Source organism: Ruania rhizosphaerae (genome assembly GCF_009805705.1).
Lineage (GTDB): Bacteria > Actinomycetota > Actinomycetes > Actinomycetales > Beutenbergiaceae > Ruania > Ruania rhizosphaerae.
Genome location: NZ_VSMB01000003.1, coordinates 1 through 56,491, shown reverse-complemented (window position 1 = coordinate 56,491; position 56,491 = coordinate 1). Strand labels below are relative to the sequence as shown.

The window sequence follows — 56,491 nt, the reverse complement described above, 5'->3', positions numbered from 1 at the left end:
GCCCATCCCCCGACCCGCGGGTGCTCGCATGGCTGGCCGAACACCAGCAAGAGATCGCCCTGACCACCATCTCCATCGCAGAGTTGCTCTATGGCGCACGCCGCCTCCCGAAGGGGCGCAGGCAATCGCATCTTCTGGCGGCTATCGATCAGCTCGTCGAGAGTGCCGCTGACCGTCTCTACGATTTTGATCGTGCGGCCGGAGCCTCGTATGCAGGTCTCCGCTCGGAGCGGGACCGTGCAGGCCAGCCCGGCGCGACCGAAGACCTGATGATCGCAGGGATCTGCCGCGTTCACCACGCATCACTCGCCACCCGCAACGGACGCGATTTCCTGGGCTGTGGGCTACAGCTGATCGACCCGTGGAGTCCTCACACGACGCAGCCCTGAGACGACCGAGCGAAACCGTCTCAGCATGCATGTCACCACTCCGCGAGCAGTTCCTCCTCCCCGGGCGCGGCCAGCGACAGCACCGTCCGCTGCACGAGCGGGTGCGCGTCGAGGTGGTCCTCGACCGCCTGCAACCGCTGCTGCAGCACCGATTCGCGATCATCCCCGGTCAGGTCCACCGAGGCGACCACGAAGATCTTCGCCGGGCCCACGTACTCCATGTGGGCAAAGGTCACCCGCTCGACACCCGGTGCGGTGCGCAGCCGCTCCAGCAGTGTCTGCCGGGCCAGGCCGTCCACGGATTGCCCGACCAGGAACTGGCCGTTGCGCACGAGCAGGAGGAGCGCCACCACGCCCAGCAGCACGCCCACGCAGATGGAGCCGATCGCGTCGTAGATCGCGTCTCCGGTGAGCTGGTGCGCGGCGAGTCCACCGGCGGCCACGAGCAGGCCGACCAGTGCGGCCAGATCCTCGAAGAACACGGCCCGCAATGTGGTCTGGGAGGTGCCGAGCACGAACCGGAACGGATGCACCCGGGCGCGTGCGGCATCGCTGCGGGTCTGGCGGAGCGCCTGGGTGAAGGAGATGCCCTCGAGCACGAAGGCCACGGCGAGCACGACGTAGCTGAGGGTGTAGTCCGCGGCCTCTTCCCGGTTGCCGAGCTCGGAGATGCCGTGGGTGATCGAGACGATCGACCCGGCCACGAACAGGCCGAAGGCCGCCACCATCGACCACACGAATGCTGCCCGCCCGTAGCCGAGAGGATGCGCGGCGTCGGCGGGTTTCGCTCCACGACGCTCGGCCACCAACAACAGCGCCTCGTTGCCGGTGTCGGCCCACGAGTGCGCGGCCTCGGCCACCATGGATGCCGAACCGGAGAGCACCGCGGCCACGGTCTTCGCCGCTGCCACGAGCGCGTTGGCGATCAAAGCGATCACCACGGTGAGCACGCCCTGCGGCGCCTCCGGCGACTTCTCGCTCATGGACTGCACCCACCCCTCATCGCCACATCGGCGCCGACAGTGAATCTGCGGCGATCCTACGGCCACGACTCCCACGGGGTCAGCAGCGACGAAACACGACTGTGACGCAACGGTCATACCGCCGTGTCGGCCACTTCGTAGCCTCAGCTCATCGAGACTCCAGGAGGATCACCATGGCTGAGATGCCGACCATCAAGGACACCCGCGAGCTGACTGCCTACCGCATCACCGCCGAAGACACGGTCACGCTGTGCCCGCTGACCGGCCCGGTGGACGGCTCCCCCACGAGCGTGTTCTTCGAGATCTGGGATCCCGAGGGCGTCCAGTCCGACAACTCCCACCCCGCGTCGGTGGAGATCTTCTTCTTCGTCCAGGGCGAGGGGCTCGCGCAGTCCGACGAGCACAGCGTTCCAGTCTCGGCCGGGGACGTACTAGTGCTGCCGGCCACCTCGGTGCACCACATCAAGAACACCTCGACCACGGAGCGGCTGTTCGCGGTGACGATCATGTGCAATGACCTCGGCTCCCAGCCGGAGGATTCCGCGATGTCGGGATTCTACGAACTGGTCGCGGCCGGGGTACCGGTGGACCTGGACGCCGAGGCCCGGGAGGTGTTCCACCGCAACGCCGGCAAGATCGCCTCGTTCGCCGCCTCCCACTGAATTCCGCGATGCCGGACTCATGTGCCATAGGCGCCGGGCCGGGGTCAGTAGCGGCCGGAGAAACCTCCGGAGGCGTCAGGTCGTGACCGTCGCCTGGCGTGCTCCGGGCTTCAGCTCGAGAATCCGTTCCAGCGGCCGTGCGTGCTCGACGCAGAGGTCGAAGAACCGGGTCGCCATCCCCTTGCCGAGGACGTAGCGGATAGTGGGGCGGTCGATCGCACCGCACTCATCGCAGACGACGATCTTGATCTGAGCCATGGGTACCTCCTTGGGTGAGGCTCCATCGTGTGCACGGCAGGCGGTTCCTCGACCCGATCGCGAGCGGCGTCCCAGCGGACGAACACCTCATGTCTCACCCGTCGGCCAGGCCAGCGACGTGCCGGAGCGCCTTCTGGTATGCGGGCCGCCAGGGCCGGATGTCAGCCTTCGGTCGGATCGCACATAGCCGTCGGGCCGGCGAGCAGAACACTCGAACCGCGTACGACGTGGTGCGAGCCGAATCCGGCCAGGCTTCTCGACTCCTGGCCGATTGTCCGAGCCTTGCCACATTTACAGCGTAAGGCTACGCTGTAACCAGGCTTACACTGTAAGGAGATATTGATGCGAGCAGCCGTAGTACGGCAGTACGGCCCACCGGATGTGGTTCAGGTACAGGACATCCCGCGCCCGCAGCCGCGGCCGGGAGAGGTGCTGGTGCGGGTACATGCGGCAGCAGTCACCGCGGCCGACGCCCGGATCCGCGGTGCAAGCTTCCCGCCCGGTTTCGGCGCATTCAGCCGGTTGGCTTTCGGGATCCGCCGCCCACGTCGGCAGGTGCTGGGCAGCGCCTACGCCGGTGAGGTCGTGCAAACCGTCGACGGCGGCCCTTCGGTGGGCGAGCAGGTGTGCGGCATGTCCGGGGCCAAGTTCGGTGCGCACGCGGAGTACGTGGCCGTTCCCGCCGACCGGGTGGTCCGCAAGCCGGCGTCGGTCAGTCACGAACAGGCCGCTGGGATGCTGTTCGGCGGCACCACCGCGCTGTTCTTCCTCCGGGACAAGGCAGGAGTCGGGCCCGGCATGACGGTGCTGGTGATCGGCGCCTCGGGGGCGGTCGGGACGAACGCGGTGCAGCTGGCACGCCACCTCGGCGCCGCGGTCACCGGCGTCACGAGTACCGCGAACCTGGACCTCATCGCATCCCTGGGTGCGGACACCATCGACTACAACCGCACCAACCTCCCCGAGCTCGATCAACGCTTCGACGTGGTGCTGGACGCCACCGGCACTCTCTCCCCCGCGGCCGGCAGGCGGCTGGTGGCTCCGGATGGAACAGTGGCGCTGGTGGCCGCTGGCCTGTGGGACATGCTCGGCTCCGTCGGACGCGCCACTGTGGGGGCAGCACCGGAACGAGCAGCGGACTTCACGTACCTGCTGGACCTCATGGACCAAGGCGCCCTCACCGCCGTCATCGATCAGGACCTGGACCTTGGCCAGATCGCAGCAGCGCACGCCCGCGTGGACTCCGGCCGCAAGGTCGGCAACATCATCGTGCGGCCCTGAGGACTGACGCGTTTCCGCGTCGTAAGGTCATGCCATGCGGCGAGTTCAGGTCCTGACGGCGGCACTCGCCGGCGCACTTGCGCTCGCCGGGTGCAGCGCGGCGGGGCAGGAGCAGGGCGAGGAGAGCGAACCGGTACGACTCGAGTACGGAGCAGCACCGGAGCAGTTCGGGGATCTGAGCGTGCCGGAAGGTGCGGATCAGACAGAGGTACGCCCCGCCGTCGTGCTCATTCATGGCGGATTCTGGCGGGACGCCTACGAGCTCGACCTGATGGAACCGCTGGCGACTGACCTGACCGGACGAGGGTACGTCGTCTGGAACATCGAGTACCGGAAGGTCGGGGAACCCGGCGGCGGGTATCCGGGCACGATGGCGGACGTCGCGGCAGCGATCGATCATCTTGCTGTGCTGGCGGAGGATCACCCGATCGACCTGGATCGCGTGGCCGTGGTGGGACATTCCGCCGGCGGGCACCTGAGCCTGTGGGCGGGCACCCGGGAGGACCCGGTGGTCGAGCCGGTGCTGGTGGTCGGTCAGGCGCCGGTGGCTGACCTCGCGGTCGCCGCCAGCTCGGACCTGGGCGGTACGGCGGTCACGGACTTCATGGGCGCGGCACCGAACCAGGATCCGCAGGCGTACGGGGCGGCCTCCCCTGCCGAGCGACTGCCGGGCCGTGCGCCGCAGCTCATCGTGCAGGGTGGCGCGGACACGATCGTGCCGCAACCCTACGTGGCCGGGTACGTGGATCTGGCTCGCGAGGGCGGGGCCGAGATCGAGTACGTGGTGGACGAGAGCGCAGATCACTTTGCGGTGATCAGTCCGCAGCACGAACTGTGGGAGGCGGTGCTGGATCGGCTGCCCCCGATCCGGTGAGGCGCGCCGCCGGTCAGGCTCAGCGCCACCCGTCCTGACGCCCGATGGAACCGGTGACGTCGCGGCGGTACCGGCCCGGTGAGCGGCCCATCTGCTTCTTGAAGGCCGCTCCCATGTACTCGGCGTGCTTGAAGTCCAGGCGCTCGGCGATCCGGGTCAGTGTCCAGTCGGTGGAGGTCAGCAGTTCCGCTACACGGTTCATGCGCACTCGCAGGATCTCGGCGTGCACGGTGCGCCCGACCTGCTTGACGAACCGCAGGTCGAGTGCACGGCGGGAGAGTCCCACCGCACGCAACACCTCCGGCACAGTGACGTTCATGTCTGCCCGGTCTCGGATGTAGCGCAGGGCATGGGCGACGAGCTCGTCGTCGACCGACAGCAGATCGGAGGACTGCCGGGCGACCACGCGCACCGGTGGGATCAGGCGTAGGCCGGGCTCGACGTGCTCACCGGCCATCATCCGGTCAAGCAGCTCGGCGGCGAGGTAGCCGGTGCGGCGAGTGTCCGGCTCGATGCTGGACAGGGCCGGGGAGGAGAGGGTGCCAAGCAATTCGTCGTTGTCGACACCGATGACGGCGATCTCATCGGGGACGGCGAGGTCGGCGACCTTGCACGCTTCCAGCACTTCATGGCCGGCGATGTCGTAGCAGGCAAGCACACCGACTGGCTTGGGCAGCTGGCTGAGCCAGCCGGCGAGTCTGTCGCGGTCGGCGGCGCGAGTGCCGGTGGGTCGCATCGTGAACTCGTGCGCGGGTGAGCCGTACCGGTCGGCGTGGTCGGCGAACCCGCTCCCTCGCTTGACCGACCACCCGTACCTCGGATCGCCGCAGAAAGCGTAGTTCGTGATGCCACGCTCAGCGAAGTGCTCCACCGCCCAGCGGGCAATGTGGTCATCGTCGGTCTCGGCGCCGGGCAGTTCGGGCAGCAGCCGCCCGGCGCTCAGGTCCACCGTCGGTAGACCGAGCCGCCGGATGAAGGCCGCGGTCTCCGGGTTCTCGATCCGCGCCAGCACCCCGTGCCCGCGCCAGCCCTCGAGCCAGGAGAAGTCGGTATCCAGCCGGGAGTGCTCCACCAGGTACAGCGACCAGTCCCGGTGTGCGGCCACGTACTCGTGCACCCCCCGCAGCAAACCACGCGCGTACGCGTTGGAGGTCTCCACGAGCAGCGCGACCTGCGTGGAGCGGGCGTCATTGGCCATGTAAAAATTCTACTGAACGCTGCGCAATGACGCATGGTCTTGCCACCGACGGCTACCTAGCGTGGATGTCAGGAGGTCAACGACGACGACTATCCCCTTCCTTGATCACACCGGTCGGCACCCGACTTCGACCGGGAAGCATCCAGACCGGCGCGCCGGAGCGGTCGCTCCCGGCCTGGTGAATCTCCAGCAATCCCAGGAGCAACAACGATGAGCTCACTCACCGAGGAGCGGCGGCGCATGCCGGCACCGGCGCTGCGACAACCCTCACCACCACACTCACATAGACGGCGAGCACTCGCGCCCTATCTTTTCCTCAGCCCGTGGCTGATCGGACTGCTCGTGTTCGTGATGGGGCCGATGGCGGCCTCGCTGTACCTGTCCATGACCGACTACAACTTCCTCCAGGACCCGAACTTCATCGGGGTGGACAACTTCGTGCGGATGTTCACGAGCGATCCGCGCTACCTCAGTTCGGTGGTGGTCACTGCCACCTACGTGCTGGTCTCGGTGCCGTTGCAGTTGGTCTTCGCGCTCGCGCTGGCGATGCTGCTGGACCGAGCGATCGCCGGAATCGCCATCTACCGCGCGGTTTTCTACTTGCCCTCGCTCATCGGAACCAGCGTCGCAGTCGCTGTGCTGTGGCGGACCGTTTTCGGCAGCGACGGCCTCGTGAACGCCGCACTCGGCGCCATCGGTATAGACACCACACACAGCTGGGTCGGCAACCCGGATACCGCCTTGATGACCATCATCGCGCTGAACGTGTGGACCTTCGGCTCGCCGATGATCATTTTCCTCGCTGGCCTGCGCCAGATTCCGCGTTCCTACTACGAGGCGGCCGAAGTCGATGGTGCCGGGCATGTGCGACGGTTCCTCAGCATCACGATCCCTCTCCTTACGCCGATCGTGTTCTTCAACTTCATCCTGCAGACGATCTACGCCTTTCAAGCGTTCGTTCCCGCCTACATCGTCAGCAACGGTCAGGGCGGTCCTGCGGATTCGACCCTGTTCTACACGCTGTACCTCTACCAGCAAGGATTCGCGAACTTCGACATGGGATACGCCTCCGCCATGGCCTGGGTTCTCCTCGTGGTCATCGCCGCCATCACCGGGATCAACTTCCTGCTTTCCCGATACTGGGTCTTCTACGCGGATGGTGACCGATGAGCGCCGAGACCGCAGTCACTACCCGCACCAAGCCGCCGGTTCGTCGCGTCGCGATGCACGTGCTGTTGATCGCACTCGCCGTCGGGATGCTGTATCCCCTGCTGTGGATGCTGGTCAGTTCGCTGCGTGATAACGAGGACATCTTCACCAGCGCTGGACTCGCCATCACCGATGCGACCCTCGACAATTACGCCCGCGGCTGGGATGCCCAGCAGAACTCCTTCGCGACGTACTTCCGGAACAGCTTCATCGTCACTGGGTCCGTGATTCTGGGAAACCTCATCGCTTGTTCCCTGACGGCGTTCGCTTTCGCACGGATGAGGTTCCGCCTCAAGGCTCTCTTCATGGGAATCATGCTCGTGACGATCATGCTCCCCGAGCACGTCACGATCGTGCCGCAGTACATCCTGTTCTCTGAGCTCGGATGGCTGAACACCTTCCTGCCACTGACAGTCCCAAAATTCTTCGCGACCGACCCCTTCTTCATCTTCTTGATGGTGCAGTTCATGCGCGGAATTCCCCGTGACATTGACGAGGCAGCCTCCATCGACGGGTGCGGGCCGTTCCAGATCTACTGGCGGATCATGCTGCCGCTGGTGGTCCCCGCCCTGGCTACCACCGCCATCTTCTCCTTCATCTGGACCTGGAATGACTTCTTCCGTCCGCTGGTCTTCCTGACCGACAACGATCTGTTCACCGTGCCGCTTGCGATCCGACTCTTCGTCGACCTTGGCGGCACCGACTGGGGAGCGCTGTTCGCCATGTCCGTCCTGTCCCTCGTCCCCATTTTCATCTTCTTCGTCTTCGGGCAGCGGTACCTGATCCGTGGCATCGCCACGACGGGGCTGAAGTGAGCGCCGAGCGGGTGCGGGTGGCCGTCGTCGGGGCGGGCTCCTTCGCACAGTCCCATCTCGCCGCCTACGCCCAGCTCGACCGGGCCGACGTCGCGTGGATCAGCGACCCCGACCGCGAGGCTGCTCACGCTGCGGCCGAGCGGTGGGGGGTACCGCGGATCGCCTCCGACCTGGGCACCGTCCTCGCCGACGACGATGTCCAGCTGGTCGACCTCGTCACGCCGGTGGCGTTGCACGCACCTCAAGCGATCCAGGTGCTCGATGCAGGGCGTTTCGTCCTCTGCGAGAAGCCCATGGCGCTGGGTCTGGAGGAAGCACTCAGCGTGGCCGAGGCCGATCAGGCCTCGACCGGCAGCCTGATGGTGAAGTACCACCAGCGCTTCGACCCGGTGCACGAGCGTGTCCGCGACGGGCTGGCTGAGGAGCTCTGGGGAACCGGCTTGGTGGCCCACATCGAGATTCTCGGTGACCACCTCGCTGCCCTGCGCTCCCCCCACCACTGGCGTGGAAATCCCGCGATGACCGGAGGCGGGTGCCTGTTCGAGTCAGGTTCGCACCTGATCGACCTGGCGCACTTCTGGTTTGGACCATCGCGCCGGGTGACCGCCACCGCGAACCAGCTCGCTGCCGGCAACCCCGACAAGGGAGAGGACACCGCCACCATGGTGGTCGAGTTCGACTCGGGCACGATGATGACGCTGGTCGGATTCTGGGGAGCCCCGGGGTGGGACTGGCGCAAGGAGATCTTCACCTCCGAGCAGAACCGCCTCTCGATCGAGACCGGCCGGGACAACGTGCTGCGCCGACGGGACAGTCACGGCGGTGATGAGGTCATCGCGGTGGAAGAGGACTGGTTCGACCGGTCGGTCACGCGATCCATCGCCCACGCCCTCGACTGTGCCGCCGGGAAGGCGCGCCCGCTGGTGACGGTAGAGGACTCGCTGCAGTCGATGCGGACGCTGGATGCGGCGTACCGGTCCATTGCGGAAGGGCGCTCCGTTGAGTTGGCGTGAGAAGACCCTCGCGGAGATGCTCGGCCGTCCGGCAGGCTTCCGCCGGCCGCCGGCTGAGCCCACACCCCTGGCCGAACGGGTGATGGACGCGCTGCGGACGGTGAGCCGGCTTGCCGGGCTCAGCCTCGTCACGATGGTGCTCGCCCTGCCCCTGGTTTCCGCCGTCGCCGCCTTCGGAGCCGGTTCGCGGCTGCTGCTGAAGGCCTCACGAGGCCAAGCCGGCGGGCTCTGGCGGGAGCTGCTCACAGACGTGCGCCGCGCACTACCCGCCACCTGGTTCCTCGGACCGGCAGGCGTGGTGCTGGTGGCGGTCAGCGTGCTGAACCTGGCGTTCTTGGCCGGGCAGCCCACCCTGACGGCGGGGGTCTTCTACGCCGTCAACGTCTCGGCACTGCTGATCGCGCTGTGGTGGCTGGCCGCGTGCGTGCACGAACTGGCTGAGGCCCCCGGGGTCTCCCGTGCCGAGCTCGTGAGCCGGGCCACGAGCCGGGCCACGCGCTTCGGTCCATGGCACCTCGCGGTGCTGCTGGGGGCGGCGCTCACCGTGACCCTCGTGATCCACCTCCCGCTCGTGGGCGTGATCTTCGGCCCCGGGCTGGCCCTCTACCTGGGCCGGGCGGCCGACCCCCGGCCCACCGTTCCCTCCAACCCTGCAGAGGTGACCTGTAGCAATGCTTGACGTCGCATTCCTGGGAGTGACCCACCCGCACGCTCACGCATGGGCCGTCGCGGCTCATGAGGACCCCCGCACGCGGATCACCCGTGTGTACGACCCCGATGCCGACGCCGCCCGGGCCTTTGCTCAGAGGTACGCGGCGGAGGATGCCGGTACGGCCCAAGAGGCACTGCACGGCGCCGGCGCGGTGGTGGTGGACGGGCGCAACGACGAGGCGCCCGACTTCGCGGAGATTGCGATCGATGCCGGTCTGCCGGTGTTCATCGAGAAGACCGGAGCTCGCACCTCGGCGCGGCTGGCCCAGGTGGCCGATCGCGCGGCGCAGGCCGGTGTGCTCACGCAGATGGGCTTCTTCATGCGGTACTCCGACTCCGTCGTGCGCACCCGCCAGGCACTCGAGGAGGGTGCGCTGGGCGATCTTCACCTCGCGCGCTTCCACGCGGCGATCCCGCATCAGGCCTGGACGAGCATGGCCCACTGGTTCGGCGACGCGACCAATGTGGTGACGCCGTTCATGGAGGCCGGGTGCCACCTGGTGGACGTCCTGCGGTTGCTCCTGGGTGAACCACACGAGATCCGCGCCACCCGGGTCCGCCGGAGCGGGACGCCGAGTCCCGGCGAGGACGCCCTGGCCGTGACGATGCGCTGCGCCGACACCGTGGTGACGATCGACTTCACCGCCCACGAGGCCGACCCCTGGAACATCGGCTGGGGCGGTGAGCTCTTCGGCGATGCCGCCACCTGGCGCTTCAGGGTCACGCCGGCGCGCACCTCCCTGGGCAGCGGCGGCCACGTACCGGAGGTGACCTCGCCCGTCCCGATGGATGACCCGGAGGCGATCCGCGCCTGCATGTCGGCCGAGAACGCCGACCTGATGCGACGGGGCATGAGCGCCTTCATCGACGCGGTCGGCGGCGTCGCCCCCTCCCCGGTGGACGCCCGGTCCGGCGCCGAGACCCTGCGCCTGATCGAGGACGTCCTGACGGCGTGCGCTCTCCCGGCCGTGCGGCCCGATCCCGTCCCGACGGCCTGACCCATACCGACAGCCTGACCCATCCCCTCAACCCGACCCATCCCTACGACCTGACCCTCCCACCCCAGACCCGGTTGCGACGACGCGGCCGTTTCACGAAAGGACACATCATGGTCAGCAGAAGGACCTTCCTGCGCACCTCCGGCCTCGCTCTCGGCGCGGCCACCCTCGGCACCGCCACCGCCTGTGGCCAAGGCGGCGGCAGCAACGGCGTCGAGGACGACGACGCCCCCAAGGACATGCGATTCGCCTGGTGGGGTCACGAGGAGATGAACCGCACCACCAACGAGGCGATCGAGCTCTACAACAGTCGGCACGAGAACGTCACCATCACCCCGGAGAACGCCTCCTGGGACGACTTCTGGGACCGGATGGCCACCCAGATCGCCGGCGACAACGGTGCCGACGCCTTCCAGATGTCGAACCAGATGATCGTCGACTACGCCGAACGCGGCGCGCTGCTCGATCTCGAGGAGTTCATCGGCGACCCCATCGAGATCAGCGACTGGAACGCCGACCTGCAGGACTACGGGGTCATCGACGGCATCCGCGCCGGTGTGCCCATGAGCACCGACGCCTTCACCATCCTCGCCGACCGCGAGGTGATCCAGGACCTCGGCCTGGAGCTCCCCGAGGGCGACACATGGACCTGGGACGACGTCTCCGAGCTCTCGAACAACATCCGTGAGGCCTCCGGTGAGGAGCTGTGGGGCATCAAGGACGGCAGCGGGATGTATGAGGTCTTCGAGCCGTGGGTTCGCGGCCGGGGCCTGACCTTCTTCGACACCGGGGCCTCGCCCACGACGCTGGGCTTCAGCAAGGACGACCTGCGCGAGTTCTGGCAGTGGTGGGCTGACATGCGCGCCAGTGGCGCCTGCGTCCCGCCGAACGTCTCCGCCGAGGACACCGGCCACGAGACCAGCCCGATCATCACCGGCGTGGCCCCGCTGTACTTCACCACCAGCAGCGAGCTCACGGGTGTGCGTGCCCTGACTCCCTCGCAGATCCAGGCACTGCCGATGCCCGACACCGAGGGCGGGAGCAAGCGGGCCAACTTCGTCCGCCCGAACCTGTTCATGTCGGCCTGGGCGGGGACGGCCTACCCGATGGAGTGCGCCCGGTTCATGCAGTTCTGGGTCAACGACCCCGAGGCCGTCGAGGTCATCGGCAACTCCCGGGGCGTGCCGCCGAGCCCCTCCTCGGCCGAGCTGGTGCAGGAGGACTCCGGTGAGGACGGCCTCCTCACGCCCTCGGAGTACCTGGCCCTCATCACCGAGATCGGCGACCCGATGGATGCGCTGACACCGCGTGCCGGCCGGGAGGTCTACCAGCTGCTCTCCCGCACCGCCGAGGAACTGCGCTTCGAGCAGACCGACATCCCGACGGCGGTGGACAGCTTCTTCGATCAGGCCGCCTCACTCCTGGCCTGATCCCCCTACCCCGAACACAAGGAGAACCATGCGTTTCAGCAACAAGGTCGCCGTCGTCACCGGCGGTGGCGCCGGCATCGGCCGGCAGACCGTCAACATCCTGGCCGCCGAGGGGGCCACCGTGGTGGTCGCCGATCTCGACGGACAGCTCGCCGAGGAGGCGAGCAAGGAGGCCATCGCACTCGGAGCCCCGGATGCGGCGTCGATCCAACTCGACATCGCCTCCGAGGAGGCCAACATCGCGCTGGCGGAGCTGTGCGCCTCGCGCTTCGGCGGCGTGGACATCCTGGTCAACAACGCTGCGGCGCGGGTGTGGGGCCCGGTCACCGAGGCCACCGCCGACTCCTGGCGGTGGATCACCGACGTCAACCTCATCGGCGTGGGACTAACCTGCAAGCACATCATCCCGCTGATGGCGGGTCGTGCCGGCTCGGTGGTGAGCGTCTCCTCCGCCAACGGAGTCACGGGACGCGCCGGAATGGCTCAGTACGACGCCACCAAGGCCGGCGTGCTGGCCCTGACCCGCTCGATGGCGTGCGACCACGCCGACGCCGGCGTTCGCGTGAACGCCATCCTGCCCGGGCCCACCCTGACCGACTTCCACAAGAACCGTGCCGCGGAAGCGGGTAGGGAGATCGACCTGGCGGTGATGACTCCCCACGAGGGCGGGCCCGGTATCCAACGCCGTCAGGGTCGCCCAGAGGAGATCGGCCACGCGATCGCCTTCCTCGCCAGCGACCACGCGTCCTACATCACGGGTGCCTGCCTGGCCGTCGATGGGGGTCTGACCGCGCTCTCCGGACGGCTCGGGTGAGCCGGGCGGGGACTGTCAGGACACAGGAGGGACGATCATGACGGTGAATGTGGCCCTGGTGGGGCTCGGCTTCGGGGCCGAATTCGTGCCCATCTACCAGGCACATCCGGACGCCGAGCTCGTGGCGATCTGCCAGCGGGATCGCGGCAACCTGGATGCGACCGGTGACCGCTTCGGTATCGAGCGGCGCTACACCTCCTACGAGGAGTTGCTGACGGATCCGGACATCGATGCGGTGCACATCAACACGCCCATCCCGCTGCACGCCGACCAGAGCGTCGCGGCACTGGAGGCGGGTAAGCACGTGGCGTGCACCGTGCCGATGGCCACCTCCATCGAGGACTGTGCGCGCATCGTCGCAGCGGCCCGGGCCAGTGGCCGGACCTACATGATGATGGAGACGGTCGTCTACTCGCGGGAGTTCCTGCACGTGCAGCACCTGCTGGAGACCGGCCAGCTGGGCCGGCTGCAGTTCCTGCGAGGTGCTCACCATCAGGACATGAGCGGCTGGCCGGAGTACTGGGAGGGGTTGCCGCCGATGCACTATGCCACCCATGCGGTCTCACCGCTGCTGGCCCTGGCCGGCAAGCGGGCCGAGACGGTCTCCTGCGTGGGATCGGGAGTGATCCCGGAGGATCTGCAGGGCCGGTACGGGTCACCGTTCGCGGTGGAGTCCGCGCACATCACCCTGGCCGGCAGCGACCTGGCGGCGGAGGTGTCGCGGTCGCTGTTCTCCACCGCGCGCGAGTACGTGGAGAGCTTCGACGTCTACGCCTCGGAGACCTCCTTTGAGTGGACCCAGACCGAGGGTGGCCAACCCGTGCTCTTCCACGGAGAGAAGGCCGAGCGCATCACGGTGCCCGACTACGCCCACCTGCTCCCGCAGGAGATCCAGTCGTTCACCACCCGCGGTGTCTACGACGCCGAGAACGGCCACCTCTCCTTCGCACAGGGCGGCGGCCACGGGGGCTCCCACCCGCACCTCGCCCACGAGTTCGTGCGCAGCATCGTCGAGAACCGGGCCCCCTCGGTCGACGTCGACACCGCGGCGAACTGGACCAGCGTGGGTCTGCGAGCGCACGAGTCGGCGATGCAGGGCGGCCGGCCGGTGGAGGTTCCGCAGTTCTGAGCGCGGCGCCCGGCGAGTGGCGACTCCACTCGCCGGGTGCCGCCTCAGTGGTTCCTGATTCATTCCCTCACTTCCCCCTAAGTTCGACCCATGTCGGTTGAACCCACGCAGTTCCAGATGCCCATCGACCAGATCGACGTGGACGTCGCCGTGGTCGGAGGTGGTCTCGCCGGGGTAGCCGCCGCGATCGCCGCGTCACGGGCGGGCGCGGATGTCGCCCTGGTGCAGAACCGCCCCGTCCTGGGCGGGAACTCCAGTAGTGAGGTCCGCGTCTGGGTCTGTGGCGCCACGGCGACCGGCCATCAGCGCTTCGCGCGCGAGACCGGGATCATCGGCGAGCTCTACCTGGAGAACGAATACCGCAACCCGGAGGGCAACCCCTACTACTGGGATCTCGTCGTCCTGGAAGCAGTGCGTGCCGAACCGCGGATCCGGCTGTTCCTCAACACCGACGTCAGCACCGTAGAGACCGACGGCTCGGCCATCGTCGCCGTGACCGGAAAGACGATGGGCTCGGAACGCCTCGTGCGCATCAGCGCCTCGATGTTCATCGACTGCACCGGGGACGGCTTCATCGGCGCCTCGGCCGGCGCCGACTACCTCCTCGGGCGGGAGGCGCACGGGCAGTTCCAGGAGGACTTCGCCCCCGACGTCGCTGACCTGCAGACCCTGGGCTCGACCCTGCTGTTCTACACCAAGGACCTCGGCCGTCCGGTCCCGTTCGTCCCGCCTTCCTTCGCCGTCGATGTCGCCCGGACCTCCATCCCGGAGAGCCGGATCATCCGCACCGGGGACAACGGTGCCGACTACTGGTGGATCGAATGGGGCGGCGAGCTGGACATCGTCGCCGACAACGAACGCATCCGCGACGAGCTCTGGGCCGTGATCTACGGCATCTGGGACTACATCAAGAATTCCGGTGAGTTCGAGGCGGAGAACCTCACCCTCGAGTGGGTGGGGTCGGTGCCGGGCAAGCGCGAGTACCGGCGGCTCGTGGGCGATCTCATCCTCACCGCTTCCGATATCGTCCCCGAGGCCGAACACCCGGACGCGATCGGCTTCGGAGGCTGGTCCGTCGACCTGCATCCCTCGAAGGGCGTCTACCACCAGGGAGGCGCTGCCCAGCAGTTCTACCCCGACGGGCTCTACCCCATCCCCTTCCGCGTGCTCTACTCGCGCAACGTCGACAACCTGCTCTTCGCCGGGCGGGACATCAGCGCCAGCCACGTGGCCTTCGGCTCCACGCGCGTGATGTCCACATGCGCCGTCCTCGGGGAGGCCGCCGGGGCCGCCGCTGCGCTGTGCACCCGGACGGGCATGACCCCGCGCGACCTGGCCACCGACCACGGCGGACTTCTGCAGCAGCACCTGCTGCGGGAGGATGCCGCGATCGTAGGCGTCCGGGCCGATGATCCCGACGACGTCGCCCCGCTCGCCCGCGTCAGCGCGAGCTCGCGCCGCACCACCCTGTCCACCGGGGAACCCGGCGGTGACACCCTGCCGCTGACCTCCGACGTCGGCCTGCTCGTCCCGCTCGAACCGTCCCTGGGCACCGTCGAGGTGCTGCTGTGCGCGGAGACCGACACCGAACTCACGTGGAGCGTGCACAGTACCGGCCACCCGGCGGTGTACCTGCCCAGGCACCAGCTGCGAGCGGGATCGATCCAGGTCGGTGCCGGCGCGCAGGTGCACGCCGCGTTGCCGCTCGGCCTCACCGCTGCCGACATCGGCGGCGAGTACCGCAACGTGGTGCTGGTGCTGCACGAGAACCCCACGCTCGCCTGGCACGTCGCGGACGAACGCACCTACGGACTGCTCACGATGCAGCGCCGCCACTCCCACCAGGAGGAGATCGACGCACACGTGGTCGACGGCGGCCGCGCGAACGCCAACGCACTCGTCAGCTGGGACGTGAAACGGCTTCGCCGGCGCACCCCGGTCATCCGCACCACCGATCCCACCGACGCCTTCCACGAGAGCCACGTCACCGACGGCTACCAGCGCCCGTACGGCGCTCCGCGAATGTGGAGCTCCGCTCCCGACTCAGAGCAGCCACAGTGGGTGCAGCTGGACTGGGACGAGGCCCAGGAGATCGCCGAGATCGTGCTGATCTTCAACGACGACGTCGACGAGTACCTCAACAACCTCCACTACCGCCGTAGCCCCTTCCGCGTGATGCCTGAGCTCGTCCGTGATTACCGCGTCCAGGTCCGCACTGCTCAGGGCTGGCACGAGGCGGCCCAGGTGCGCGAGAACCGGCGTCGACGGCGCGTGCACAGTCTCGAGGAACGCGGCCATCCGATCGATGGCGTGCGCGTCGAGATCGAGGCCACCAACGGCTCCCCCACGGCACAGATCTACGCGATCCGCGCCCAGCGCACACCGAGCGCCGGCCCGCCCGAGGGCTCGCGCGATGCCTGAGCTCCAGGACAGCACCGCCCGCCCGCTGAAGTTCCAGGAGATCGCGGACAATCTCCGGCGGGCCATCCTCGCCGGCACCTGGGCCGTCGGCCAGCGGCTGCCGACCGAGCAGCAGCTCGTGCACAGCAGCGGGTACTCCCTCAACACCGTGCGCCGCGCGCTCGACCTGCTGGTCGAGGAGGGCCTGGCCGAGCGCCGACAGGGCGCCGGAACCTTCGTGCTGCCCCGGTCGAGCCCGCGGACCGCCCGCCAGACCGTCGGTGTGCTGCTGCCCGACACGAGCCTGTACTACCCCCGCGTGCTGCACGGCATCGAGTCGACCCTGAGCGCCCAGCGCGCCTCGCTGCAGCTCTCAAGCTACGGCTACGACCCGGGCAAGGAGGATGCGTGCATCGAGCACCTCCTCTCAGCCGGGGCGGACGGCCTGCTCCTGGTCCCCACGCTCGCCGGTATCGACGATCCGCAGGCCCGGGTGGAGGAGCTGCTCCGGTTACCCGTCCCGGTCGTGCTGGTCGAACGTCACCTGGCCGAGCTCGGCGTCGCCGATCGGTCCGAGCACGTGTGCTCCGACCACGCGGCGGGTGCCTACGACGCCCTTGCCCACCTGCACGGGCTCGGGCACACCCGCATCGCGCTGCTGCTACGCGGCCGCTCCCCCACCGGGGTGGGCGTCGCCGCCGGCTATCAGCGGGCCGTCACCGATCTCGACCTCGCCGGTGAGCTGGTGCTGCGCGCCGAGGTCGCACAGTGGGAGGCGGGCCACGCCGAGACGGCGATCGAGCACATCCGCTCGTGGGGGGCGACCGCGGCACTCGTCTTCGGCGACCGGGAGGCCATGTTCGTCCTGCGGGCCGCGCGCCGGCACGGCCTGCGCGTGCCGGAAGACCTGGCCCTGGTCTCCTACGACGACGAACTCGCCGATGTGGCCGATGTGCCCCTGACCGCCGTCTCGCCGCCCAAGCACCGGATCGGCAGGATGGCGGCCGAGCTGCTGCTCCAGCGCCTGCGCGAGGGGGCCGAGTGCCCCCAGCATCAGATCCGGATCCGGCCCCGGCTGGTGGTCCGCGAGTCCTGCGGGGCTGCCGCGCCGGGAGCGACCGCACTGCCGCCGCACTAGTGCATCCCCATTGAGTCTGTATTCATTCCAACCGCCCGCGGTCTAGTCATCCCATCGCCCAACGACGGGCGTCCCCCGAGAAGAGAAAGGGCACACCACATGCCTTCGACAACCACCCGCAGCAACCGCACCCGGCGGCTGCTGGCCGCTGGAGGTGCTGCCCTGATGCTCAGCGCCTGCGGCACCCAGTTCCAGGACGAGGCCGAGGCGGGCACCGAGACCGAGGACGTCACGCTCACCTATTGGGCCGCCTGGAACATGGGCGAGCCGCAGCAGGAGATCTTCGACCGGATCGCCGCCGACTACGAGGAGAGCACCGGCACCAGCATCGAGGTGCGCTACCTGGGGCGCGAGGTGACGACGAACCTGATCAACGCCCTGGGCACCGGCTCCGGGCCGGACCTGTTCGACGCCGGTAGCCGCAACCTTGCCGACTTTCACGAGCGCGGCTTCCTCGCCGATATGGACCCACTGCTGGAGCGTGAGCTTCCCGACGGCGCAGGTACCGTGGCCGACACCCTCGCCCCCAGCGTGGTCGACGCCGCCTCCACGGACGACGGCGTAGCGCTGCTGCCGACGTACGTCACCTCCAACGGCATCTGGTTCAACTCCGCACGGTTCCCCGACATCGCCGAGTCGCCGCCGCAGACCTGGGAGCAGTTCACCTCCCTGCTCGCCGAGCAGCAGTCCGAGGGGCTGGTCCCCATCGGCGCGGACGGCTCGGTCTCCGGGTACAACGTGTTCTGGTTCTACCAGTCGATGATGCGCACCGGCGGCCCCGGGTCGCTGCGCGGCCTCGCCGAGGACGTCGCTGCCTGGGACGCCGAGCACGTCCTCGAGTCCGCGCAGATGGTCGAGACGATCGTCGATGCCGGCTACCTGCAGGAGGGCTACATGGGCAGCACCTTCCCCGCCGCCCAGCTGGCGTGGGCCAACGACGAGGTCTCGTTCATGCTCAACGGCAGCTACATGGGTGGCGAGGTGCAGGATCAGATGGCCGAGGGCTTCGAGGCCTCCACCTTCCTGTTCCCGATGACTCCGGAGGGCTACCCCACTGTCGAACTGACCGTGAGCGGCCTGGCCGTGAACGCCGACAGCGAGAACCTCGAACCGGCCACCGACTTCCTCGCCTTCGCCGCCCAGCGTGAGTACCAGGAGCTGTGGGCCACCGAGGCCGGGTTCATGTCCGCGCACTCCGAGGTCCCCGCACCCGAACCGCTGCAGCCGCTCGCTGACGCGATCCAGACGGCGGAGGTCACCACCGGTTCGCATGACTTCGCCGGCGCGATGCACCCGACCTGGTGGAACGACGTGCTCCTGCCCCTGTCCGATCAGCTGTTCTCCGGATCGATCACCGCGGAGGAGTTCATCGCCGAGGGCCAGGAGCAGACCGAGAACTACCTGCGTACCCAGGACTGAGACAGGAGCATCAGTGTCGTCCACCGGACCAGTCCCGCGTACGGACCTGCCCGTCCTGCGCCGCCGTGGGGAACGCCCGCGGCGGCGTGGGCCGGACACGCTCTTCGGGCGCTTCGCCGCGCCCGCGATCACCACGATGACCCTCGTGGTCGCCGTGCCGTCCCTGTTCACCGTGTTCCTGTCCTTCACCGATTGGCGCGGCCTCGGTAGCCCGATGTCGGCCGCAGGTCTGCGCAACTACGCCGCCCTGTGGTACTCGGACACCTTCCGCACCGCGATGCTCAACACCTTCGTGCTGGTGCTCGGAGGCGGCGTGGCGATCTTCGCGATCGTGTTCCTGATGCTCATCGGGTTACGGCAGATGCGGGGAGCGGCGTTCGCCCGATCTGTGGTCTTCGTCCCGATGATCGTCTCCCCGATCGCCATCGGGGTGGCGCTGGGCTTCCTGCTCAACCCCAACGGAGCGGTGAACGATCTGCTGGGGTCGATCGGTCTGGAGGAATTCCAGCGGGCGTGGCTCGCACCGGACATGGTCTTCCAGATGATCGTGCTCGGGCTGATCTGGAGCATGAGCGGGTACTACCTCGCGATCGTCGCCACCGGTGTGGATCAGATCCCGCCCTACCTGTACGAGGAGGCCCAGCTGGCCGGCGCCACCCGCTGGCAGCAGTTCTGGATGATCACCCTGCCGCTGAGCTGGGAGGCGGCGAGTGTGGCCGTGGTGCTGTGGCTGATCAGCGGGATGAAGACCTTCGAGATCGTGATCGCCTTCGTCGGCACCCAGGGCGCTCCGCCGCTGCAGGCGCGCACGGCCGCGGTGCAGCAGTTCCTGGCCACCACCGGCGGTCGGGACGGCACCCCGCAGCTCGGGGCCGCCGCGGCGATCGGTATCGCCATCTTCGTGTTCACCGCGGTCTTCGTGGTGCTCGCCCGCCGCCTGCTACGACGTGACGCCGTGGAGGTGGCATGACGATGAGCTCGACTCTGACCCGTGAACGTACGTCCTCCCCGCCCTCGCCGGCACCGGTCCGGTCCCGCCGGCGATCGGCTCGTATCGTCGTCGAGGATCTCGTCATCCCGAACACGGTCCGCGTGCTGCTGTGGCTGTGGGTGGCCTTCAACCTCGCCATGGCGATCTGGGTGGGGGTGCAGTCCCTCAAGACCGACCGGGACGTCCTGACGGCGCCGTTCGGCCTGCCCTCCTCCCCGCAGTGGGAGAACTTCGCGACGGCGTGGACGGTCTCCGGCTTCGGCGGTGCCGCGCTCAACTCGGTGCTGATCGTCGGCTTCTCCGGCGTGATCACCATCGCGCTCGCCGCCCCGGCCGCGTACGTCATCGCTCGCAGCAGGCGCCCCGCCGTGCGAGCACTGACCACCTACGTCGCCCTCTGTGTGGCGCTGCCGATCCAGGCGATCATCGTGCCGTTGTTCGTGGCCAAGACGCTCGTCTCCCGCTTCGCCGTCGAGATCGCCTTCGGGTGGTGGGACGACCGGATCACGCTGGTGATCGTCTACATCGGCACCTCGCTGGCTTTCAGCGTCTTCCTGCTGACCGCCGCGTTCGCAGGGCTGCCGGAGTCATTGACCGAGGCGGCCGAGCTCGACGGCGCCAGCCCGGCACGGGCGTTCTGGTCCGTGGTGGTGCCCGTGGCCTGGCCGGCGATCAAGTCTGCCCTGGTGCTGAACCTGCTGAACATGTGGAACGAGACACTGCTGGTGCTGGTGCTGCTGGACGATCCGGCCAAACAGACGCTGCCGGCGGCACTGCTACGCCTGTACGGCACGATGCAGTACAACGCCGACTGGGGCGGCCTGTTCGCCGGCCTGGTGATCCTGATCTATCCGATGATCGTCCTCTACCTCTGGGCGGGCGGACGCATCATGGAAGGGATGACCTCGGGTGCCCTCAAGTGACGGGGTGAGCGCACCCGCCGGCGCGCTCGATGAGGACACCACTCCCGCGGTCGCCGTGCTCATGGAGCCGTCACTGAGCCGGCAGTTCTTCGGCAGGCAGGCGTGGCGATCGGTGGCACCGCTGGCGCAGGTGTGGCACCCGGGAGCGACAGCGGGCCTGACCGCAGCCGGGCCGGGGCAGCGCGAGCGCACCGAGGTGGTGGTGACCGGCTGGGGCAGCCCGCCCCTGACGGCGGAGGAGCTCGATCTGCTGCCTCACCTCCGGTACGTCGTGCACACGGGCGGCAGCATCCGCAAGATCGAGAGCCCGGCACTCTGGGAGCGCGGGATCCGGGTCTCCTCCCAGGCGGAGAACAACGCGGTCGCGGTGGCCGAGTACACCCTGGCGATGGTCATTCTCAGCCTCAAGTCCGTGCAGCGGGCCACGCAGCTGTACCAGCGCACGCGCCGTCGGGTGGACGTCTACCGCGAGTTCGCCGGCGAGGGGGTCTACGGCCGCACCGTCGGGCTGCTCGGGGCCTCCCGGGTGGGCCGGGTGACGGCTCGCCTGCTACAGACCCTGGACGTGCAGGTGCTGATCTCGGACCCCTACCTCAGCACCGCGGATGCCACCGCCCTGGGGGCGGAACTGGTGAGTCTGGAGGACCTGGCCCGCCGCAGCGATGTGCTCTCCCTGCATGTGCCGGCGCTGCCGAGCACACACCACCTGGTGGATGCTCACACCCTGGCGCTGCTGCGGGATGGCGCGACCGTGATCAACACCGCGCGTGGATCCGTGCTCGACACCGAGGCGCTGGCTGCCGAACTTCGCCGGGGCCGGCTGCGCGCCGTGCTCGACGTGACCGAGCCGCTCGTCCCTGCGCCCGAGAGCGAGCTGTGGGGTGCGCCGGATCTCTGGCTGACCCCGCACGTGGCCGGTGCCTACGGGGCCGACCTGCGCCGTCTGGGCGATTCGGCCGCCCAGGAGGTCGGTCGGGCGCTGCGAGGCGAGCACCTGCACTTCGAGGTCGACCCGCACTCCCTCTCGGTCTCGGCCTGACCAGTGCTGGATTCATGCCCTCCCGGCCATAGAGCCTGGCCATTCACCGATCTCAAGGAGGAGACGTGCGCCGTCGCACCGCCCTGAAGACCCTGGCCGCCATTCCCGCGGCTGCCCTGATCACCGGCACCTTCAGCAGCCTTCCGGCAGCTGCCGCCCCACTGGACTACCCGGCACTGCGTGCTCGCTGGGCGGACATCCTGACCGGCCGGGCCACCCTGGACACCAGCGATCCGCGCTACCAGGATCCCATCGATGCCATCGAGAGCGCGGCGGCGGCGGCCCTCGCGCTGATCGACACCTCGCCCACCCGTACCCAGGTGTTCACCGATGCGCCGCTCGATGACAACGCGGGCGTGCTCAGCACCTACCGGCGGATCCAGTCCCTGGCGCTCGCCTGGGCCACGCCGGGAACGAGCCAGTACGAGGACTCCGATGTGCTCGACGACATCCTCGAGGGGCTCCGCACGGGCTTCACCCACGGCTACAACCCCTTCACCCCCGAGTACGGCAACTGGTGGACCTGGGAGATCGGGGTCCCGCGCGCCCTGGGCAACACCCTCGTGCTCGTGTACGCCGAGCTCACGCCGCAGGACATCGCCGATCAGTGCGCGGCGATCGACTACTACGTCCCCGATCCGTGGTTCGTCCTCCCCGCCGGCTCGGGCCGTAAGCCCTCCACCGGCGCCAACCGGGTTGATCTGTGCTCGGCGGTGATCGTGCGCGCGCTGCTGGACGCCGAGACGGCCAAGCTCGAGCACGCACGTGCTGGGCTGGTGGATGCCTGGCAGATCGTCGCCAGTGGCGACGGCTTCCACGCCGACGGCTCCTACCTGCAACACACCACGGTCCCCTACACCGGCTCCTACGGGGTGGTCCTGGTGCTGCGGCTGGCGCAGATGTTCGCGCTGATCGAGCCTGAGACGGGCGGACCCGAAGAGGACTTCTACGCCTTGGTGGAGGCGAGCATCCTGCCGGTCGTCTACCGCGGACAGGTCCTGGACTCGGTCCGCGGCCGCGCCGTCAGCCGCGCCGCCTCCCGCAGCCGGACGATCGCCGCGGACGTGCTGGAAGCCCTGGTGCTCCTCAGCGGCGCCGTGCCGGCGGCCACGGCCGACGCCTGGCTCGGCCGGGCTCGCACCTGGCTGCCGGTGCTGGACGGCGCCGTGCCACTGCAGACCGTGCCCCGCGTCTCGGCGATTCGTGCGCTCGAGGCCCACAGCGCGCCACCCCTGCCCGAGCCGGACGGGGTGTCACTCTTCGGGGGGATGGATCGGGCCGTCGTGCGCCGCCCGGGCTGGGCCGTGGCGATCTCCGGATCGAGCCGGCGTATCGCCTGGTACGAGTGCGGCAACGGTGAGAACGAGCGCGGGTTCCACACCGGGTCGGGGATGACGTCCCTCTACACCGAGGACACCGCCCACTTCGACGACGGGTACTGGCCCACCGTCGATCCGTACCGGCTGCCGGGCACCACCGCCGACCAGACTCCCCTGCCCGACGGCGTCGGCGGCCAATGGGGCGCCGGACTGCCCGACGGTGAGTGGACCGGCGGTGCCGTGGCCTGGCCCGGCGGTGACCGCGCCGCGCTCGCCTTCGGCCAGGATCTGCGGGGCCCCGGCGGCACAGGCCTGCGCGCTCGCAAGGCCTGGTTCGCCGTCGGCGGCATGATCGTGGCTCTCGGGGCCGACATCCGATCCGGCAGCGGCAACCTGGTGGAGACCGTCGTCGAGAACCGGAACCTGCACTACTGGGGTGAGAACGTGCTCGAGGTGGACGGTGCCGAGCCGATCCCCGGTGATACCTCGGCCACCATCCACTCCCCCTCCTGGGCGCACCTGGAGGACGTCGGCGGATACCTGTTCGGCCCCGGCACCGTCCTGAAGATGCTCCGCGAACAGCGCTCGGGATCCTGGTCGCAGATCAATGCCGGCGGCTCCACGGGGACCATCCTGCGCCGCTTCGTCACGATGTGGATCTGGCACGGCGCGCACCCGCCGGGGCGCGCCTACGAGTACGCGCTGTTGCCCGGCGCCACCTCGGCCGAGACTGCCGCGGCGGCAGCCGCCCCTGGCTACCAGGTGCTCGCCAACACCGCCGATCACCAAGGGGTCGCCTTCGGCGGTTCGACCCGGGCGGTGATCGCCTGGGCGAGCGGGACGGTGGGTGAGGTGAGCCTGGACGGGCCGGGCGCCGTCGTGGTGGATGATCACGACGGCGAACGGGTGGTGGGCGTGGGAGCGCACGGCACCGGCGGGTCCTCCCTCGTGGTGACGATGCCCGCCGGCCCCTACCTCGCGGTCACGGATTCCGACGGCGCCGACGTCACCCTGGCCGCCGGGGTGCTGCGGATCGAGGTTCCCCGCGTCTCACCCGTGCGCCAGCACCACATCGTGCTCGAGACGTGAGTGCACGGGGCCCGAGACTCGCCTATTCCACGCTGGGCTGCCCCGGGGACTCCCTGGAGCGGGTGATCACTCGGTGTCGCGCGTTCGGGATCACCGGGCTGGAGCTGCGATGCGGGCCGGGTGAGATCGTCGATCCGGCGGCCGGTCTGGAGCGATCTCGGCACATCGGATCGATCCTGCGCGAGGAAGGCCTCACCATCCTGGCACTGTGCACGCGGGTGCGCGTCTGCGCCAAGGGCGACGTGCCCGGGGAGGCACTGCCGCTGTTCGAGCACACCCGGGCGGTGGGCGCGACCGGGATGCGAGTGTTCCCGGGCGGCGATGCGGACGTCGACTCCTCAGACGCGCGCGGATCGCGCACTCTCGCGGCAATCGCGACCGAGGCGACTCGCCGTGGCTGCCGCGTGCTGCTCGAGACGCACGATTCGCACCCCCGTGGCGCGGATGTCGCCCGGATCATCGACCGGATACCGGCGCCGGACCGCGACGAGGTCGGCGTGATCTGGGACGTGCTGCACCCGTGGCGCGCCGGGGAGGAGCCCGCCGACACCGCAGCCGCACTCGGCGGGCTCCTCGACTACGTCCAGATCAAGGACTGGTCCTCGTCGGCCGGGCTGTGCCTCCCCGGCGAGGGGGAGGTGCCCCTGCGGGAGATCCGTTCCGCGCTGGGGCCGGCCGCGGACGACGTGTGGTTCTCCCTGGAGTGGGAGAAGGCATGGGAGCCCGACCTGCCCGAGCTGGACCTGGCGCTGGAGCGTGCCAGAAGCTGGCTCGCATGAGCCGGTGATCCCGGTGCTGGCCATCTTCGCCATCGCGCAGCGCCCGTTCATCGACGGGCTCGCGCAGACAGGGCTGACGGGGTAGCCGACGCAGTTCCGGCCGGACGGGTCCCGCGCCGTCACCGGCCCTCCCAGTTCACCACCACCTTGCGCACGGTCCGCACCAGCACATTCAGCGCGATACCCAGGGCGGAGAGGATGATCAGCAGCGCGAACACCGCCGCGGTCTCCATCCGGCCCTGCGCCTGCAGGATGAGCACGCCGAGGCCCTCCTGAGCGCCGACGAACTCGGCCACGATCGCTCCGATCATCGAGTTGGCGACAGCGAGTTCGAGACCGCTGAAGATCTGCGGCAGCGCCGCAGGGATCATCAGCCGCATCCGCAGCTGCAGCGGCGAGGCCCCGTTCACGCGGAAGAGGTCGATCTGGTCCTTGTCCACGCTGCGCAGCCCGTGGATGGTGTTGACCAGCACCGGGAAGAACGCCAGCAGCACCACGACCACCACCTTCGAGGGCAGGCCGAAGCCGAACCAGATCACGAACAGCGGTGCAACGGCGACCTTCGGGATGGACTCGATCGCCACGATGTAGGGAAAGACCACCCCGTACACGCGCGGCAGCTGGGCCAGGGTGACTGCCAGCGCCAGGCCGAGCGCCACACCGATACCGAGCCCGAGGAGCACCTCGGTCATCGTGGCGCCGGCGTTGCTGAGGTAACGCGGGAACGCTTCGGGGTCGAACAGCGCGTTCAGCACGTCGCTGAGGACCGGTACGACGTAGCTGGGTGTGCCGAGCGCCGTCGGGAGGAACTGCCAGGCGAGCAGCACCACGGCCAGTACCGAGAGGGTGCCGATCAGCTGCCCGCTGCGCCCACTCCCGCGGGCATTGCGCATCGAGGTGAGGGTGCTCATGCGGCTGCCTCCTTCTCGAAGTGGCGCCGGATGGTGGAGCACAGCGCCCCGAACTCGGGGGTGCCGAGCAACTCGAGGGTGCGTTCCGGGCCGAACGGCACCTCCACCTGGTCCACGATCCGCCCCGGCCGGGGGCTCATCACGATCACCCGTTGGGCGAGGAACACTGCCTCGGGGATGGAGTGGGTGATGAGCACGACGGTCTTGTGGGTCTCTCGCCAGATGCGGTTGACCTCGACGTTGAGCAGATCGCGGGTCATCGCATCCAACGCCCCGAACGGTTCGTCCATCAACAACATGGACGGTTCGTGCACGAGCGCCCGGCAGATCGCGGCCCGCTGCTGCATGCCGCCGGAGAGCTCGTGCGGGCGTTTGCTGGCGAAGTCGGTCAGGCCCACCATCTCCAGCAGCTCATCGGCCGCCGCGCGGTCTGCCTTGCTCGGCCGGCGCTGCAGCGAGACCGGCAGCAGCACGTTCGAGCGCACGTCCTGCCAGGGCAACAGCGTGGCCTTCTGGAAGACCATCCCGACGTCGGCTGCCCCGCTGCCCAGTTCCCGCCCGCCGAGGGTTCCCACCCCGGAGGTGTGCTGCTCGAGTCCGGCGAGGATCTTCAGCAACGTGGTCTTGCCGCAGCCGGAGGGCCCCACGATCGCGACGAACTCGCCGTCGTCGATGCGCAGGTCCACATCGGTCAGGGCAGTCACGTCCCCAGTACGTGTCGGGTAGACCTTGCCGAGCTGTTCGAGCTCGACGATGGGTGAGATCGTCATAGCGAGACTCCGTAGACGTCGCAGAGGTTCTGGTGCAGGACCCGCTCGGCGAGCCAGCCGGCCTGCCGGCGGGTCCAGAGCCCGTCGCTTACTCCGGACTCGAGCACGCCGTCGAGGGCGGTGCGCGCCCGGCGGGTGGAAGACACGTGCATCTCGGGCGAGCCGGTGTCCGTGCCATACATCACGCGGTTGGCGGGGAGCAGTTCCAACCACTCCTCCAGCACCCGGGTGACGGTGTGGTGCTGCAGGTACGGCATCCAGGAGAAGTCCAGGTGCACGTTGCCGTGCATCTGGGCCAGCGCCGTCAGGTTGGAGGAGTAGGGGAAGCCGCCGTGGATGAGGATGATCTGCAGCCGGTTCAAGGCCGGGTCGCCGATGAGTTCCTCCAGCAGCAGCGGGTTCGCGGTGCTGATCCGCAGACCGGGTTCGGTGTGCCCGAACCCGGTGTGGATCTGCACCGGCATCCCCTCGGCTGCCGCCCACTCCAGGATCCAGAAGGCGAGGTGGTCGGCGAGCACCTTGTGCGAGGTGGCGTCGATTCCCGACGGCGCAGGGATCGTTCCGTACTCCCGCTCGCCGGCCGTGGCGCCGGCCAGGTCCGCCCACGCCGTCAGGGCCTCAGCTCGGTCCACGCGCTGGAACTGCAGCGTGCGTACGTAGGCGGAGGCGATCTTCAGGCCGATGAATCCCTCTGCCCGGCGGCGCCGGACGGAATCCAGCACGAACTCCTCGTACGCCTCCAGCGTGGCCGGCACGTCGGTGCCGGCGAGCTCCAGCTGACGCTCGAGCACCCGGGCGAAGATCCGCCGGAAGCGTGGAGCGTCGGTACCCCGGCCGGTCCAGGTGGGGTGCCCGAACGGGAACAGGTAGGGGTCGATGCGGGCGATCGGCTTGTACCGGGCGTGCGGCCAGGCCATCGGGTCGATCTCGGGAATGTCGGTGAGGACGGCGGCGGTGTCGGAGAGCAGCAGCGCGCGGTCGTACAGGCCCGGGAAGTCCTCGATGCGGGACTGCTTCGAGACGGCGATGGTCTCCTCGCGGCTCAGGCGGCCGTACAGCGCCTCGCAGCCTTCCCGGAGCGCGGCGGCATGCACGGTGGTGGACTGCCACCGCAGGCTCTGTTCGATGAGGGCGGGGATGCCGAGCCGCTGGCCGAGCTCGGCTGCCTCGGCGGGACGATCGGACTCCACCAGGGCCATGTAGGCCTGGTAGTCGGCGTGGTCGATGTGCCCCTCCACGTGGCCCATCGCGTTCTCGATCTCGTAGGAGTCGATCCCGGAGATGCGCTGGCCGGGGCGGACGTAGCCGGCGTGGGAGTGGTGGTCGATGGCGGGCACGCCCGCGGTGTAGGTCAGCTCGCTCACGGGGTCCACTCCTGTGCCTCGGCGATCACGGCGTCGCCGTCGAAGTCGTTGTAGTCGGCCACCAGCGTGTTGGGTACGTGGGCAGCGGCGTCGATCTCGGTGTCGATGATGGCGGACTCGAGCGCGAAGTCGGCCCAGGACTGGATGGCCTCATCGGAGTAGGCACCCCAGGTGCCGTTGGCTTGCGGGTCTCCGGCCACGAGGAGTTCGATCCGGCGTTCGAGGGCCACGAGGTCGGTGGCGAGCTGTTCGTCCTCGCTGACTCCGGCCAGTCGGGTCTGCGGGTAGTCGGCGTACATGATCTGTAGCGCTGCCTCAGGGTTGGTGGCGGTGAACAGGGTGGCGCGGGCCACGGCACGGCCGAAGCCGGCCACAGCCTCGGCACTGTCCTCCAGGTACTCCGGGGAGGTGAAGTAGGTGGTGGAGAACAAGGACGCCACCTCCGGTGTGGTGAAGTAGCGCAACTCGGTGCCGTTCTCCTCGAAGGCGGCGTACTCGGTGTCCCACAGTGAGAGCGCCTGCACCTGATCGGTCTCGAGCGCCTGCAGGGCTGCGGCACCCACACCGACGGCCACGTTGCTGAAGTCCTCGTCCTCGACGAAGCCGATGGAGTTCAGGATGCCGTTGGACAGCTGCAGGTTGGAGCTACCGAGACTGGACTGGCCGATGGCGGCGCCCTGAAGGTCCTCGAGACTTTCGATGCCGGAGTCGGCGAGCACAGCGATGGAACCGGTCTGCTCGCGGATGTAGTTGTACACCAGCTGGACGTCTTCGCCGTCGGCGACGGTCTGCCACAACGGCTCAGCCGGGGTGGAGCCGATCTCCAGGGAGCCGGTGTTGACGCCCTGCACGATGGAGACCGAGTCGGTGGTGTGCACGATCTCCACCTCCAGACCTTCGTCGGCGAAGTAGCCCATGTGCTCGGCTACGGCCATGGGTGAGTTGTTGGCGCCCATCTGGGTCGGAATGCCGAAGCGCAGTGGGGTCAGTTCCTCGCTGGTCTCGCTCGAGGCTCCGGAGGAGCAGGCGGCGAGCGTGGCCGCTAGTGCAGCCGAGGCGAGTACGGCCAGAGGTGTACGGGACATGGCGGGATCCTTTCGGGTGTGCGGAAGCAGACCCAAGGGGCGCTTGCGCGTGGGTCGGGGTGCGGCGTCGGGCCGCGGTGACGGACGGCGAGGCTGCGGGAGGGGTGAGGGACGCCGTCGGGAGATGGGACGCCTGGACTCAGGAGCCCGGCTGGTCCTTCCAAGCCGGTACGGAGGGTGGGGTGACCACCCAGACCGCTTCGGCATCGTCGGGACCGGGATTTCGGACGTGGTGGGGGGTGGACGTGCGGAACTCGACGCTGTCGCCGGCCTGAAGCACGTGGCTCTCGCCGCCGATGGTGATACGCAGGATCCCTCGGGTCACGAGGCAGATCTCCTGGGAGTCACCGTGGGTGTAATGCTCGTTGCCGGTGCCCTGGCCGGGGGCGTACTCGGAGACAAGCACTTCGACATTGCCGATGGGGGGTTGGGTGATGCCGTAGTGGGCGACGTCCCCGTCGGAGAACAGGCGGGGGCGTTCAGACCGGCGCAGCACGCGTCCGTGCTCGGGTGCCGGTTGGAACAGCTCCAGCCAGGTGATGCCGAAAGCCGCCGCAATGGCGCGTACCACCGCGATGCTGGCGTTCTTGTGCCCGTTCTCGATCTGGCTGATGTAGCCCGGGCTGACGCCGGCACGGCTAGCCAGGTCACGCATGGACAGTCCGGTGGTGGCACGCAGCTCGCGGATCCGCTCACCGAGTGCTTCGTTGTCGGGCTGTTCCATCTCGTGCTCCTCGCCAGTAATCACGGTGATTACTTTTGGTGAACACACCGTATACAGGGTGTCAAGGCTGATGGGTTTCCCGGGTGTTACCGGTGCGTAACGAGTGCATCCAGGCGCCGTCGAATCCGGGATGGGCAGGGGCCTCGCTCCGAGAGCGGACGAAAGTGACGGTCATACTGCCATCCAGGGCTCTCAGGCGGCCTGGTTGGCACTATTCCCGTCAGTTTCATCCGCGATCACGAACGACGTGCGGCGATCAGCGACCGCAGCGATCAATGCGGCGCCACGGCCACTCGGCCCGGAGCCAGGAGTGCACCGCATCGGCCAACGGCCCGTCGAGGTACGCCTCGCTGGCCCGTACCCAGGACTGGACGGTGACGTCGTACTCCGGATCGCTCGTCGGGTAGAGGTAGACGCAGCCGATCACGGTGCCGTCGGGATCGAGCACGGTGAAGGTGAATCCCCGCTGCGCGGCGAAGTCCGCAGCGTGCCGGGTCAGGTCCGCGAGGTTATCGTCGGGCGACATGCCAGCCACGGGCGGCCATGAACCATCGGGATAGCCGGGTGTGGTGCGGATGTGCTCGATACTCGACGTCCACGCTGCGAGGTCGGCCTCGTTGTGCTGCGGCCCGAGCGGTTCGAGCCGGAAGCGGTCGGTGACCAGTGTGGTGGGCGGGATGAAATCTGCGGGGACGAATCCGGCAGTGGACATGTAGTGACGGTACCCCTGGGTAGGCGTGTTCCCGTGGTCGGTTGCCACCCTCACTCGCAGACGATCCCTGGATCGGCCGCTGCGGATGGGACGGCACCGAAAGGCGCTCGTCGGCGCGGACGCCGTCGTCAGGAAACGGAGCTGCCCAGGGTCACGTCCATCTCGCCGGCGTCGTCAGTGACCACAGAGGCGGTGTCACCGATCGCCACCTCCCCTGGGATCCAGACGATCCACCATCCGTCCATCACGGTCGCCTCGACGAAACTCCCATCAGCGGTGTGAACAGTCAGGGCTTCCACCGCTGAACCGACCGTTCCCACGGCCAAGGTGACCGGGTCGCTGGTGATCGGGGGCGTGTATGTGTTGGCCTCGAGCAGCAGCGCACCGTCCTCATCGTCTGGCCAGGTCACGGTGCCTGAGCCGGGGACAGATCCCATCGCCACCGGGTAGTACCCCGGGTCCGACTCGTCATCAGGCAGCGTGAGACACACCTGGTAGGCGTCACTTTCGCCGAGCGAGAGCATCATCCGGTACGGCCCTCGCTCTTCAGCCAGCAACGGAGTCACCGGGATCATCTCCACGTCCGGACCCGGGCCAGGAATCTCCGGCGGGCAGATCTGAGCCATCACGCCGATGTCCGTCGAAGCGACCCCGGTCGGCGTGGATGTCCAGCCGGCATACGCCGGCGCACTGTCATAGTTGCTCACCGTGAGCGCCCCCACGGCAACCAGTGCGGCCGCTGCGGCACCGGCGAGGATGCGGCGGGTGGCCACTGGTGGCTGATACGGGGTGAGGCGACGTGCTTCCTCACGTGATGTCGCGCCGTCCGCGATGCGGGTGTTCACCCGCTGCAGCAGGGCGCGGGAATCTGCCTCGGTCACGTCCGGTTCCGGAGGTTTCAGCGCCCCTACGCCGCGTAGCAGTGTCGACTTCTCACTCATCTCAACCCCCTCGGCACCTCGCCCGGAACATCGCTGGGCAGGGCGCCACGCACGTCCTCGTCACGATGTCACCTCACCCACTTCCGCGGGGGCAGCGGATGAAGGCCAGCAACTTACGGCGAGTCTCTCAGTCGAGCCTCAAACCGTCCCTCCGGGCCGGCCTTCATCCACCTCCTCCCCGTCCCTACACCTATACATGTCCGGCACCCCTGGGGTGATTACATGCAAGTGTGAGAAATTTCTGACGGAGCTGGTGCTGGGTGCGGTGCCTCGGCCTGTCAGCCGCCGAGTGCCTGGGCTACACCGGGGATGCGGGACCGGTACTCCTCCAGCAGTTGGCGTGCGATCACCGAGGAATCGACCAGAGGGTGGCCGGCGAAGGCGCGCCACGCCAGTTCCGGCGAGTGCTCGCGCGAGGCTCGCAGCACGAGTTGTTCGCTCGCCTTGACCTGGACCATCAGTCCGAGCATGTCGCCCTCGACGGCGGCAACACGCTGCGGGTGGATCCCGTCGGTGTCCACAGTGCACGGCACCTCCACCACGGCGTCCTCCGGAAGCTCCGGTACAAGCCGGGCACCGGTGAGCGAGTTGTTTCCGACGTTGAGGATCATGGTCGCGCCTGGGCCGCCGGTCAGCGCTGTCATCAGATCCAGGGCGACCTGTTGGTACCCGCCGTTCTCGACATCGTCGGTATCGCGGCCATGGAGATCGGCCACGTCTCGTGACTCCCCCATGTAGCTGGCTTCGCGATCATGCAGGGTGCGACTCCACGACTCGAGGCCGGGATCAGCGCTGTAGAACTCGCCCTGCTTCGCCGCCAGGTACTGCCCGCGCGTCTGCTCGGCGGCCTGGATCCGAGCGATCGCCTCCCGGGTGCGGTAGTAGTAGAAGAGGTACTCGTTCGGCAGTGCTCCCAGCGATTGCACCCAGTCCACGCCGAGGATGCGCGCCTCTTCGATCCGAGCCAGCCGGTGCTCATCGCCGATGATCTGCGGCAGGACGTCACGTCCGCCGACCGACAGACTCCGCAACCACCCCAGGTGATTGAGACCGACATAGTCGAACGTGACCTCCTCCGGGCGATGACCAGCCACCCGGGTCGCCCGGCGCATGAGGCCGATGGGTGTGTCACAGATGCCTGTCACCCGGGCGCCGAGAATCTCCCGCATGGCCTCGGTCACCAAACCGGCAGGGTTGGTGAAGTTGATCACCCACGCCTGAGGGGCGAGATCACGGACGGTGCGGGCGAGCTCGCGGGCGTGCGGAAGCGTCCGCAGTGCGTAGGCCAGCCCTCCGGGTCCGATCGTCTCCTGACCGAGCACGCCGAGATCGAGCGCCACTCGCTCGTCGATCGTCCTGCCCTCGATGCCTCCGACCCGCATCGCGGAGAAGACGAAGTCGGCTCCGCGCACCGCCTCGGTCAGGTCCACGGTGGAGGTCACGTGCACTGGGTGCTGCATGGTCTCAGCAAGGCCGGAGATCACTCGCCGGATGGCATCGATCCGCGTGGGATCGACATCGAAGAGGCAGAGTTCGTCGATCCGCAAGTGCGCCGCCGGGTCAGAGACCGCTTGGAAGATCTGCGGCACCCGGAATCCACCGCCGCCGATGATGGTGAGCTTCATCCGATCAACACCTCACTGCCCGCCCGCCGTAGCGCATCCAGGGCCTCGTTCGAATCGTGCCGACTTGTCACCACGGTGCCGATGCTCTCCGGGCCGCACACAGCAAGCAGCCCCGTGCCTGGGAACTTGTCGTCGGCCACGACGAGCACGCTCCTCTCCGCTGCTCGCAGAATTGCTCTCTTGACCGGTACCTCGATTCCGGTGGAATCGAGAAGGCTGCCGTCACTACGAACACCACTGGCGCCGAGGAATGCGATGTCGGCGGTGATCTGACTCAACGCCGACTCGGTCAGCGCGCCGACCAGCGACAGGTAGGACGGCCGGAACACACCACCGAGAACGATCAACTCAGTCTCGGGAGAGTCCCGCAAGGCATCGATCACGGCGAGCGATGCCGTGATCACGGTGACCCTGCGACCGCGCAGATGACGAGCGACCTGCGCGACCGTGGTGCCGATGTCGCAGATGATGACGTCCCCGTCATGTACGAGCTCGGCCGCCCGTTGGCCCAGACGGTCCTTCTCCTTGGCATGGGTGGGCGCGATCTGGTGAAAGGGTGCCGGGTCCGGGTCAATCGATCCCCCTCCACGCACCCGCTGCAGCAGGCCCTCTCTGCCCAGATCGTTCAGATCTCGGCGGATCGTGGAGAGGCTGACACCGAACTGATCAGCGAGATCTTGCACGGAGACCTCACCGGACGTTTGGAGCGCAGCAATGATCGACGCGCGTCGGGTGGTTCGCAACATGGGAGGAAGTATACGCATACGCGAGCAGTATCAGTCAGTTGCGTGCAATAGCGAGCACTGCTAGCGTGCACGATCAGTCGTTCTAGGTACCTGATCAGGAGCAACGCAGCCGTGACCTCACCCTCCAATGACCGTCCGCCTCACGTCGCCGTCCTCGGCGATGTGTTCGTCGACCTGGTGCTCGCAGGTCTGGCCGGACCACCCGTCGCAGGTCGAGAGGTCTACGCGCAGGACAGCACGCTGGCCCCTGGCGGCAGCGCCAATCACGCCGTGGCGCTGGCGCGACTGGGGGTGCGTACGCACCTGGTGAGCACCGTCGGCGACGACGACCTCGGCCTGATCATTCAGCGTCAGCTCCGCAGTGCGGGGGTCGTGCTCGAGGATGCCCGCCACTGCGAGCGTTCGCACGTCACGGTCAGCCTTTCCTCCACCGACGACAGGGCACTGGCCACCTACCTCGCCCCCGAGCAGGGCCCGGTCGAACCCGGGCCGCACGCCCCGTTGCCAGACGGTGTGGTGCTCTATCTCTCGAGCACGGCTACCGACGGCGCATGGTGGCGTACTGCGTCCGCGCAGGGATCACGGGTGTACGCCGACATCGGTTGGGACCCGAGCAGTGAGTGGGCGGTCGAGTCACTGGAGCCACTGGCCCACTGCCACGCGTTTCTACCCAACGAGCAGGAAGCGCGCGCGTACACCCGTACCGACACTCCCCAGGCAGCCGCGGCCGCACTCGCTCGGCACGTCCCCGTGGTGGTTCTCACCTGCGGGAGCGACGGCGCTCTCGCCATCGACCAGCGCACCGGTGAGGAGGCGAACGTTCCCGCCTTGGCAGTCGAGGTGCGCGATCCCACCGGGGCCGGCGACGTATTCGTCGGCGGCTTCGTCACCGCCGATCTGCTCGATCTTCCTCTCACCGACCGACTCGCGTTCGCCACGCTCACGGCCGGGCTGGCCGTACGTCGCCTGGGTGGCTCGCTCGCCGCGCCTACCGTCCACGACCTCACGCAGTGGTGGCAGCACCGACGAGCCGCACGCGGACCCGAGGAGCGCGCGCTGCAACAGCGCTATGAGTTCCTGGAGGACCTCCTCCCCCGGCTCGCCGCAGACGCTCCCGCCACAACTAGCACCGACGAGGTGCCGGCATGACCCGCCGTCGGAGCCAGAGCAACCTTCCGGCCTACGGCGGGATGAGCGCGTTCGCCGGCGACATCCACAACCACTGCGCCATCAGTTACGGTCACGGATCCATCGAGGACGCCTACGCCAACGCGCGCATGCAACTGGACTTCGCCTCAGTGACCGGACATGCCAGCTGGCACGACATGCCCGAAGAACCGGCACACGTGGCCGACTACCACCGCAAGGGGTTCGCCCGGCTGGAAGAGCAATGGGAGCACGTTCAGGACGTCACTGACGGCGCGCATGTCGACGGCGAGTTCGTCTCCTTCCTCTCGTTCGAGTGGCACTCGATGACCTACGGCGATCACTGCGTCTACTACCGAGGCGGGCGTGGGCCGCTCGCTCCGGCGCGAGCGAAATCGTTGGAGGAACTGCGTGGCGAGTTGCGCGCCGTGCAGGCCGCTGGCTTACCGGCGATGGTGCTTCCGCACCACATCGGCTACCTGGCTGGGCGCCGAGGGGTCAACTGGGACACCTACTCCGCCGAGCTGTCCCCCGTGGCCGAGATGATCTCCATGCACGGCAGCGGCGAACAGGACGACTCCCCGCGCCCGTACCTGCACACCATGGGGCCGCGCGATGCCGGGAGCACCGCAATCGCCGGCCTCGGCCGCGGTCACCGATTCGGCTTCATCGGCTCCACCGATCATCACAGCGCCCATCCAGGCAGCCACGGCCACGGCCTCGCCATGGTGTGGGCACCCGAGCTCACGCGCGACTCGCTCTGGGAAGCGATCCAGGCTCGCCGCACCTATGCGATCACGGGCGATCGCATCATGCTTGCCACCAGCGTCGACGGGGCGCCGATGGGAAGCGAGATCACCGGCGTCGGCCCCCGAGAGATCGCCGTGCAGGTGCACGGCGGCGCAGCACTGGAGACGGTCCAGGTTCTCCGCAACGGTGAGGTGATCGCGGAGAACCGCCCGGGACCAACGAGCCTCTCGCACACCTTCGACGGAATCCTCTCGATCGCCTTCGGGTGGGGCGAGGTGGGCGCCTTCGTCGACTGGGACGTCGAGGTAAGCCTGAGCGGAGGCGAGATCCACGCCGTCGAACCACGGCTGCGCGGCTACGACACACTGGCCGATCAGGCGGGCGAGACCGACCGGTACGCCTTCTCCTCGTGGCAGCAGACGTCACGCTCGAGCGCCACACTGCGCACCCGCACCTACGGCAACCCCACCGTGAGCACGGACGCCACCCAGCAACTTGCCCTGCACGTCGAGGCAGACCCCAATGCGGTGCTGACCGTGACCGCCAACGGCCGCACGCTGCAGCGCACCGTCGCCGAACTCCTGACGGGTCCCGCGGTCTCCTACATCGGCGGCTTCCTCAGCGGCGCATTCGTGATGCACCGCGCAGTGCCCTACGAGGCTGCGTCCCTGACCTGGGAGCTGGCCGACGCAGGCTCCGGCGACCAGACCGACATCTACTACGTCCGAGTACGCCAGGTGAACGACCAGCACGCCTGGAGCTCACCCACGTGGGTCACCAACTCACGTACCTGACCCCTTCGCCCCCCATCCCCCGCACGATCACTCCGGAAGGTGCAATGATGCAGAAGAAGACCTGGATTGCCGCGACCGCAGCATCCGCGATGGCTGTCGGCCTCGCCGCCTGTACGCCGAGCGGCGGTGACTCTGCCGAGAGCGGGGAGATCACCTGGGCGATCGGGGGCGCGCGCTCCCAGCCGGGCGCGGCGCACGACCAGATCGCCGACCTGTGGAACGAGGCGAACCCGGATACCCCGGTCACGGTCGAGGCACTGCCCGAATCGGCCGACGAGGCACGCGAGCAGCAGGCGCTGGTGCTCCAGGCCGGAGGTAGCGAGTTCGACGTCCTGGGCCTGGATGTGGTCTGGACCGGCGAGTACGTCGAGAACGACTGGATCGTGGAGCTGGACGACCTGCGTGGGGAACTGGACGCCGCCGTCCTTCCCGGACCGATGGAATCCTCCTCCTGGAGCGGCAGCCTGTGGGCAGTCCCGCTCAACACCAACACCGGCGTGCTCTACTACCGCACCGATCTGGTCGAGGAGGCGCCCTCGGACTGGGAAGCGCTGTGCCAGGCTGCGTCCGAACTCGACGACTCGATGAGCGGATACATCGGTCAGGGCGCTCGCTACGAGGGATTCACGGTGAACTGGCTCGAGTTGTACTGGAGCGCCGGTGGCGAGCTCTACAACGAGGACCAGAGCGAGGTGCTCTTCGACGTCGACACCGCCACGGAGGTGACGTCGTTCGTGGCCGAAGCCACGCAGAACGGATGCTTCGCTCCCGGCTTCAACACCGCGATGGAAGAGGAGTCGCGCATCGCTTACCAGTCCGGCGACGTGGCGTTCATGCGGAACTGGCCAGGGCCGTACAGCCTGATCGCCGAGGACACCGAGAGCCCGGCCCACGAGGCCACCGCAGTTGCACCACTGCCCGGCTTCGACGGCAATCCCGGTGTCGCAGCCATCGGTGGCTTCAACAACGCGATCAGCGCGTTCTCCGAGAACCAGGAGGTCGCCAAGGACTTCGTGGTGTGGGCCGCAACCGATCCCGAGGTCCAGCAGATCCTGGCGGAGAACTCGACGCTGCCGGTGCTCAGCTCCGCCTATGAGAACAGCGACGATCCGCTGATCACCCAGCTCGGCGAGGTGCTGCAGACCGCGCAACCGCGGCCGTCCGTCCCTGCGTGGAACGAGATCAGCCTGGAGATCCAGAGCACGATCTTCCCCGCGGTCAACGGCGAGATGGACCCGCGGGCCGCCGCCGAGCAGCTTGCCGAGTTCCTCGAAGGCACGGTTGCCGAGTAACTCGGCCAGTCAATCGGGAAGGGCACCACTGAGATGAGTACGACCATCCGCACCCAACCTCCGCCACGTCTGCGACGGCTCCCGGGCCACGGGCTCACCGATGTCGCCCTGGCTCGACTGTTCATCGCCCCCTCGGTGCTCGTGATGGCAGCGGTGGTGCTCTTCCCGATCGGCTTCGCGCTGGTCACGAGCCTGCGCTCGTACACGCGGCGCCAGGTCGACGGGTTCGCCGGGCTCGCGAACTACGCCACCGTTCTGAGCGATCCCGCCTTCTGGGCGGCGATGCGTTTCACCGGGCTCTTCACGGTCACGTCCGTGGCGCTGGAGTTCGTGATCGGGCTGGCGTTCGCCCTGCTCATGAATCATGCCCGGCGTGGCCGCGGCATGACGAGAGCAGTCATCCTCGTGCCGTGGGTCATCCCGACGGTCGTCGCAGGGCAGATGTGGGCGTTCATGTTCAACATCAACCCTGGTTTCATCAACAGCCTGCTCGGGCTGGACGACTTCAACTGGCTAGGCTCGGCCGGCTGGGCGACGGTGACGGTGATCGCTGCCGACGTGTGGAAGACGGCCCCCTTCGCGGCCCTGCTGCTGCTCGCCGGCCTGCAGACGATTCCGGCCGAGCTCTACGAGAGCGCGCGGATGGACGGGGCGGGCGCCTGGCAGCGGTTCCGCCACGTGACCCTGCCGCTGCTGCGGCCGGCGATCATGGTCGCGCTCCTGTTCCGCACGGTGGACGCCGTGCGTGTCTATGACCTGCCGCAGGTCATGACGGGCGGCGCTTTCGGCACCGAATCGCTCTCGATGCTCGTACGCCAGTTCATCGTCATCACGCCCGACCCAGGCATCGGAGCTGCACTGTCGACGATCACCTTCGCACTGGTTCTCGGGGTCGGGGTGCTGTTCGTCTCGCAGATCGGACGTTCCATGGTCGAGGGCGGGAGTACCCGATGAGTACGGTGAACGGAACGCGTGTACGCCGCCGCAGCGGTGGCGAATGGCTGCACGATGGGCTCTTGGTGGTCGTGTTCCTGTGGTGCCTGGCACCGTTCGTCTGGCTGATCCTGACCAGCCTGAAGCAGGGTGACGCAGCGCTCAACGATCCCGATCTCCTCCAAGGCCCGTTCGGTCTGGGCAACTACGTCGCGGTCCTCGCCCAGGACTTCGCGCTCAATATGCGCAACTCGTTCGCTGTCGCGTCGATGGCGACGCTCCTGTCGGTCTCGATCGGCGTGATGGCCGCCTATGCGCTCGCCCGGCTCCCGGTGCGGCGCCGGATCGCGCTGATGACGGGCGTTCTGGCGGCGTCACTCTTTCCTCCGGTCGCCCTGGTGCCGCCGCTGTACGAGGCGTGGCGGACGTTCGGCCTGCTCAACACCTATGAGGGCATGTATCTCGCGTACGTGTCGTTCTCGCTTCCGCTGGTCATCTTCATCATGTCCACCTTCTTCGCGGCGATCCCGCGGGAGTTGGAGGAGTCAGCGAAGATCGACGGCGCGTCCGCCCTGCAGGCGTTCGCGCGAGTGATCCTCCCGCTCGCGATCCCGGGGGTCGTCTCGGCGATGATCCTCACGTTCGTGACGGCATGGAACGAGTACCTGCTCGCGAGCACCTTCGCCCCCCGCAACCCGGAGATCGCCCAGACGGTACCGGTCGCCATCGCGACGTTCACCGGCGCCGTCGAGTATCAGCGCCCGATCGGCACCATCACGGCCGCCTCGGTGCTGGTGACCATCCCGATGATCATCCTCGCGTTGCTGCTGCAACGACGTATCGTCGCCGGACTCACTGCGGGCGCAGTGAAGGGGTGACGGGCACCGCCGCTGCCTGGCCGACCCGATCCTCGCCCACGCTTTCCATGCCGGTGTCCATCCCGGACCTGCGGTTCCAGCTCATCGCGTGGTTCACCTGGGCCACCGCGATGCTGAACCACCGGTGGTCCAGCCCGGAGGAGGTGCCCACGGATCTGCCGTTGCCGCAGTGGGGCTGGGAGGGTACGCAGGGCTGGTAGGCGACCTGCGCAGAGCACGACGGCACGCTCGGTGCACCAGGGGGAACTCATCAGTTCTTACCCTCACCCGCGCCGGAAGGTGAGCAGGAACCCGGGCAGGCGCAGCCCCTGCGCGTGGACACGCACCTCGATCTTGCCGACGGCGCAACTCACCCCCATGCGGGGAAGGGAACCCATCCGCGCCTCGCCGTGCGGGTCTCCTCCTCGTCGGCCTCGGCAGAGGCGGCGAGCAGTGCGGCAACCTGCCGGTCAGGGACACTGGTAGTCATGGTGGAGAAGAGCCTCTGGGCACAGAAGGTCGAGCAGGACCCGCAGCACTCGCACTGGTATGTCCAGCGCTTCAAGGACATGGCCGCCGAGGGGGCCGACCTGCACGGCGAGGCGCGGATGATCGATGCGATGCTGCCACGCGCGGCGCGGGTGCTCGATGCCGGTTGTGGACCGGGCCGGCTCGGTGGGGAGCTCGCCCGGCGCGGGCACACCGTGGTCGGGGTGGATGTCGACCCGGTGCTGATCGAGGCCGCGCGAACCGAGTTCGGTGACTGCACCTGGGTGTTGCAGGACCTCGCCGAGTTGGACCTGGCTGAGGCGGGCGTGCGCGAGCCGTTCGACATCGTGGTCGCCGCGGGGAACGTGATGGCTTTCCTCGCTCCCAGCACCAGGCCGGCAGTGGTTGCCAACCTTGCCGGTGCGCTCGCGCCGGAGGGCCGCCTCGTGGTCGGCTTCGGCACGGGCCGCGGCTACGCAGTCGAGGAGTTCTTCGACGACGCCCGCGCAGCTGGGCTGGCCGAATCCGTGCGCCTCTCGACCTGGGACCTACATCCGTGGACGACGCAGGCAGGTTTCCTCGTGGGCATTCTGCAGCGGGCGGCGTCACACTGACGCCGATGTCACGCCTTGACATCGCGCTCACAGCTTCGACACTCCGAACGGATGTCTGACACTGGTAGTACACTTGGAGGCATGCAGACAGTCACCAAGAGAGAACTCAACCAGCACACGGCATCGGTGCTCGCGCAGGTCACCGAGTCCAGTGACCTCGTCGTGACCGAGCGCGGGAAGCCCCGCTGGCGCGTCAGCGCAGTTCTCGAAGGGGACTCAGCACTTGCGCGGCTGGAGCGCGAAGGACGGTACACGCCGCCCTCCCTGGCGCCCGCACCATGGCCGAGGCGGGCCGGCGGACCGGCATACACCGAGACCCAGGCCAGCGCACTGCTGGACGAGATGCGCGGGGACCACTGATCCATGGCCGCATCGCTGGTCTACCTTGATTCCTCGGTGGCGCTGCGCACGATCCTGGATGTCCCCGAACGCCTGCGGCTGCAGACATGGATGCAGAATCCGGCAATGACCGTCCTCTCCTCCCGGCTCCTGCGCACTGAGGTGATTCGCGTCCTGCGGCGCGACAGTCGGCCGCTCGCCGACGGTGCCCCTCTGCTCGATCGCGTCGGGATGCTCGAGATCACTCGGGAGACACACACGGTCGCCGAGTCCATCGAACGGCACGTCAAGGCCCTCGACGCCTTACATCTGGCGACGGCACTGCTGATCGGCGAGCCGGTCACTGTGGCCACGCACGACGCGGCGATGAAGGACGTCGCAGGGCACCTAGGCATGCGCGTGACCGATCCCGTCGAACACCCGAAGTCCTGACGCGGGCTACGAGTCATCGACGTCGATCTCCCAATCTGGCGTTGTGCTGCAGGCCAACCCCCAGCGGGGCGATACGAACGTTTCAGTGCTCACCAGTCGCGAGAAGCCTCACACCTCCACCTGACGGCGGTACTCTCGCGGCGTCATCCCACACGCTCGGGTCACGTGCGCGTAGTAGCTGGACAGCGAGCCGAAACCGGCAGCCTCGGCGATCTCCGTAGAGGACAGCCGCGAGGTCAGCAGCAGCCGCTGCGCCTCCGCCACCCGGCACATGGTCACGTACTCGCCGATCGTCACGCCCACGGCCCGGCGGAACACGGTCATGGCATGCGACGGCGTCAGGTGGACCGAGCGCGCGACGTCGCCCACGCTCACCTCGCCCCGGAACCTGTCGACGACGAACTGCGCCATCCGTAGGGCGTGACCCGCGTCGCCGGCGCGTCCTGGAGCACGGTGACGTGCGCCGTCGGGACCCTCCGCCTCACCGGCCACGGTGGTCTCGGCAGAGTCGGTCGCTGCACCGTCTTCGAAGTGCGCGAAGACCGGCTCCGCACGCAGGATGCGGCGCACCGCGGCCTGGATCTCCAGCAGGGCGATGCCTTCGCTCGCCCGATCCCCGATCTCCTCGAGCCAGGTGGAGACCATGGCCGCGAGGCGCTCCCGCAGCACCGGGTCGTCGGTGACCAGCGGCATTGCCTGCATCAGGCGTCTCATATCCGCCTCAGCCAGGCCCCAGCTGAGCACCGTGGCGAAGGGGACATGCACCCAGCACGTCTCCCCCGCGGCGTCGGACTCCGTGCGGCCGGCGACCAGGCCGTGCGGCTGCGTCGCCCAGAACATCGCGATCTGCCCCTCCCGCAGCACGAGTGGCCGTCCGGCGTAGAGGTAGCGCAGCTCGCCACGCAGGACGATGTTGACTTCGAGGTCGTCGTGGCGGTGCAGCGTCAGCATCGTCGGCGGTTCCCCGCGCCGGCACCACAGCGCCGGCTGCTCGGTGACGACGAGACCGAAGCCGCGCCCCTCGTCCCGGGTTCGCGGCCCGTCCCGGAGATCGTCTGCGCGCACGCTCTGACCCTACGCGCCAATCGTAGGATTCTGGAAGAACAGCCAACTGAGCCACGAGATTCCGAGAATTGCGTTGCCTACGGTGAAGTCATGACCACAACGACGTTCGTCACGAACCCGAAGATCGCCATCATCGGAGCCGGAGGCTTCGTCTTCCCGTTCCGCCTCATCGGCGACATCCTCAGCTTCCCCGCCCTGCGGGAGTCGACCCTGTGCCTGATGGACATCGACCCTGAGCGCTTGAAGCCGGTGGCCGATGCCAGCGAGGAACTGGTGGCCCACCACGGCTTCGGTACCACCGTCCAGCGCACCACCGACCGCCGCGAGGCCCTCGCGGGCGCCGACGTCGTCATCATCACCTTCCAGGTGGGCGGTGTGGCCTCCTACCGGCACGACGTGGAGATCCCCCGCAAGTACGGCATCGACCAGACCGTCGGGGACACCCTCGGCCCGGGTGGAGTGTTCCGGTTCCTGCGCTCGGTCGACGCCTACGACGAGATCGCCGACGACGCCCGCGAGCTCTGCCCGGACGCGACCTTCATCAACTACGCCAACCCGATGGCCATGGCCACGGCGTACCTGAATGCCAAGGGGCTGAACGCCGTCGGGCTCTGCCACAGCGTGCAGGGCACCACGCGTATGCTCGCGCGCACCCTCGGGGTGCCGTACGAGGAGGTCAGCTACCGCTGCGCGGGAATCAACCACCAGTCCTGGATCCTGGAGTTCCGCCACGGTCAGGAGGACCTGTATCCGCGGCTGCACGAGGTGATGGGCGAGCGTCACCAGCGCGGGCGCGGTGCCGCGCAACTAGCCGGGGACGACGGCGATCACAGCGAGGCGGCCGAGGAGGTGAGCTCCTACGAGGGCGGCAACGAGCAGGTCCGCACGGCGATCATGGCCCACTTCGGCAAGTTCCAGACCGAGTCCAGCCACCACGCCTCGGAGTACCTGCCCTACTTCCGCAAGGACGCCGCGACCGTCGAGGAGTACATCCCGCAGCGGTGGGACTACTACGAGATCTGCGGCGCGCACGACGAGCAGGGTGATATCGCCGGGCAGCTGGAGAAGATGAAGGAACAGCTGACGGCGTCGGTGGAGTACGGGGCGATGATCGTCAACTCCCTGGTCACCGGCACCCCGAGCGTCGTCTACGGCAACACCCCCAACCGCGGGGTGCTGATCGAGAACCTGCCCGCCGATGCGTGCGTGGAGGTGCCCTGCCTGGTGGACTCCCGTGGCGTGCAGCCGACGGCGGTCGGCGCGTTGCCACCGCAGCTCGCCGCCCTGAACCGCACCAACATCAACGTCCAGACGTTGGCCGTGGAGGCGGCGCTGCACGGCGATCGCGAGCACATGTTCCACGCCGTGGCGCTCGACCCGCTCACCGGGGCGAAGCTGACGCTGGAGGAGATCCGGGCGATGACCGATGAGTTGGTCGCCGCGCACGGCGACATGCTGCCGGAGCGGTTGCGGGGGGGCGCTGGCTGAGCCAAGCCTGAGTCGTCGACTACGAAAAGATCGTCACATGTGTTGACTACCTATTCGTAGTCGCCTGGCGTGACTACGAATAGATCATCAGATCAGGAAGTCGCCATGGCGATTCGAGGCACTGTCTCCAGCCCGGAGTTCCTGGGCAGGATTCTGCAACAAGCCCGGCTGTTGAGCGGCCTCTCCCAGCGCCAACTGGCGTCGATGGGACCGCAGGCAGGCTACCAAGCTCGTTGGCCAGTCTCCGGCCCCGTCCACAGGCGGTCCTCTCGCCTATCTGCCGAGGAGGCGCCAGCCGAGACTGGTCGTCCCCGTGCCCGTGAGGCGGCACCGGCGGGTACGCCATCCGCGAGAGCGGCGACCAGGGCCACGAACGCGTCGGCACGTCGCTGCTCGGTCGTGCGTTCGATCAGTCGATCCGCGTCTGGCGAGTCGGCGTCCTCGAGCAGGAGTTGTGCCTCGATGCGTGCGAGCGCGCGCACCACGCAGTAGTCGACATTCCCCGAGAGGGCCCTCATACCGTCACGCTCCTCCCCCAGCTCGAGGTTGCGGAGCGACTCTATGAGCAGCGCCCTGGGTTTACCGGCAATCAGATCAGTTTGGTTGTTGGCCATGAGGGCGCGGTATGGATGACCACTGACACGCTCCGGGTCGATCATGAGGTAGCCCAGCAATGCCCGATGCAACCATAGGTACCTATCCTGTACACGGGTGCGCCGGAGCCGACGCTGGGTCTCAACGAGATCAGGATCTCGGTGGACCACCGTCACCCAGCAAGCGCACTCCGCCACATGTCGAAGGTGTGGTCGATCTCCGCTGGATCGACGAACGTGTCGAACGCCAGTTTTGCCCGTTCGGCGCTTGCCGGATCCCGCAGTACCTCGTCGGTCCATTCGAGGCTCTGACGGACGGCGAGACCCACCTCAGGCTGGCGCACGAGATCTTCGATCACGCGTGCAGACTCGCTAGGTTCGGCGACCGCCATGAGTCTCCACAGGTCACCGAGATCCTTATCCCGAACCCGCCCCTTGCGGGACTCTCGAAGCCGTTCGCCGATCTTGGAACCCTTCGCCAAGATCAGCGCGGGAATCTCGGCGACGTGGATCTCAGCCGACAATCGTGGGTCAGCGAAGTCGGTAAGCGTGACCAGCGATCGGTTGAATGCGGCGAGCTCGAGGCCGAGAGCATTGCCCACTGCGAGCTTGCCGTGCGCCGGTTGAAGCGCCGGAACGCTGCGCTTGGTGCGACTGGCTGTACCTGAGAGCCCATGTGGCGCGAGCAAGTCGACCTTCTCGCGGAAGGATCGCGTGCCGTCCTGCTCGTCGTACGACTCTCGACCCCACAGCCCAGGACGGGCCGTGGTGCGGTGCTCGTAGCCGGCGTCCGCCAGTAACGCCTCGATGCTAGGGAGATCGCCCACCAGACCAGGCGTCACTCCCAGATCGCCATCGCCGGTCGGCATTCGCGGCACGTCCAGGTCCATCGTGCGCAGCAGGACCGCATGCGCGCCGATCAGGGTCAATGACTCGGCGTGGACCGCAAGCACATCGACGACGTTGATGATGGCGCGGCGGCTCCACTCGAGCTCGGTCTGAGGTGCCTTGACGCCTATCATGTCACCCGCCGCCCCAGCAGGATGTCGGCCTGCTCGGCCATGCGGTCGATGCCGCCGTAGGCATCGATGACCACTTGGACTCGCGCAGCGACCGTCACGCCATCGATCGCAACGCGACCGAGCTCGCTCACACCGTCGAACGGAATCAGCGTGACCCGCATCCCGAACGAATGAGACTCCTTGCGGACAAGGCCAGCGATGTCGGCCGCACGCTCGACGTCCTGAACATAGAGGACCGGCCATGCCTCGCCTGCACTGGAGCGATAGAGATTCGCGCCGGCGTCACCCGTCACGGCGTAGTCAATACCTGCCGTTCCCATGATCTCGGCAAGTGTGTACGCCGTCGGGCCGGCTATGAAATCCACGGCCCCCGGCCGACGGGTAAGGCGAGCGGCACGGCCGGCATGGGACAGCAGTTCGGATTCCTTGCCGGCTACCACCCACCCCCGCTCATCGACGAGTCCGATCCGTGCCCACCGCCGTCGCCACGCTTCGACTTCCAGCGACGCCGCGATGTCCAGCGCCGGGTCGAGCGCCAACCGTGCGGCCGCGATCGCCCGGATGTCAGCCGTGCCAGTGAACCCGATCGACTCGCCGAGGACGGCCAGGATCTCTTGCACCAGATCAAAGGATGGACTGACCGCCCCCGACTCGATCCGCGTGATCGTCGTCGGGGCGACGTCGACCAACGCCGCGAGTTGACGGGCGCTGAGCCCGTTCACATGGCGCACGGTCGAGATGCGTTCGGCAAGGTTCATACTGCAACCCTAGGGTATCGTTGCAAATATGCAACACTAGAACCGAATGCACCGATCTCGCTGGTGATCTCGCCCAGCCGAAGTGCTGGCTCGCGCAACCACTTCGATCCGGACCATCCGGGTAGGGACAGTTCGGCGACAGCTCCTGGCGGCACTACCCCCGCGTCGACCCCCGCACCACCAACCGGTGCGAGACCAGATACTCCTGCACCGCTCCCCCCGGATCCCCGATCCGCCCGATCAGCGCCTTCACCGCCGTCTCGGCGATCTGCGCATGATCGGCAGCCACGGTCGTCAACGGCGGGAACGAGAACGACGCCTCGGTGATGTCGTCGAACCCCACCAGCGCCATGTCCCCCGGTACGTCCACATCGTGCTCGTGCAACCGCCGCAGCGCTCCCATGGCGAGCATGTCGTTGAAGCAGATCACCGCATCCGGTCGTTCGGCCGAGTCGACCAGGTTCGCCATCGCCTCGTACCCGTCCTCGGCGTCGTAGCGCTCCACGTACTGGTGATGCCCGGCTGCCACGCCATCGGCCTCCGCCAACGCCGCCCGCACGCCCTCCTCCCGCAGGTGCGCGGTGCGCGCGTAGTCCGCCCGCCGTAGTCCGATGGCGGCGATGCGCCGGTGCCCGTCGGCGATCAGCTTCTTCGTCGCCTCATACGCCGCCGCACGGTCGTCGATGTAGACGTGATCGAGGTGATCCCCGGCGATCCGCTCCCCCACCAGCACCAGCGGGAACTCCGACTCCCGGTGCTCGATGTCCTCGGCCCGCAGCGCCTCGGGATGGAAGATCGCACCGTCGAACATCGCACCGCGCGGCCCGAGCTGGATCAGCCGGCGTTCGCGCTCGATGTCCCCATGCGTCTGGTCCACGGCCACGGTGTACCCGCGGGCGGTCGCGGCCTGCACCACTTCGGCCGCCAACCGCGCGAAGTGCGATTGCGCCAGGTCCGGCACGACGAATCCGAGCAGCCCGATCCGCCCGGTGCGCAGGCTCTTGGCCAGCTGGTTCGGCCGGTAGTCCAGGGCCGCCAGCGCCGCCTCCACCCGGGCGCGGGTCTCGGCCGCCACGTATGGCTGATCGTTGACGACGTTGCTCACCGTGCGCGGTGAGACTCCGGCCAGCTGCGCCACATCTTTGAGAGTTGCCATGGAATCCCCTTTCCTTCTTGCATCGTTGCATGAATTGGATTCGTTGGCTATCGTGACACTGTCTTTCAACGTTGCAAGAGCACTGGAGGCATCATGCGACCCACCCGACGCACCTGCATCGCCGCAGGTGCCGCCCTCGCCCTGACGGCCGGCCTGGCCGCCTGCAGCGACGGCGGTTCCACCGATGACGGCGGCCCCGTCACCTTGACCATGTGGCACGGCCTCACCGGCCCGGACGGCCCTGCCTTCCAGGAGGTGGTCGACAACTTCAACGACTCGCAGGACGAGGTCACCATCGAGGCCGAAGCCCTCCCCTGGGACTCCCTCTACCAGCAGTTCCTCACCGCGGCCACCTCTGACGACGGACCGGATCTGGTCGCGATGAGCGCCTCCCGGCTCCCCCAGTACGCCGAACGCGGCGTGCTCGGCTCCACCGACGAGTTCTACGCCGACGACACCTACATGGACACCTCCGTCCTCGCCGAGGGCGCCGTGCAGGCCTCCGTCTATGACGGCGTCAACTACGGCGTGCCCCTGAACCTCGGCCCGGTCCTGATGTACTGGAACAAGGCCCTGTTCGAGGAAGCCGGCCTGGACCCCGAGGCTCCGCCCACCACGTGGGCCGAGTTCGAGGAGATGATCCCGGACCTGACCGTGGACGAGAACTCCGACGGCACCCCCGAGCAGTACCCGCTCGCTATGGGCGATCACTCCACCGTCCCGGTGTTCCCGAGCTTCCTGTGGAACGGTGGCGGCGGTGTGGTCTCCGACGACGGCACCACCGCCATGCTCGGCGACCCGGCCTCCGTCGCCGCGGCCGAGCACTGGGTCGGGCTCGTCCAGGAGGAGCAGATCACCCCGGTGGGCATGTCCGGCGCCGATTCGGATCAGCTGTTCCAGGCCGAGCTCGCCGCGATCACCATCAACGGACCGTGGATGACCGCCGGCCTGACCGAGGCCGGCCTCGACTTCGACGTCACCGTGCCGATGGCCGGCCCCGAGGGTCAGTCGATCCTCGGCGATGTGGTCTCGATGACCATCGCCCAGCGCCTGGACGAGGACCAGAAGGACGCCGCGTACAAGTTCTTCGCCTACTGGGAGTCGGTCGAGAGCCAGGCCACCTGGGCCAACGGGTCCGGCTTCCCCGCCATCCGGACCGACATGCCGGAGGACGCCGTGACCAACGAATGGGCCGCCGTCTTCGGGGCCCCGGAGATCCTCGAGAACGTGCGCCCGTACCTGACCGGCGTGACCGGCTCGGGTGAGATCAACGAGGACATCTTCACCCCGGCGCTGCAGTCGGCACTGAACGGCACCGGTGAGGTGGCCGATCTCTTCCCCGCCGCCGGCGAGGACATCCAGGCGGTCATCGACGACGCCTGACCCGCTCGGGGGCGGGCTCACCCGTGAGCCCGCCCCACCGACCGCTGGAATCGCCTGAGCCGAGACCCCAGAGACGAGAGCGCACAGATGAGATTCGGTTCCGTCCATACCGTCGCCGGCCGCCAGGCCCGGGCAGCGTGGATGTTCCTCGCCCCCGGCCTGCTGCTGCTGACCTTGTTCACCGCCTGGCCGCTGGTGCGCACCGCCTACCTGTCCTTCACCGAGTACAGCCTGCTCACGCCCCCGGAGTGGGTGGGGCTGGAGAACTACCGCGCGCTCCTGGGCGATGACCAGGTCACCAACGCCTTCCAGAACACGGTGCTCTACGCCGCGGTGGTGACCCCGGTGACCATCGCGCTGGCGCTGGCCCTGGCCATGGCGCTGAACGCCCGCTTCTTCGGCCGGGGCATCGTCCGCACGGCCGTCTTCGTGCCCTTCGTGGTCTCCCTGGCTGTGGTCTCGATCGCCTTTCGTTTCTTACTCGATCCCAACTATGGGCTGGTGACCCACTGGCTCTCCGCCGTCGGGCTGGCGCCTACGCAGGGCGCACTCGCGCAGCCGGGCACGGCGATGGCGGCCGTGATGGCCGTGGGCGTGTGGAAGAACGTGGGCTTCTACATGGTGATGTTCCTCGCCGGGCTGCAGTCCATTCCCAGCGACCTCTACGAGGCCGCCCAGCTCGACGGCGCAAGTCGCCTGCAGAAGTTCCGTGCAGTCACGCTGCCCTTGCTGAGCAACCAGACCATGTTGGTGAGCATCCTGGCAGCGATCGCCAGCTTCCAGGTGTTCGACCAGATCAAGGTGATGACCAACGGCGGGCCGGCGATGAGCACCGAGACCCTCGTGGTGCTGGTCAACCGGGTGGGCATCAGCAACCTGGAGTTCGGGTACGGCTCGGCGGTCTCGGTGGTGCTGTTGCTGCTGATCCTGGCGTTCTCGCTGGTGCAATACCTCTACTTCGGCCGCAGGCAGGTGCGCTACTGATGACACTCGACCTCTCCCCCAGCACCCACCGCTCGCTGCGGCGCGCCTGGACGATCTCCCTCACGGTCGCGATGGCCGGCATCGGGCTGCTGATGATCTTTCCGATCGTGTGGTCGGTCCTGACGGCGTTCAAACCGAACGCCGAGGCAGCTTCAGCCTCCCCCACGCTGTTTCCGCAGACGTGGACGCTGGAGAACTTCACCGCAATCTGGTCGGCGATCCCGTTCGCGCAGCTGTACGGGAACACGATCATCTTCGCCGGCTCGGTGATGGTGCTCTCCCTGGCCTTCGACACGATGGCCGGATACGCACTGGCCCGGTTCGACTTCCGTGGCAAAACGGCGGCGTTCATCGCCATCATCGTGATGCTGATGATCCCCTACCAGGCGGTGATCATCCCGCTGTATGACCTGGTGCACAGCCTCGGCCTGGGCCAGACCGTGGCGGGCATGATCGTGCCCCGCTCGGCGAACGCGTTCGGGGTGTTCTTCATGCGCCAGTTCTTCCTCGCCCTGCCGAAGAACCTCGAGGAGGCGGCACGGATCGACGGCGCCAACGAGTGGCGGATCTTCACCCGCGTGATGCTGCCGCTGACCACACCCGCGCTGCTCACCTTGGGGTTGTTCCACTTCCAGTTCAACTGGAACGACCTGCTCTGGCCGCTGGTCATGTCCAACACCATCGACGGCGCCACCCTGCCGGCCGGTCTGGCGCTGTTCGCCGGCCAGCACGTGGTCGAGTACGGGCTGCTGATGGCCGGATCCGTGCTCGCGCTGATCCCGCTGATCCTGTTCTTCCTGCTCATCCAACGCACCTTCGTCACCGGCATCGCCACTACCGGCATCAAGTAGCAAAGGAACCAAGGCACCCCATGACGCACTTCTTTTCCACCGACCGGATCGCATTCGGGGTCGGCATCGAGGACACCTTCATCCCGCAGGAACAGGTGGGCCACCGCAAGCTCGATGAATACGAGCTCACCCAGCACTACCACTACTGGCGCGAGGACCTGAATCTGGCGAGGGAAGCGGGAGCAGAATTCATCCGCTGGGGCATCCCCTGGTTCCAGGTGGAACCGGCGCCCGGAGAGTTCGACTTCTCCTGGATCGACGAAGTGGCCGCCCACATGCAAGACATCGGGCTGCACTGCGTGGTGGACCTGCTGCACTACGGGACCCCGCTGTGGCTGGACAACACGTTCGTGAACGCCAAGTACCCCGAGTACTTCGCGAGGTATGCCGGGGCCGTGGCCGAGCGCTACCGGGGCGTGTTCACGTCGTTTACCCCGGCGAACGAGCCGCTCGTGAACGCCCAGTGGTGCGGCCGCGACGGGCGCTGGCCCCCCTACCTGACCGGTGAAGACGGCTACGTCAAGGTCGTCACCGCCGTGGCCGAGGGCATGTCCCGGGCGCAGGAGGCCATCCACGCGGCGGCGCCGGAGGCAGAGATCGTGTTCGTCGACGCCGGGTTCCGCTACGCGGGCGATCACTTCCCGGGGCACTCGCGCGAGCACCTCGAAGAATGGCGCTTCGTCGCGACGGATCTGGTGCTCGGTCGGGTCAGCGAGGAGCACTCACTGTTCGGACACCTGCGCGAGCACGGCATCAGCGCCGAGAAGCTCGCCTGGTTCCGCGACAACGCCAAGACCCCGGACATCATGGGCGTGAACTACTATCCCGGGTTCAGCACCACCACATTCGACGAGGCCGGCGCCGAGGTACCGGGCGAGGGCGGGGTCGAGGGGCTCGTGGACCTCGTGCGGGTCAACCACGAGCGGTATGGAATCCCGATCGCGATCACCGAGACCTCACGCAACGAGTCACCCGAGGCGAAGATCCAGTGGCTGCAGGAATCGTTGGCGGCGCTGGAAGAGTTGCGGTCCGACGGCGTCCCCATCACCGGGTACACGTGGTTCCCCTTCTTCTCCCTGATCGACTGGCTCTACCGATACGACACCGACAGCGCCGACAACCACTGGAACCACCTGGGGTTGTTGGAGTTGCGCAGGACGGCGGGGGGCGTGTTGGAGCGGGTGCCGAATGCGGCGCTGCGGTTGTTCACACACGCAGTCATGGCATCAGCCAGCGCCGCGCAAACAACCTAACGCTCACTCGGCAGCCGAGCGACCGCGCACCGAAGCCAGTATTTCCGCCGCGAGATCGCCTGACGGGCTGACTCCGATCTCGGCGTGACGCGGGGTTACTCGCGCATGCGCATGACCGCCAACCTGCCTCAACGGGTTGCTCATCGCCTGAACGCTTGAACCCGCCTGAAGTTCGAAGAGCCAGGGTTTGGGGAAAGCGACGCGCCCACCGAACTCGACCCGTCCGATTCATGGGCAACCAGCAGTCCGCGATCTACGCGAGCGGGCAGGCACGCTCAGCTAGAACTGACACTCTTGTTCAAGTACGTGGTCGAAGAATGTTCTGGTCTCGAGGCCGTGCTCGCCGGCAACGTTCGGGATCTTCTGGTTAGGAGCCCGTATCCGAGCGCCGCGCTATCTAAAGCCAGGCATGATTATCGTCTCGACGCTGAGTCGAACGGCGTGAAGGTGCGCAACCGCGCCGGCTCGACGCATCGCTTGGTGCTGTGCTCGAACGGGCGACCACCAGGCAGCAAGGTGCGTGCGCCAGGGAACGCTCCGGTGGCCGACCGAACCAACCGGTCGCGGTGGATATCCACAGGCGGGCGCGCTCTGAACTACATCCGACCCTGCGCCATGCGAACGTGAACCATGATCACGACCTGGGGAGACGCGATCGACGCGTGGGGGCTAGCCCTGCGAGCCGCGGGGCGCGCGAAATCAACAGTCCACCGACGACGTGAGCACATGGAGTGGTGTGCGAAGGCAATGGGACGGGACCGTGGGCAGTTACGCTGGACGAGTTGACGGCTTGGCTGGGCGTACAGGAGTGGGCAACGGAGACACGCCGGAGCGTGCGCTCGTCGCTGAGAGGTTTCTACGGCTGGGCTGTCGAGGCCGGCTACCTAGACCATTCACCAGCCGTCGGGCTGAAGTCGATCCGCCCCGCCGTCCCGAAACCTCGGCCGGCGAGCGATGAAGCCCACGCTTCCGCACTACGGGTCGCGGACGATCGTGAACGGCTGATGCTACGTCTCGCGGCAGAATCAGGTATGCGGCGTGCTGAGGTCGCGCAGGTGCACGCGCGGGACCTCGAGGAGGACCTGGTCGGCTGGTCACTACGCGTGCACGGCAAGGGTGATCGCGAGCGTACGGTGCCGCTCTCCCCCGGCCTGGCGTTGCAGTTGCGGACGCGGGTCCATGCTACGGGTGGCTACGCATTCCCCGGGCACGACGGCGGACACCTCTCCCCGCGATGGGTAGGAAAGATCGTAGGTCGTCTCCTCCCGGAGGGGACGACCATGCACGCTCTACGACACCGGTTCGCGACGCGTGCCTACGCCGTGGACCGGGATCTGCTGACGGTGCAGCAACTACTCGGACACACCAGCCCGACTACAACGAGGGTCTATGTTCAACTACCTTCCGACGCGCTTCGCCGGACCGTGCAGGCCATCGCTCAACACTAGAGATACGTATTGAGACCCAGCGTCGGAGTGATGGATGAGTCGGCCGTGCTCCCAGCGGGCGCCAGCGCGGTGGCGGACGTCGATCGCCTGACGCAGGGCGTCGGTGACCAGGAAGGTGCGCATGCTCGTGGCTACTCTCCAGCCCAGGATGCGGCGGGAGTAGACGTCCACGACGAACGCGACAAATCGCCAATGCACCCTGTTCGGCCGAACGGCTCCCTGCCGATAGCGTGAGTGCATGGAACTGCGCGCAAGGGCTTGCCGATATCGACGGCCTAAACTACTAGGCTGCAGCACTTCGACGAGCTTCATTGGGGTCCGGCCACGCGTCCGACTCAGCGGGTTGACGATCGACCACTTGCATACCTTCTGCAATGGCGTCCTCAACTGGCGAAACCATGTGGTCGGCGGCATGTGCACCGCACCGATTCAGGCATGGAGCAGCCCGTCCGGCGGGGAGGGCGTCGTACTAGGTTGGGAAAGTAGCGACGCCCCTGGACTAAGGCATCCGTGGTGAGCCAGTCCCCGCGGGCTTGGACTTCCGCTGTTAACCTCCCGCGTGGGTCACAGATCGCGCGTAAGCAACTGCATAACCGGTGGGGTGGCGTACGCCAAGGGGGAATCGCCCCATCCACGGACACGCCTAATGTCTTTCTTTTCACCGACGAGAAAGCAAGTAGTGCACACGGCTATCGCCAAGATCGCTGGGTTGATTCGCAACTATTCGAATATTGCGGCGAAGGTCAGACAGGCGACCAGTCAATCGTTCGGTATAACAAGTCCGTAGCCACGGCTGCAGGTGACGGGAAGGAAATCCACCTATTTTCTGGGTGGAGGGGTATTGTCACATACGTCGGACCCATTGAGTTGGATGAGCGTGAGCCGTTCTATTTCGACGTAGGGAGGGACGTCAAGGGGAACGATCGCCGCGTGGTCGTGTTCCGGCTGCGGCCATCGGGTTTTCGGGGACCCGGGGGGCCTCGGGAAGAAGGACTTGACCGCGAGCAGCTCATCGATATGACGTCGCTTGAGGGGTCCGTCTACCGCTATGCCAACGAGTCGGCGACAACTAATAGAGAGCGCGTCCCGTTCTCAGTCGACCCAGACCTCCAGGATCGTTCGCTCCGTGCACACGCGATCGCGCAGAACGTATTGGCCGAGTGGGTGGCCGATAAGTCTTTGGTTCCCTTGAGCCCTTCGCTGGACGATCCTCCGTACGACCTTGCGTGGCGTGATGGCGATAGCACGTACGTGGCGGAGGTAAAATCAATAGTTCCCGAGAATGAAGTGCGACAACTCCGCCTCGGGCTCGGACAGGTCCTCGACTACGCACACCAACTCGACGCGCGCGGTGTCCTGTTCGTCGACCGACGACCGCTTAGCGACCGATGGTCAGATATCGCTGCTGCGGCAGGAGTGGAACTGCTTTGGCCCGCTAGTCTCGTGGGAAAGTGACACCACGGCCGAGTGCTTCGATGAGCTCGGCCTGGAGGACGTACCATTGTTGATCGCCAGGGAGAGTCAATTATCGAACCGACTAGAAACAGAGTCGTTCATGCGGTAGGCAATGAACTCAATTTGAAAAGTGGACTCTTCGTCGCAGTCCTTCGAGCCCTTCGACTCGGTAGCGCAGAAATCCTCGCTTTCGAAGGTCACGCCGAAACTCACGATTAAGTCGAGGACCGGCTTCACCGTTACCATCCCAACTCGCTGGCTCTCCGTGAACTGCCACCCGTGCGTTTGTGCGAACCGTAGCGGGACAACGCCCTCTATTCCAAGACTCACATCCATCTCGTACTCTACGTACGCGCCGCCGTCACTTAGTTCACGAATGAGGGCAACCTTGAGATCGCCGGTATCGAGGATTTCGACATCACCAAGGATTTCCGATTCGAGTGGAAGTCCCGCCTCGCCAGGGTAGATCTGGGCAGTCTCGAAGCTCCAAGGGCCGAGAAATTCCTGGACGAACCTGTCGGTGCGTACTTGCATAAGCGCGGCGTCTGTTGGTCGCGGCGACTGTGCGGCTCGCTCGAGAACCCAGTCCCGGAGGTTAGTTACCAGTTCGACTGTCCCCTCTAGCGTCGCTGCCTCGCTTAGGAGCGATTTAGCCAGACCATCGCCACCTGCGCGGTCGTTCTGGAAGGCTCGATCTCGGCTCGCCAAGTAGACGTGACAGCCGTCCGCGACCAATTCCTTGACAGTTAGCCACACAAGCGTGTCCCGGTACCCGCCTCCCTTTTGATCGAATGGTGCCTGTCTAGCGACAGCGCGGGTCACCACGTCTTCGTGTGATGTCTTTGGCCATGGCAATATCTCTATCTGGCGCCGTGAGAGGGCATCGTTCAGTAGTTCGCCGTATGGCACAGTCGACGGCTCGAAGTCAGGCGTCGTGAGGCCTAGTCGCCTCCGATCTCTCAGGAGTCTGTGCGTTGCCGCTTCGATGTCGGCAACCGTCCGCTCGTGGTTGCCCTGGAGTTCAGCGGATACCGGCGCCGGTATGGCTACGCGCAGACCCCGAATCTTGGCCACTTCGCGGAAGGCGGCGCCCTCGAGCAGCCAATCGCCAGTCACCTCTGTGCTATCGAGGACTAGGTACACCCTTGGGTCCGCGTTTCCAGTCACAGTGGATCCTGACACGTAGGCATCGGCTGGTGCGAATGCGCGCCGAAGGCGCGCGCTTGACTTGATATAGCAACGTAACTCGGGAGCTCAGGGTGCCGGTGGCCAGAGGCTCCTGTGGTAGCGGATGTGTTCCGGATCGATCGGTATGCCGGGGATGTGTCCAAAGGTGGGTGCCACGCAAGCCTCCTGGTGCTGTCAGGGCGAGTTCATCGATCACTGTCGACGGCCGGCGCCCACGGTGGCTGGTGGCAAGGGACGCAGCGCCCGCAGGCCGCCCGGCGGCCGAGGACGAACGGTCCCGCGGGGGCTTGTCAAGATGTCTGTGTAAATGGTGCGGGTCTAGTGGGTGTTACAGGTGGGGGTTGATGCGGTCGGGGTAGACGAGTGCGAGTTCGCCGAGGGCTGCTTTCCAGCCTTGGATGATGGAGTGAACCGCACTGGGTCTGATGGAGACTCGGCCTATTGGATTCCGACCAGTTGTTG

Annotated in this window: 54 protein-coding genes and 1 pseudogene (1 of these 55 cut by a window edge); 36 read left to right on the top strand and 19 right to left on the bottom strand. The window is 67.5% G+C overall.

Features of this window, described 5'->3' with window-relative positions; genetic code table 11:
• Positions 1–389, top strand: partial view of a type II toxin-antitoxin system VapC family toxin gene (locus FV560_RS05765; protein ID WP_159620402.1) — the 3' portion only. It extends 40 nt beyond the left edge of the window; 389 of the gene's 429 nt are visible here — the last part of the coding sequence; its start codon lies off the left edge, out of view; its stop codon occupies positions 387–389.
• Positions 390–421: 32 nt separating this feature from the next.
• On the opposite strand, the gene FV560_RS05760 is transcribed toward FV560_RS05765, so the two are convergent.
• The gene (locus FV560_RS05760; RefSeq protein WP_159620400.1) at positions 422–1,372 is read right to left on the bottom strand and encodes a cation diffusion facilitator family transporter; all 951 of its coding nucleotides are present in this window, start codon (positions 1,370–1,372) and stop codon (positions 422–424) included.
• A gap of 173 nt (positions 1,373–1,545) precedes the next feature.
• Here FV560_RS05760 and FV560_RS05755 point away from each other — a divergent pair, with 173 nt between their 5' ends.
• Positions 1,546–2,034: a cupin domain-containing protein gene (locus FV560_RS05755; protein WP_159620398.1), complete on the top strand. Its 489-nt coding sequence runs from the start codon at positions 1,546–1,548 to the stop codon at positions 2,032–2,034.
• Positions 2,035–2,109: 75 nt separating this feature from the next.
• Here the strand turns inward: FV560_RS05755 and FV560_RS05750 are convergent, their stop codons facing one another.
• On the bottom strand, positions 2,110–2,292 hold the full coding sequence (locus tag FV560_RS05750; protein WP_159620396.1) for a hypothetical protein: 183 nt from the start codon (positions 2,290–2,292) through the stop codon (positions 2,110–2,112).
• A 342-nt stretch (positions 2,293–2,634) separates the two neighbouring features.
• Here FV560_RS05750 and FV560_RS05745 point away from each other — a divergent pair, with 342 nt between their 5' ends.
• On the top strand, positions 2,635–3,573 hold the full coding sequence (locus tag FV560_RS05745) for an NAD(P)-dependent alcohol dehydrogenase (protein ID WP_159620394.1): 939 nt from the start codon (positions 2,635–2,637) through the stop codon (positions 3,571–3,573).
• Positions 3,574–3,607: 34 nt separating this feature from the next.
• Entirely contained in the window at positions 3,608–4,447 is an 840-nt protein-coding gene (locus tag FV560_RS05740) for an alpha/beta hydrolase family protein (RefSeq protein ID WP_159620392.1), read from the top strand.
• A 19-nt stretch (positions 4,448–4,466) separates the two neighbouring features.
• Here FV560_RS05740 and FV560_RS05735 read toward each other — a convergent pair whose 3' ends face one another.
• Complete coding sequence (locus tag FV560_RS05735; protein ID WP_159620390.1) at positions 4,467–5,645, bottom strand: XylR family transcriptional regulator; 1,179 nt, start codon at positions 5,643–5,645, stop codon at positions 4,467–4,469.
• A gap of 210 nt (positions 5,646–5,855) precedes the next feature.
• Between FV560_RS05735 and FV560_RS05730 the strand changes: the two genes are divergently transcribed.
• The 16 genes from FV560_RS05730 to FV560_RS05655 all read left to right on the top strand — a co-directional run bounded on the left by FV560_RS05730 (position 5,856) and on the right by FV560_RS05655 (position 24,861).
• The gene (locus FV560_RS05730; RefSeq protein WP_159620388.1) at positions 5,856–6,815 is read left to right on the top strand and encodes a carbohydrate ABC transporter permease; all 960 of its coding nucleotides are present in this window, start codon (positions 5,856–5,858) and stop codon (positions 6,813–6,815) included.
• Complete coding sequence (locus FV560_RS05725) at positions 6,812–7,669, top strand: carbohydrate ABC transporter permease (protein ID WP_159620386.1); 858 nt, start codon at positions 6,812–6,814, stop codon at positions 7,667–7,669. Before FV560_RS05730 ends, FV560_RS05725 begins: the two co-directional genes overlap by 4 nt.
• Positions 7,666–8,682, top strand: a complete 1,017-nt coding sequence (locus FV560_RS05720) for a Gfo/Idh/MocA family protein (RefSeq protein WP_159620384.1) — start codon at positions 7,666–7,668, stop codon at positions 8,680–8,682. Before FV560_RS05725 ends, FV560_RS05720 begins: the two co-directional genes overlap by 4 nt.
• Complete coding sequence (locus FV560_RS05715) at positions 8,669–9,361, top strand: hypothetical protein (RefSeq protein ID WP_159620382.1); 693 nt, start codon at positions 8,669–8,671, stop codon at positions 9,359–9,361. The genes FV560_RS05720 and FV560_RS05715 overlap by 14 nt, the downstream gene beginning before the upstream one ends.
• Positions 9,354–10,391, top strand: a complete 1,038-nt coding sequence (locus tag FV560_RS05710; protein WP_159620380.1) for a Gfo/Idh/MocA family protein — start codon at positions 9,354–9,356, stop codon at positions 10,389–10,391. The genes FV560_RS05715 and FV560_RS05710 overlap by 8 nt, the downstream gene beginning before the upstream one ends.
• 110 nt (positions 10,392–10,501) lie before the next feature.
• Positions 10,502–11,821, top strand: coding sequence for an ABC transporter substrate-binding protein (locus tag FV560_RS05705; RefSeq protein WP_159620378.1), 1,320 nt, complete (start codon positions 10,502–10,504; stop codon positions 11,819–11,821).
• 28 nt (positions 11,822–11,849) lie between these two features.
• The gene (locus tag FV560_RS05700) at positions 11,850–12,635 is read left to right on the top strand and encodes an SDR family NAD(P)-dependent oxidoreductase (RefSeq protein ID WP_159620376.1); all 786 of its coding nucleotides are present in this window, start codon (positions 11,850–11,852) and stop codon (positions 12,633–12,635) included.
• Between the two features lie 37 nt (positions 12,636–12,672).
• Positions 12,673–13,764: a Gfo/Idh/MocA family protein gene (locus tag FV560_RS05695; protein ID WP_159620374.1), complete on the top strand. Its 1,092-nt coding sequence runs from the start codon at positions 12,673–12,675 to the stop codon at positions 13,762–13,764.
• 90 nt (positions 13,765–13,854) lie between these two features.
• On the top strand, positions 13,855–16,185 hold the full coding sequence (locus tag FV560_RS05690; RefSeq protein WP_235019952.1) for an FAD-dependent oxidoreductase: 2,331 nt from the start codon (positions 13,855–13,857) through the stop codon (positions 16,183–16,185).
• Positions 16,178–17,302, top strand: coding sequence for a substrate-binding domain-containing protein (locus tag FV560_RS05685; RefSeq protein ID WP_159620372.1), 1,125 nt, complete (start codon positions 16,178–16,180; stop codon positions 17,300–17,302). The genes FV560_RS05690 and FV560_RS05685 overlap by 8 nt, the downstream gene beginning before the upstream one ends.
• 99 nt (positions 17,303–17,401) lie before the next feature.
• Entirely contained in the window at positions 17,402–18,721 is a 1,320-nt protein-coding gene (locus tag FV560_RS05680) for an ABC transporter substrate-binding protein (RefSeq protein ID WP_159620370.1), read from the top strand.
• Positions 18,722–18,734: 13 nt separating this feature from the next.
• Complete coding sequence (locus FV560_RS05675) at positions 18,735–19,691, top strand: carbohydrate ABC transporter permease (protein WP_159620368.1); 957 nt, start codon at positions 18,735–18,737, stop codon at positions 19,689–19,691.
• Between the two features lie 2 nt (positions 19,692–19,693).
• Positions 19,694–20,635, top strand: coding sequence for a carbohydrate ABC transporter permease (locus tag FV560_RS05670; protein ID WP_159620366.1), 942 nt, complete (start codon positions 19,694–19,696; stop codon positions 20,633–20,635).
• Positions 20,636–20,639: 4 nt separating this feature from the next.
• A complete protein-coding gene (locus FV560_RS05665; RefSeq protein ID WP_159620364.1) occupies positions 20,640–21,674 on the top strand; it encodes a hydroxyacid dehydrogenase in 1,035 nt (344 codons plus the stop codon).
• 65 nt (positions 21,675–21,739) lie between these two features.
• Complete coding sequence (locus FV560_RS05660; protein ID WP_159620362.1) at positions 21,740–24,082, top strand: polysaccharide lyase 8 family protein; 2,343 nt, start codon at positions 21,740–21,742, stop codon at positions 24,080–24,082.
• Entirely contained in the window at positions 24,079–24,861 is a 783-nt protein-coding gene (locus tag FV560_RS05655; protein ID WP_159620360.1) for a sugar phosphate isomerase/epimerase family protein, read from the top strand. Before FV560_RS05660 ends, FV560_RS05655 begins: the two co-directional genes overlap by 4 nt.
• Before the next feature lie 119 nt (positions 24,862–24,980).
• On the opposite strand, the gene FV560_RS05650 is transcribed toward FV560_RS05655, so the two are convergent.
• From FV560_RS05650 to FV560_RS05610, 9 genes are all read right to left on the bottom strand, one after another.
• A complete protein-coding gene (locus FV560_RS05650) occupies positions 24,981–25,772 on the bottom strand; it encodes an ABC transporter permease (protein ID WP_159620358.1) in 792 nt (263 codons plus the stop codon).
• Positions 25,769–26,542, bottom strand: coding sequence for an ABC transporter ATP-binding protein (locus tag FV560_RS05645; protein ID WP_159620356.1), 774 nt, complete (start codon positions 26,540–26,542; stop codon positions 25,769–25,771). Before FV560_RS05645 ends, FV560_RS05650 begins: the two co-directional genes overlap by 4 nt.
• Positions 26,539–27,906, bottom strand: coding sequence for an amidohydrolase family protein (locus FV560_RS05640; protein ID WP_159620354.1), 1,368 nt, complete (start codon positions 27,904–27,906; stop codon positions 26,539–26,541). Before FV560_RS05640 ends, FV560_RS05645 begins: the two co-directional genes overlap by 4 nt.
• On the bottom strand, positions 27,903–28,991 hold the full coding sequence (locus FV560_RS05635) for an ABC transporter substrate-binding protein (protein ID WP_159620352.1): 1,089 nt from the start codon (positions 28,989–28,991) through the stop codon (positions 27,903–27,905). The genes FV560_RS05640 and FV560_RS05635 overlap by 4 nt, the downstream gene beginning before the upstream one ends.
• A 139-nt stretch (positions 28,992–29,130) precedes the next feature.
• Positions 29,131–29,715, bottom strand: a complete 585-nt coding sequence (locus tag FV560_RS05630) for a helix-turn-helix domain-containing protein (RefSeq protein WP_159620350.1) — start codon at positions 29,713–29,715, stop codon at positions 29,131–29,133.
• Between the two features lie 256 nt (positions 29,716–29,971).
• Positions 29,972–30,427, bottom strand: coding sequence for a GNAT family N-acetyltransferase (locus FV560_RS05625; RefSeq protein WP_159620347.1), 456 nt, complete (start codon positions 30,425–30,427; stop codon positions 29,972–29,974).
• Between the two features lie 128 nt (positions 30,428–30,555).
• Positions 30,556–31,368 (bottom strand): hypothetical protein, encoded by an 813-nt coding sequence (locus tag FV560_RS05620; protein WP_159620345.1) that lies wholly within the window; start codon positions 31,366–31,368, stop codon positions 30,556–30,558.
• Between the two features lie 278 nt (positions 31,369–31,646).
• Positions 31,647–32,993, bottom strand: coding sequence for a 6-phospho-beta-glucosidase (locus FV560_RS05615; protein ID WP_159620343.1), 1,347 nt, complete (start codon positions 32,991–32,993; stop codon positions 31,647–31,649).
• Positions 32,990–33,739: a DeoR/GlpR family DNA-binding transcription regulator gene (locus FV560_RS05610; protein ID WP_159620341.1), complete on the bottom strand. Its 750-nt coding sequence runs from the start codon at positions 33,737–33,739 to the stop codon at positions 32,990–32,992. The genes FV560_RS05615 and FV560_RS05610 overlap by 4 nt, the downstream gene beginning before the upstream one ends.
• A 111-nt stretch (positions 33,740–33,850) precedes the next feature.
• On the opposite strand from FV560_RS05610, the gene FV560_RS05605 reads away from it, so the two are divergent.
• The 9 genes from FV560_RS05605 (at position 33,851) to FV560_RS05565 (ending at position 41,385) form a co-directional block, all read left to right on the top strand.
• Positions 33,851–34,888 (top strand): carbohydrate kinase family protein, encoded by a 1,038-nt coding sequence (locus FV560_RS05605; RefSeq protein ID WP_159620339.1) that lies wholly within the window; start codon positions 33,851–33,853, stop codon positions 34,886–34,888.
• The gene (locus FV560_RS05600) at positions 34,885–36,429 is read left to right on the top strand and encodes a DUF3604 domain-containing protein (RefSeq protein WP_159620337.1); all 1,545 of its coding nucleotides are present in this window, start codon (positions 34,885–34,887) and stop codon (positions 36,427–36,429) included. The genes FV560_RS05605 and FV560_RS05600 overlap by 4 nt, the downstream gene beginning before the upstream one ends.
• 47 nt (positions 36,430–36,476) lie before the next feature.
• Entirely contained in the window at positions 36,477–37,721 is a 1,245-nt protein-coding gene (locus FV560_RS05595) for an ABC transporter substrate-binding protein (RefSeq protein WP_159620335.1), read from the top strand.
• A gap of 33 nt (positions 37,722–37,754) precedes the next feature.
• Positions 37,755–38,675 carry a carbohydrate ABC transporter permease gene (locus FV560_RS05590; RefSeq protein ID WP_200837549.1) on the top strand — a complete coding sequence of 307 codons (921 nt, stop codon included), beginning with the start codon at positions 37,755–37,757 and terminating at the stop codon, positions 38,673–38,675.
• Positions 38,672–39,532, top strand: coding sequence for a carbohydrate ABC transporter permease (locus FV560_RS05585; RefSeq protein WP_159620333.1), 861 nt, complete (start codon positions 38,672–38,674; stop codon positions 39,530–39,532). The genes FV560_RS05590 and FV560_RS05585 overlap by 4 nt, the downstream gene beginning before the upstream one ends.
• A gap of 47 nt (positions 39,533–39,579) precedes the next feature.
• Complete coding sequence (locus FV560_RS05580; protein WP_159620331.1) at positions 39,580–39,732, top strand: hypothetical protein; 153 nt, start codon at positions 39,580–39,582, stop codon at positions 39,730–39,732.
• Between the two features lie 267 nt (positions 39,733–39,999).
• Positions 40,000–40,614, top strand: coding sequence for a class I SAM-dependent methyltransferase (locus FV560_RS05575; RefSeq protein ID WP_159620329.1), 615 nt, complete (start codon positions 40,000–40,002; stop codon positions 40,612–40,614).
• 81 nt (positions 40,615–40,695) lie between these two features.
• Positions 40,696–40,974 carry a type II toxin-antitoxin system Phd/YefM family antitoxin gene (locus FV560_RS05570; RefSeq protein ID WP_159620327.1) on the top strand — a complete coding sequence of 93 codons (279 nt, stop codon included), beginning with the start codon at positions 40,696–40,698 and terminating at the stop codon, positions 40,972–40,974.
• A 3-nt stretch (positions 40,975–40,977) separates the two neighbouring features.
• Positions 40,978–41,385: a PIN domain-containing protein gene (locus FV560_RS05565; RefSeq protein ID WP_159620325.1), complete on the top strand. Its 408-nt coding sequence runs from the start codon at positions 40,978–40,980 to the stop codon at positions 41,383–41,385.
• Between the two features lie 108 nt (positions 41,386–41,493).
• On the opposite strand, the gene FV560_RS05560 is transcribed toward FV560_RS05565, so the two are convergent.
• Complete coding sequence (locus FV560_RS05560; protein WP_235019951.1) at positions 41,494–42,450, bottom strand: helix-turn-helix domain-containing protein; 957 nt, start codon at positions 42,448–42,450, stop codon at positions 41,494–41,496.
• 90 nt (positions 42,451–42,540) lie between these two features.
• On the opposite strand from FV560_RS05560, the gene melA reads away from it, so the two are divergent.
• Positions 42,541–43,938, top strand: coding sequence for an alpha-galactosidase (gene melA / locus FV560_RS05555; protein ID WP_159620323.1), 1,398 nt, complete (start codon positions 42,541–42,543; stop codon positions 43,936–43,938).
• Between the two features lie 221 nt (positions 43,939–44,159).
• On the opposite strand, the gene FV560_RS05550 is transcribed toward melA, so the two are convergent.
• The 4 genes from FV560_RS05550 to FV560_RS05535 all read right to left on the bottom strand — a co-directional run bounded on the left by FV560_RS05550 (position 44,160) and on the right by FV560_RS05535 (position 47,467).
• Positions 44,160–44,552, bottom strand: coding sequence for a DUF222 domain-containing protein (locus tag FV560_RS05550; RefSeq protein ID WP_338049694.1), 393 nt, complete (start codon positions 44,550–44,552; stop codon positions 44,160–44,162).
• Between the two features lie 152 nt (positions 44,553–44,704).
• Complete coding sequence (locus FV560_RS05545) at positions 44,705–45,553, bottom strand: hypothetical protein (RefSeq protein ID WP_159620319.1); 849 nt, start codon at positions 45,551–45,553, stop codon at positions 44,705–44,707.
• The gene (locus tag FV560_RS05540) at positions 45,550–46,311 is read right to left on the bottom strand and encodes a helix-turn-helix domain-containing protein (protein ID WP_159620317.1); all 762 of its coding nucleotides are present in this window, start codon (positions 46,309–46,311) and stop codon (positions 45,550–45,552) included. Before FV560_RS05540 ends, FV560_RS05545 begins: the two co-directional genes overlap by 4 nt.
• 154 nt (positions 46,312–46,465) lie before the next feature.
• Positions 46,466–47,467, bottom strand: a complete 1,002-nt coding sequence (locus FV560_RS05535) for a LacI family DNA-binding transcriptional regulator (RefSeq protein ID WP_159620315.1) — start codon at positions 47,465–47,467, stop codon at positions 46,466–46,468.
• 93 nt (positions 47,468–47,560) lie between these two features.
• Here FV560_RS05535 and FV560_RS05530 point away from each other — a divergent pair, with 93 nt between their 5' ends.
• From FV560_RS05530 to FV560_RS20310, 5 genes are all read left to right on the top strand, one after another.
• Positions 47,561–48,850 (top strand): ABC transporter substrate-binding protein, encoded by a 1,290-nt coding sequence (locus FV560_RS05530; RefSeq protein WP_159620313.1) that lies wholly within the window; start codon positions 47,561–47,563, stop codon positions 48,848–48,850.
• An 87-nt stretch (positions 48,851–48,937) separates the two neighbouring features.
• Complete coding sequence (locus FV560_RS05525; RefSeq protein WP_159620311.1) at positions 48,938–49,834, top strand: carbohydrate ABC transporter permease; 897 nt, start codon at positions 48,938–48,940, stop codon at positions 49,832–49,834.
• Entirely contained in the window at positions 49,834–50,685 is an 852-nt protein-coding gene (locus FV560_RS05520) for a carbohydrate ABC transporter permease (RefSeq protein WP_159620309.1), read from the top strand. The genes FV560_RS05525 and FV560_RS05520 overlap by 1 nt, the downstream gene beginning before the upstream one ends.
• A gap of 20 nt (positions 50,686–50,705) precedes the next feature.
• The gene (locus FV560_RS05515; protein WP_159620307.1) at positions 50,706–51,938 is read left to right on the top strand and encodes a family 1 glycosylhydrolase; all 1,233 of its coding nucleotides are present in this window, start codon (positions 50,706–50,708) and stop codon (positions 51,936–51,938) included.
• A 731-nt stretch (positions 51,939–52,669) separates the two neighbouring features.
• Positions 52,670–53,386, top strand: a complete 717-nt coding sequence (locus tag FV560_RS20310; protein ID WP_338049693.1) for a tyrosine-type recombinase/integrase — start codon at positions 52,670–52,672, stop codon at positions 53,384–53,386.
• Here FV560_RS20310 and FV560_RS20305 read toward each other — a convergent pair.
• Positions 53,366–53,578: pseudogene (locus tag FV560_RS20305) on the bottom strand (DDE-type integrase/transposase/recombinase); the annotation flags it as partial. The gene FV560_RS20310 and the pseudogene FV560_RS20305 overlap by 21 nt on opposite strands.
• A gap of 318 nt (positions 53,579–53,896) precedes the next feature.
• Between FV560_RS20305 and FV560_RS20715 the strand changes: the two are divergent.
• On the top strand, positions 53,897–54,841 hold the full coding sequence (locus FV560_RS20715; RefSeq protein ID WP_476748638.1) for an SRA domain-containing endonuclease: 945 nt from the start codon (positions 53,897–53,899) through the stop codon (positions 54,839–54,841).
• Positions 54,842–54,907: 66 nt separating this feature from the next.
• Here FV560_RS20715 and FV560_RS05500 read toward each other — a convergent pair whose 3' ends face one another.
• The gene (locus FV560_RS05500; RefSeq protein ID WP_159620301.1) at positions 54,908–56,008 is read right to left on the bottom strand and encodes a PIN domain-containing protein; all 1,101 of its coding nucleotides are present in this window, start codon (positions 56,006–56,008) and stop codon (positions 54,908–54,910) included.
• Positions 56,009–56,491 lie beyond the last annotated feature (483 nt).

What these genes read in the sequence shown, in the direction of transcription:
- FV560_RS05760 (WP_159620400.1), bottom strand. Translation starts at nt 1,372, where the DNA reads ATGAGCGAGAAGTCGCCGGAGGCGCCGCAGGGCGTGCTCACCGTGGTG.
- FV560_RS05755 (WP_159620398.1), top strand. Translation starts at nt 1,546, where the DNA reads ATGGCTGAGATGCCGACCATCAAGGACACCCGCGAGCTGACTGCCTAC.
- FV560_RS05750 (WP_159620396.1), bottom strand. Translation starts at nt 2,292, where the DNA reads ATGGCTCAGATCAAGATCGTCGTCTGCGATGAGTGCGGTGCGATCGAC.
- FV560_RS05745 (WP_159620394.1), top strand. Translation starts at nt 2,635, where the DNA reads ATGCGAGCAGCCGTAGTACGGCAGTACGGCCCACCGGATGTGGTTCAG.
- FV560_RS05740 (WP_159620392.1), top strand. Translation starts at nt 3,608, where the DNA reads ATGCGGCGAGTTCAGGTCCTGACGGCGGCACTCGCCGGCGCACTTGCG.
- FV560_RS05735 (WP_159620390.1), bottom strand. Translation starts at nt 5,645, where the DNA reads ATGGCCAATGACGCCCGCTCCACGCAGGTCGCGCTGCTCGTGGAGACC.
- FV560_RS05730 (WP_159620388.1), top strand. Translation starts at nt 5,856, where the DNA reads ATGAGCTCACTCACCGAGGAGCGGCGGCGCATGCCGGCACCGGCGCTG.
- FV560_RS05725 (WP_159620386.1), top strand. Translation starts at nt 6,812, where the DNA reads ATGAGCGCCGAGACCGCAGTCACTACCCGCACCAAGCCGCCGGTTCGT.
- FV560_RS05710 (WP_159620380.1), top strand. Translation starts at nt 9,354, where the DNA reads ATGCTTGACGTCGCATTCCTGGGAGTGACCCACCCGCACGCTCACGCA.
- FV560_RS05705 (WP_159620378.1), top strand. Translation starts at nt 10,502, where the DNA reads ATGGTCAGCAGAAGGACCTTCCTGCGCACCTCCGGCCTCGCTCTCGGC.
- FV560_RS05700 (WP_159620376.1), top strand. Translation starts at nt 11,850, where the DNA reads ATGCGTTTCAGCAACAAGGTCGCCGTCGTCACCGGCGGTGGCGCCGGC.
- FV560_RS05695 (WP_159620374.1), top strand. Translation starts at nt 12,673, where the DNA reads ATGACGGTGAATGTGGCCCTGGTGGGGCTCGGCTTCGGGGCCGAATTC.
- FV560_RS05690 (WP_235019952.1), top strand. Translation starts at nt 13,855, where the DNA reads ATGTCGGTTGAACCCACGCAGTTCCAGATGCCCATCGACCAGATCGAC.
- FV560_RS05685 (WP_159620372.1), top strand. Translation starts at nt 16,178, where the DNA reads ATGCCTGAGCTCCAGGACAGCACCGCCCGCCCGCTGAAGTTCCAGGAG.
- FV560_RS05680 (WP_159620370.1), top strand. Translation starts at nt 17,402, where the DNA reads ATGCCTTCGACAACCACCCGCAGCAACCGCACCCGGCGGCTGCTGGCC.
- FV560_RS05670 (WP_159620366.1), top strand. Translation starts at nt 19,694, where the DNA reads ATGAGCTCGACTCTGACCCGTGAACGTACGTCCTCCCCGCCCTCGCCG.
- FV560_RS05650 (WP_159620358.1), bottom strand. Translation starts at nt 25,772, where the DNA reads ATGAGCACCCTCACCTCGATGCGCAATGCCCGCGGGAGTGGGCGCAGC.
- FV560_RS05645 (WP_159620356.1), bottom strand. Translation starts at nt 26,542, where the DNA reads ATGACGATCTCACCCATCGTCGAGCTCGAACAGCTCGGCAAGGTCTAC.
- FV560_RS05635 (WP_159620352.1), bottom strand. Translation starts at nt 28,991, where the DNA reads ATGTCCCGTACACCTCTGGCCGTACTCGCCTCGGCTGCACTAGCGGCC.
- FV560_RS05630 (WP_159620350.1), bottom strand. Translation starts at nt 29,715, where the DNA reads ATGGAACAGCCCGACAACGAAGCACTCGGTGAGCGGATCCGCGAGCTG.
- FV560_RS05625 (WP_159620347.1), bottom strand. Translation starts at nt 30,427, where the DNA reads ATGTCCACTGCCGGATTCGTCCCCGCAGATTTCATCCCGCCCACCACA.
- FV560_RS05620 (WP_159620345.1), bottom strand. Translation starts at nt 31,368, where the DNA reads ATGAGTGAGAAGTCGACACTGCTACGCGGCGTAGGGGCGCTGAAACCT.
- FV560_RS05615 (WP_159620343.1), bottom strand. Translation starts at nt 32,993, where the DNA reads ATGAAGCTCACCATCATCGGCGGCGGTGGATTCCGGGTGCCGCAGATC.
- FV560_RS05610 (WP_159620341.1), bottom strand. Translation starts at nt 33,739, where the DNA reads ATGTTGCGAACCACCCGACGCGCGTCGATCATTGCTGCGCTCCAAACG.
- FV560_RS05600 (WP_159620337.1), top strand. Translation starts at nt 34,885, where the DNA reads ATGACCCGCCGTCGGAGCCAGAGCAACCTTCCGGCCTACGGCGGGATG.
- FV560_RS05595 (WP_159620335.1), top strand. Translation starts at nt 36,477, where the DNA reads ATGCAGAAGAAGACCTGGATTGCCGCGACCGCAGCATCCGCGATGGCT.
- FV560_RS05590 (WP_200837549.1), top strand. Translation starts at nt 37,755, where the DNA reads ATGAGTACGACCATCCGCACCCAACCTCCGCCACGTCTGCGACGGCTC.
- FV560_RS05585 (WP_159620333.1), top strand. Translation starts at nt 38,672, where the DNA reads ATGAGTACGGTGAACGGAACGCGTGTACGCCGCCGCAGCGGTGGCGAA.
- FV560_RS05580 (WP_159620331.1), top strand. Translation starts at nt 39,580, where the DNA reads ATGCCGGTGTCCATCCCGGACCTGCGGTTCCAGCTCATCGCGTGGTTC.
- FV560_RS05575 (WP_159620329.1), top strand. Translation starts at nt 40,000, where the DNA reads ATGGTGGAGAAGAGCCTCTGGGCACAGAAGGTCGAGCAGGACCCGCAG.
- FV560_RS05570 (WP_159620327.1), top strand. Translation starts at nt 40,696, where the DNA reads ATGCAGACAGTCACCAAGAGAGAACTCAACCAGCACACGGCATCGGTG.
- FV560_RS05565 (WP_159620325.1), top strand. Translation starts at nt 40,978, where the DNA reads ATGGCCGCATCGCTGGTCTACCTTGATTCCTCGGTGGCGCTGCGCACG.
- melA (WP_159620323.1), top strand. Translation starts at nt 42,541, where the DNA reads ATGACCACAACGACGTTCGTCACGAACCCGAAGATCGCCATCATCGGA.
- FV560_RS05550 (WP_338049694.1), bottom strand. Translation starts at nt 44,552, where the DNA reads ATGGCCAACAACCAAACTGATCTGATTGCCGGTAAACCCAGGGCGCTG.
- FV560_RS05545 (WP_159620319.1), bottom strand. Translation starts at nt 45,553, where the DNA reads ATGATAGGCGTCAAGGCACCTCAGACCGAGCTCGAGTGGAGCCGCCGC.
- FV560_RS05540 (WP_159620317.1), bottom strand. Translation starts at nt 46,311, where the DNA reads ATGAACCTTGCCGAACGCATCTCGACCGTGCGCCATGTGAACGGGCTC.
- FV560_RS05535 (WP_159620315.1), bottom strand. Translation starts at nt 47,467, where the DNA reads ATGGCAACTCTCAAAGATGTGGCGCAGCTGGCCGGAGTCTCACCGCGC.
- FV560_RS05530 (WP_159620313.1), top strand. Translation starts at nt 47,561, where the DNA reads ATGCGACCCACCCGACGCACCTGCATCGCCGCAGGTGCCGCCCTCGCC.
- FV560_RS05525 (WP_159620311.1), top strand. Translation starts at nt 48,938, where the DNA reads ATGAGATTCGGTTCCGTCCATACCGTCGCCGGCCGCCAGGCCCGGGCA.
- FV560_RS05520 (WP_159620309.1), top strand. Translation starts at nt 49,834, where the DNA reads ATGACACTCGACCTCTCCCCCAGCACCCACCGCTCGCTGCGGCGCGCC.
- FV560_RS05515 (WP_159620307.1), top strand. Translation starts at nt 50,706, where the DNA reads ATGACGCACTTCTTTTCCACCGACCGGATCGCATTCGGGGTCGGCATC.